The sequence below is a fragment of the Bacillus sp. BSL6 genome (assembly GCF_052928345.1).
This window is the reverse complement of the sequence record NZ_JAVGCW010000003.1, coordinates 1-57671: the sequence shown is the minus strand read 5'-3', so window position 1 is coordinate 57671 and position 57671 is coordinate 1. Positions and strand designations below refer to the sequence as shown.

At 35.3% G+C, this 57671-nt stretch carries 53 protein-coding genes, 1 pseudogene, 1 riboswitch and 4 other annotated features (1 of these 59 running past the window's edge); of the genes and pseudogenes, 12 read left to right on the top strand and 42 right to left on the bottom strand.

Annotation, left to right across the window (positions count from 1 at the left end; translation table 11 throughout):
- The 3 genes from RCJ96_RS11345 to RCJ96_RS11335 all read right to left on the bottom strand — a co-directional run.
- Window positions 1-531: the 5' end (the start) of a multidrug efflux MFS transporter gene (locus tag RCJ96_RS11345; RefSeq protein WP_270795710.1), read on the bottom strand. It extends 684 nt beyond the left edge of the window; 531 of the gene's 1215 nt are visible here — the first part of the coding sequence; the start codon lies at window positions 529-531; its stop codon lies off the left edge, out of view.
- 168 nt (window positions 532-699) lie between these two features.
- Window positions 700-1551, bottom strand: a complete 852-nt coding sequence (locus tag RCJ96_RS11340; RefSeq protein ID WP_416503672.1) for a GNAT family N-acetyltransferase — start codon at window positions 1549-1551, stop codon at window positions 700-702.
- Between the two features lie 15 nt (window positions 1552-1566).
- On the bottom strand, window positions 1567-2283 hold the full coding sequence (locus tag RCJ96_RS11335; RefSeq protein WP_270795713.1) for a DUF554 domain-containing protein: 717 nt from the start codon (window positions 2281-2283) through the stop codon (window positions 1567-1569).
- 213 nt (window positions 2284-2496) lie between these two features.
- Here RCJ96_RS11335 and RCJ96_RS11330 point away from each other — a divergent pair, with 213 nt between their 5' ends.
- Window positions 2497-3600 (top strand): CapA family protein, encoded by a 1104-nt coding sequence (locus RCJ96_RS11330; RefSeq protein WP_074608423.1) that lies wholly within the window; start codon window positions 2497-2499, stop codon window positions 3598-3600.
- 52 nt (window positions 3601-3652) lie between these two features.
- Window positions 3653-3880 carry a hypothetical protein gene (locus RCJ96_RS11325; RefSeq protein ID WP_074608421.1) on the top strand — a complete coding sequence of 76 codons (228 nt, stop codon included), beginning with the start codon at window positions 3653-3655 and terminating at the stop codon, window positions 3878-3880.
- Between the two features lie 80 nt (window positions 3881-3960).
- Here the strand turns inward: RCJ96_RS11325 and ilvA are convergent, their stop codons facing one another.
- Genes ilvA through ilvE form a run of 6 tightly spaced genes read right to left on the bottom strand, consistent with a single transcriptional unit; the run spans window position 3961 to window position 10840 of the window.
- Entirely contained in the window at window positions 3961-5223 is a 1263-nt protein-coding gene (gene ilvA, locus RCJ96_RS11320; protein WP_074608419.1) for a threonine ammonia-lyase IlvA, read from the bottom strand.
- Between the two features lie 31 nt (window positions 5224-5254).
- On the bottom strand, window positions 5255-6928 hold the full coding sequence (ilvD, locus tag RCJ96_RS11315) for a dihydroxy-acid dehydratase (protein ID WP_270795716.1): 1674 nt from the start codon (window positions 6926-6928) through the stop codon (window positions 5255-5257).
- A 46-nt stretch (window positions 6929-6974) separates the two neighbouring features.
- Entirely contained in the window at window positions 6975-7982 is a 1008-nt protein-coding gene (ilvC, locus tag RCJ96_RS11310; protein WP_416503671.1) for a ketol-acid reductoisomerase, read from the bottom strand.
- 14 nt (window positions 7983-7996) lie between these two features.
- Window positions 7997-8209, bottom strand: coding sequence for an ACT domain-containing protein (locus RCJ96_RS11305; protein WP_139302808.1), 213 nt, complete (start codon window positions 8207-8209; stop codon window positions 7997-7999).
- Window positions 8206-9918, bottom strand: a complete 1713-nt coding sequence (ilvB, locus tag RCJ96_RS11300; protein ID WP_416503670.1) for an acetolactate synthase large subunit — start codon at window positions 9916-9918, stop codon at window positions 8206-8208. Before ilvB ends, RCJ96_RS11305 begins: the two co-directional genes overlap by 4 nt.
- Before the next feature lie 22 nt (window positions 9919-9940).
- Window positions 9941-10840 (bottom strand): branched-chain-amino-acid transaminase, encoded by a 900-nt coding sequence (gene ilvE, locus RCJ96_RS11295; RefSeq protein ID WP_270795722.1) that lies wholly within the window; start codon window positions 10838-10840, stop codon window positions 9941-9943.
- A gap of 153 nt (window positions 10841-10993) precedes the next feature.
- Window positions 10994-11233, bottom strand: a binding site (T-box leader).
- Between the two features lie 62 nt (window positions 11234-11295).
- Window positions 11296-11541 (bottom strand) — a binding site (T-box leader).
- Window positions 11542-11734: 193 nt separating this feature from the next.
- Here ilvE and msrA point away from each other — a divergent pair.
- Window positions 11735-12271 (top strand): peptide-methionine (S)-S-oxide reductase MsrA, encoded by a 537-nt coding sequence (msrA, locus tag RCJ96_RS11290; protein WP_270795724.1) that lies wholly within the window; start codon window positions 11735-11737, stop codon window positions 12269-12271.
- A gap of 165 nt (window positions 12272-12436) precedes the next feature.
- Here msrA and RCJ96_RS11285 read toward each other — a convergent pair whose 3' ends face one another.
- From RCJ96_RS11285 to RCJ96_RS11270, 4 genes are all read right to left on the bottom strand, one after another.
- Window positions 12437-12637, bottom strand: coding sequence for a hypothetical protein (locus RCJ96_RS11285; protein ID WP_070805744.1), 201 nt, complete (start codon window positions 12635-12637; stop codon window positions 12437-12439).
- 109 nt (window positions 12638-12746) lie between these two features.
- A complete protein-coding gene (locus tag RCJ96_RS11280) occupies window positions 12747-13388 on the bottom strand; it encodes a FusB/FusC family EF-G-binding protein (RefSeq protein WP_000387076.1) in 642 nt (213 codons plus the stop codon).
- Between the two features lie 110 nt (window positions 13389-13498).
- Window positions 13499-14185 carry a DUF421 domain-containing protein gene (locus tag RCJ96_RS11275; RefSeq protein WP_001015528.1) on the bottom strand — a complete coding sequence of 229 codons (687 nt, stop codon included), beginning with the start codon at window positions 14183-14185 and terminating at the stop codon, window positions 13499-13501.
- A 159-nt stretch (window positions 14186-14344) separates the two neighbouring features.
- Entirely contained in the window at window positions 14345-14608 is a 264-nt protein-coding gene (locus RCJ96_RS11270) for a CD3324 family protein (protein ID WP_000878319.1), read from the bottom strand.
- A 330-nt stretch (window positions 14609-14938) separates the two neighbouring features.
- Here RCJ96_RS11270 and RCJ96_RS11265 point away from each other — a divergent pair, with 330 nt between their 5' ends.
- The gene (locus RCJ96_RS11265; protein ID WP_416503669.1) at window positions 14939-15643 is read left to right on the top strand and encodes a polysaccharide deacetylase family protein; all 705 of its coding nucleotides are present in this window, start codon (window positions 14939-14941) and stop codon (window positions 15641-15643) included.
- 40 nt (window positions 15644-15683) lie between these two features.
- On the opposite strand, the gene RCJ96_RS11260 is transcribed toward RCJ96_RS11265, so the two are convergent.
- Window positions 15684-17021: a sodium-dependent transporter gene (locus tag RCJ96_RS11260; RefSeq protein WP_001088182.1), complete on the bottom strand. Its 1338-nt coding sequence runs from the start codon at window positions 17019-17021 to the stop codon at window positions 15684-15686.
- A 300-nt stretch (window positions 17022-17321) separates the two neighbouring features.
- Window positions 17322-17544: a binding site (T-box leader), on the bottom strand.
- Window positions 17545-17764: 220 nt separating this feature from the next.
- Here RCJ96_RS11260 and RCJ96_RS11255 point away from each other — a divergent pair.
- A complete protein-coding gene (locus RCJ96_RS11255; RefSeq protein ID WP_416503668.1) occupies window positions 17765-19399 on the top strand; it encodes a putative polysaccharide biosynthesis protein in 1635 nt (544 codons plus the stop codon).
- 42 nt (window positions 19400-19441) lie between these two features.
- On the opposite strand, the gene RCJ96_RS11250 is transcribed toward RCJ96_RS11255, so the two are convergent.
- From RCJ96_RS11250 to RCJ96_RS11235, 4 genes are all read right to left on the bottom strand, one after another.
- Window positions 19442-20266: a DUF4037 domain-containing protein gene (locus RCJ96_RS11250; protein ID WP_416503667.1), complete on the bottom strand. Its 825-nt coding sequence runs from the start codon at window positions 20264-20266 to the stop codon at window positions 19442-19444.
- A gap of 90 nt (window positions 20267-20356) precedes the next feature.
- Window positions 20357-20869 carry a GNAT family N-acetyltransferase gene (locus RCJ96_RS11245; protein ID WP_416503666.1) on the bottom strand — a complete coding sequence of 171 codons (513 nt, stop codon included), beginning with the start codon at window positions 20867-20869 and terminating at the stop codon, window positions 20357-20359.
- Between the two features lie 79 nt (window positions 20870-20948).
- Complete coding sequence (cysK, locus tag RCJ96_RS11240; RefSeq protein WP_016134140.1) at window positions 20949-21866, bottom strand: cysteine synthase A; 918 nt, start codon at window positions 21864-21866, stop codon at window positions 20949-20951.
- A 10-nt stretch (window positions 21867-21876) separates the two neighbouring features.
- Window positions 21877-23088, bottom strand: a complete 1212-nt coding sequence (locus RCJ96_RS11235; RefSeq protein ID WP_416503665.1) for an MFS transporter — start codon at window positions 23086-23088, stop codon at window positions 21877-21879.
- A 222-nt stretch (window positions 23089-23310) separates the two neighbouring features.
- On the opposite strand from RCJ96_RS11235, the gene RCJ96_RS11230 reads away from it, so the two are divergent.
- Window positions 23311-24951 (top strand): peptide ABC transporter substrate-binding protein, encoded by a 1641-nt coding sequence (locus RCJ96_RS11230; protein ID WP_416503664.1) that lies wholly within the window; start codon window positions 23311-23313, stop codon window positions 24949-24951.
- 40 nt (window positions 24952-24991) lie between these two features.
- Here RCJ96_RS11230 and hflX read toward each other — a convergent pair whose 3' ends face one another.
- Together hflX and RCJ96_RS11220 are read right to left on the bottom strand one after the other, a co-directional pair.
- Window positions 24992-26251, bottom strand: coding sequence for a GTPase HflX (gene hflX / locus RCJ96_RS11225; RefSeq protein WP_044790464.1), 1260 nt, complete (start codon window positions 26249-26251; stop codon window positions 24992-24994).
- Between the two features lie 483 nt (window positions 26252-26734).
- Window positions 26735-27280, bottom strand: coding sequence for a hypothetical protein (locus RCJ96_RS11220; protein ID WP_000821911.1), 546 nt, complete (start codon window positions 27278-27280; stop codon window positions 26735-26737).
- A 174-nt stretch (window positions 27281-27454) separates the two neighbouring features.
- Here RCJ96_RS11220 and RCJ96_RS11215 point away from each other — a divergent pair, with 174 nt between their 5' ends.
- Window positions 27455-28438, top strand: coding sequence for a ketoacyl-ACP synthase III (locus RCJ96_RS11215; protein WP_074610678.1), 984 nt, complete (start codon window positions 27455-27457; stop codon window positions 28436-28438).
- Between the two features lie 43 nt (window positions 28439-28481).
- Here the strand turns inward: RCJ96_RS11215 and RCJ96_RS11210 are convergent, their stop codons facing one another.
- The 6 genes from RCJ96_RS11210 to RCJ96_RS11185 all read right to left on the bottom strand — a co-directional run bounded on the left by RCJ96_RS11210 (window position 28482) and on the right by RCJ96_RS11185 (window position 35140).
- Window positions 28482-29720: an MFS transporter gene (locus RCJ96_RS11210; protein WP_416503840.1), complete on the bottom strand. Its 1239-nt coding sequence runs from the start codon at window positions 29718-29720 to the stop codon at window positions 28482-28484.
- 239 nt (window positions 29721-29959) lie between these two features.
- Complete coding sequence (locus RCJ96_RS11205; protein WP_416503663.1) at window positions 29960-31708, bottom strand: MFS transporter; 1749 nt, start codon at window positions 31706-31708, stop codon at window positions 29960-29962.
- Window positions 31709-31744: 36 nt separating this feature from the next.
- Window positions 31745-32284 carry a PadR family transcriptional regulator gene (locus RCJ96_RS11200; RefSeq protein WP_416503662.1) on the bottom strand — a complete coding sequence of 180 codons (540 nt, stop codon included), beginning with the start codon at window positions 32282-32284 and terminating at the stop codon, window positions 31745-31747.
- A gap of 194 nt (window positions 32285-32478) precedes the next feature.
- The gene (locus RCJ96_RS11195; protein ID WP_416503661.1) at window positions 32479-33273 is read right to left on the bottom strand and encodes a polyphosphate kinase 2 family protein; all 795 of its coding nucleotides are present in this window, start codon (window positions 33271-33273) and stop codon (window positions 32479-32481) included.
- An 89-nt stretch (window positions 33274-33362) separates the two neighbouring features.
- On the bottom strand, window positions 33363-34805 hold the full coding sequence (locus tag RCJ96_RS11190) for a carbon starvation CstA family protein (protein ID WP_416503660.1): 1443 nt from the start codon (window positions 34803-34805) through the stop codon (window positions 33363-33365).
- Window positions 34806-34984: 179 nt separating this feature from the next.
- Window positions 34985-35140: a hypothetical protein gene (locus RCJ96_RS11185; protein WP_175574548.1), complete on the bottom strand. Its 156-nt coding sequence runs from the start codon at window positions 35138-35140 to the stop codon at window positions 34985-34987.
- Between the two features lie 91 nt (window positions 35141-35231).
- Between RCJ96_RS11185 and RCJ96_RS11180 the strand changes: the two genes are divergently transcribed.
- The gene (locus RCJ96_RS11180) at window positions 35232-35696 is read left to right on the top strand and encodes a hypothetical protein (protein ID WP_000823325.1); all 465 of its coding nucleotides are present in this window, start codon (window positions 35232-35234) and stop codon (window positions 35694-35696) included.
- Window positions 35697-35715: 19 nt separating this feature from the next.
- Here the strand turns inward: RCJ96_RS11180 and RCJ96_RS11175 are convergent, their stop codons facing one another.
- From RCJ96_RS11175 to RCJ96_RS11160, 4 genes are all read right to left on the bottom strand, one after another.
- On the bottom strand, window positions 35716-35994 hold the full coding sequence (locus RCJ96_RS11175; protein WP_000905834.1) for a hypothetical protein: 279 nt from the start codon (window positions 35992-35994) through the stop codon (window positions 35716-35718).
- A gap of 29 nt (window positions 35995-36023) precedes the next feature.
- Entirely contained in the window at window positions 36024-37286 is a 1263-nt protein-coding gene (locus tag RCJ96_RS11170; protein ID WP_074610981.1) for an MFS transporter, read from the bottom strand.
- Window positions 37287-37478: 192 nt separating this feature from the next.
- Complete coding sequence (locus RCJ96_RS11165) at window positions 37479-38891, bottom strand: S-layer homology domain-containing protein (protein WP_416503659.1); 1413 nt, start codon at window positions 38889-38891, stop codon at window positions 37479-37481.
- Window positions 38892-39146: 255 nt separating this feature from the next.
- Window positions 39147-40391, bottom strand: coding sequence for an N-acetylmuramoyl-L-alanine amidase (locus tag RCJ96_RS11160; RefSeq protein ID WP_074540116.1), 1245 nt, complete (start codon window positions 40389-40391; stop codon window positions 39147-39149).
- Window positions 40392-40561: 170 nt separating this feature from the next.
- On the opposite strand from RCJ96_RS11160, the gene RCJ96_RS11155 reads away from it, so the two are divergent.
- On the top strand, window positions 40562-41047 hold the full coding sequence (locus tag RCJ96_RS11155) for an 8-oxo-dGTP diphosphatase (protein WP_074540117.1): 486 nt from the start codon (window positions 40562-40564) through the stop codon (window positions 41045-41047).
- 29 nt (window positions 41048-41076) lie between these two features.
- Here RCJ96_RS11155 and RCJ96_RS11150 read toward each other — a convergent pair whose 3' ends face one another.
- Genes RCJ96_RS11150 through RCJ96_RS11140 form a run of 3 tightly spaced genes read right to left on the bottom strand, consistent with a single transcriptional unit; the run spans window position 41077 to window position 44225 of the window.
- Entirely contained in the window at window positions 41077-42702 is a 1626-nt protein-coding gene (locus RCJ96_RS11150; protein WP_416503658.1) for a YndJ family protein, read from the bottom strand.
- 5 nt (window positions 42703-42707) lie between these two features.
- The gene (locus RCJ96_RS11145) at window positions 42708-43313 is read right to left on the bottom strand and encodes a DUF4166 domain-containing protein (protein WP_416503657.1); all 606 of its coding nucleotides are present in this window, start codon (window positions 43311-43313) and stop codon (window positions 42708-42710) included.
- A 3-nt stretch (window positions 43314-43316) separates the two neighbouring features.
- Window positions 43317-44225, bottom strand: coding sequence for a DoxX-like family protein (locus RCJ96_RS11140; protein ID WP_416503656.1), 909 nt, complete (start codon window positions 44223-44225; stop codon window positions 43317-43319).
- Window positions 44226-44416: 191 nt separating this feature from the next.
- Window positions 44417-44603, top strand: a riboswitch (Lysine riboswitch).
- A 199-nt stretch (window positions 44604-44802) separates the two neighbouring features.
- On the opposite strand from RCJ96_RS11140, the gene RCJ96_RS11135 reads away from it, so the two are divergent.
- Entirely contained in the window at window positions 44803-46032 is a 1230-nt protein-coding gene (locus RCJ96_RS11135; protein ID WP_074607592.1) for an aspartate kinase, read from the top strand.
- Between the two features lie 349 nt (window positions 46033-46381).
- A complete protein-coding gene (locus RCJ96_RS11130) occupies window positions 46382-46837 on the top strand; it encodes a VOC family protein (protein ID WP_074540121.1) in 456 nt (151 codons plus the stop codon).
- Window positions 46838-47044: 207 nt separating this feature from the next.
- Here RCJ96_RS11130 and RCJ96_RS11125 read toward each other — a convergent pair.
- The 4 genes and pseudogenes from RCJ96_RS11125 to RCJ96_RS11110 all read right to left on the bottom strand — a co-directional run.
- Window positions 47045-47389: pseudogene (locus RCJ96_RS11125) on the bottom strand (helix-turn-helix domain-containing protein); the annotation flags it as partial.
- A 128-nt stretch (window positions 47390-47517) separates the two neighbouring features.
- Complete coding sequence (locus tag RCJ96_RS11120) at window positions 47518-47631, bottom strand: helix-turn-helix transcriptional regulator (protein ID WP_074607587.1); 114 nt, start codon at window positions 47629-47631, stop codon at window positions 47518-47520.
- Window positions 47632-47772: 141 nt separating this feature from the next.
- Complete coding sequence (asnA, locus tag RCJ96_RS11115) at window positions 47773-48756, bottom strand: aspartate--ammonia ligase (RefSeq protein WP_061657015.1); 984 nt, start codon at window positions 48754-48756, stop codon at window positions 47773-47775.
- Between the two features lie 70 nt (window positions 48757-48826).
- Window positions 48827-49085 (bottom strand) — a binding site (T-box leader).
- A gap of 131 nt (window positions 49086-49216) precedes the next feature.
- Window positions 49217-49390, bottom strand: coding sequence for a hypothetical protein (locus tag RCJ96_RS11110; RefSeq protein ID WP_416503655.1), 174 nt, complete (start codon window positions 49388-49390; stop codon window positions 49217-49219).
- Between the two features lie 100 nt (window positions 49391-49490).
- On the opposite strand from RCJ96_RS11110, the gene RCJ96_RS11105 reads away from it, so the two are divergent.
- Window positions 49491-49625 (top strand): DUF3934 domain-containing protein, encoded by a 135-nt coding sequence (locus RCJ96_RS11105; RefSeq protein WP_000047591.1) that lies wholly within the window; start codon window positions 49491-49493, stop codon window positions 49623-49625.
- 91 nt (window positions 49626-49716) lie between these two features.
- On the opposite strand, the gene RCJ96_RS11100 is transcribed toward RCJ96_RS11105, so the two are convergent.
- From RCJ96_RS11100 to RCJ96_RS11080, 5 genes are all read right to left on the bottom strand, one after another.
- Entirely contained in the window at window positions 49717-52911 is a 3195-nt protein-coding gene (locus tag RCJ96_RS11100) for an SNF2 helicase associated domain-containing protein (RefSeq protein WP_416503654.1), read from the bottom strand.
- Window positions 52912-53028: 117 nt separating this feature from the next.
- A complete protein-coding gene (locus tag RCJ96_RS11095; protein ID WP_000500316.1) occupies window positions 53029-53961 on the bottom strand; it encodes a response regulator in 933 nt (310 codons plus the stop codon).
- Window positions 53962-53963: 2 nt separating this feature from the next.
- Window positions 53964-55262: a sensor histidine kinase gene (locus tag RCJ96_RS11090; RefSeq protein WP_074542897.1), complete on the bottom strand. Its 1299-nt coding sequence runs from the start codon at window positions 55260-55262 to the stop codon at window positions 53964-53966.
- Between the two features lie 64 nt (window positions 55263-55326).
- On the bottom strand, window positions 55327-57039 hold the full coding sequence (malS, locus tag RCJ96_RS11085; RefSeq protein WP_416503653.1) for an oxaloacetate-decarboxylating malate dehydrogenase: 1713 nt from the start codon (window positions 57037-57039) through the stop codon (window positions 55327-55329).
- Window positions 57040-57114: 75 nt separating this feature from the next.
- Window positions 57115-57671, bottom strand: a 557-nt coding sequence (locus RCJ96_RS11080; protein WP_267490139.1) for a lyase family protein, incomplete at its 5' end; no start/stop codon positions are given.

Genomic DNA, 57671 nt, shown 5'->3' with positions numbered 1-57671 from the left:
GGAAAGGAATAAAAAAGCTCCTGTAACAAGAAAAACATGACGCATTCCAATTAACTCAGATAAATAACCTCCAAGTAACGGTCCAAGTAAAGAACCGCTCACGCCACCAGTTGAAATTGTGGAGATCGCCCAACCTGAATGCTCTTTCGGAGTTTCTGCTGCAATAAATGTCATCGCTGTTGAAAGGAAACCAGATACTGCTCCCATCAAAAATCTTAGTGCGACTAGCTGATACACATCCGTTACAAACCCCATTAGCGTCATAATAATCGCCATACCAAGGCTCGCACGAATTAGCATCAATTTCCGTCCATGTATATCACCAAGCTTTCCCCATATTGGTGATACGATCGCACCCATTAAAAATGTTACACCAAATGCAAGTCCCGACCACTGTGCAATACTAGAAGTGCCCGTCACACCTAATTCCTCAATATAAAAAGATAAAAAAGGAATTACTAAACTCATACCGGCTGCAGTGGTAAAACAACCTAGCCAACAAATCATTAAATTTCGTTTCCAGCTGGCCATTTTCACACCTTCTTTCTTTAGATACCCATTCTACACCCTTTCTTGTAAAAAGTTTAGTAATTTGCTTTATTTGTAAGATTTACTACAAAACCCGCTATTTTCTAATAAAAATCACTACATTCCCACATTTTTTTCATAATAAAACCAACTCCACCTAAATGAAGTTGGTTAATAACCCATGATTGGTACTAAACGTGCATTACAACATCTCTCATAAAACTCAATTGGGCCCGCTTGCCCAATAATTGCATATTCATAACCCTCTTGCTTCATACTATGCAGACTACAATGTAACAATTGCTTCCCTATACCTTTCACACGATTTTGTTTCGCCGTGCCCATTGGACCAAACAATCCTTTCTTTCCTCTCACTACGTCATAACAAGCAAAACCTACTATCACTTCTTCTTGTTCTGCTATATAAATAGGTACATTTTCTTTATATGTACGAAATCCGTACTCTATCGAATGTAACCAACGTTCACCGAATTCCTCACTAACAAAACTTACTAATTTCCCAAAATCAGAAGAGTTAGCCTTTCTAACATGACAAGTTAAATGAGTATAAGCAGGAACAAAACACTTTAAATCAACCGCTAAATCTCTTGGCTCTTCTACAATACGTAATATCTCTTTTTGTATTTGTGGATTTTCAATAAACGTATCCACGCGAAAGAGTGCATATATAACATGTCCTTCGTTCATTAATAGTTGCTGAAAACGTTCCATACGTTTTTTCGCTATTTGTAAAACTTCTAGCGTCTTATATGATAACTTATAATGCTCTATTTTTTTATACTCTTGATTCGTTAAATCATTTTGTTTTCGTATTGAAAGCTTTTCTAAAAAATCTGTACCCACGTTACGAAACAAATACATATACAACTCGCTGCATACGCCAGTACCTTCTTTACACATGCCAATAAATAAATGAACTGGTTGAATGATATTACTTTCTCCCTCTTCTGCTGCAATCTTCAATATGTTATGCACACGTTTTGTAAATTGAAATCCCTCCATATGTATTTCCTTCCCCTACTTTACTATTAAACCGTAACTATAAATAAGTGAAACAATGATTCCAACTACTAATATACCTGGAAGTAAATTTGCGACTTTAATTTTAATAAATCCCAGTAAGTTCAATCCAATAGCAGCTATCATAATACCGCCTGTAGCTGTCATTTCCAATATAAATTGATTCATTAATTCTTTCGGGACAACACTATTAATTTGTGTTGCAAAAACTGCGATGCCACCTTCATATAAAATTACTGGAATCGCTGAAAATACTACGCCAATCCCTAGAGTTGTCGTTAATATAATAGAAATAAATCCGTCGATAATCGCCTTCGTAAATAAAATATCGTGATTTCCGCGAATACCACTGTCGAGTGCACCCAGTATCCCCATCGCACCAATTGCAAAAATAAGTGTAGCTGTTACAAACCCTTCTGATATGCTCCCTTTCCCTTTTGATCCAACTTTATTTTCTAGCCAATCCCCTAACTGTTTTAACTTTCCTTCTAATTGTAACCATTCCCCAATGACCGTACCAATTACTAAACTTAAAATGACAACTAGAAAATTTTCACTTTTTAATGCCATTTGAAGTCCAAGCACAGTAACCGCTAAACCGATTGCGTGCATGATCGTTCCCTTCATACTTTCTGGAATCTTACTAAATAATTTACCTAGTAAAGTACCAAATATAATACAAACCCCATTTACAACTGCTCCTAATATAACCATTTCTCGTTCTTCACCCTTCGAATTCTTTATTTCTATATTTTGGTTTACACATTGATTTACAGGTTATCTATATGTTAACTTAATATTGAGAATATTAACAAATGTTTTTCACTACATAAACCGCATTTTTTTGTATCTGTACATACACCAATTACTTTTTTATAGACTCATTGCTAATCTAATTGCGAGATAAACTCAAAAGGGAAGGTATTTATGAAAACTTTACTAAAACGATTTTTGTTAATAGCCTTTTGTATTACACCAATTGTTGTATTAATTAACCACTCTTTTACTTCAAAGGCGACAGACAAACCCGATTTCCAAAACAAATCTAGTAAAACTACTTCAAAAAGCGACAAGAAAATAGAAGACCCGGAAATTACACTCACCTTCTCTGGTGATACAATGTTCGATTGGCAATTACGTCCGGTAATCGAAAAAAACGGGGCTGATTATCCATTCCAGCATGTAAAAGAAGAAATAACAAAAGCTGATATTTCTTTCGTTAATTTAGAGTCAGCATTTACAACGAAAGAAAAGAAAGCTCCTGGACAACTGTTTTGGATTAAAAGTGATCCATCCACGCTTCAAGCGATAAAAAACACTGGATATGACATCGTAAATATTGGGAATAACCATACACTTGATTATGGACAAGATGGATTATTAGACACGATTTCTCACGTAGAAAAATTAAAGTTCCCTTACATTGGAGCCGGAAAAAATGCAAAAGATGCATATACTGCACGAGAAATGACTGTAAAAGGAAAAAAATTCAAATTCCTTTCATTCGTCCGATTTATGCCTGATTTTACTTGGGTAGCTGATGACAATAAACCTGGCGTTGCGAACGGGTATGATTTAAATCTTGTAACAAAAACAATTAAAGAGCAAAAGAAAGATGCAGACTATTTAATTGTCTATATGCATTGGGGTGTCGAAAAATCAAATCGTCCGGTAGATTATCAAAAACAATATGTAAATAAAATGGTTACAGCAGGAGCCGACGCGATTGTCGGAAGTCATCCACATTGGTTACAAGGGTTTGAATATTATAATAACGTTCCTGTCGCTTACTCATTAGGAAACTTTTTATTCCCAAGTTATGTGAACGGAAAAAGTGCTGAAACTGGTGTATTAACTTTAACTTTTAAAGGAAAGGATGTCCAAATGTCATTCAATCCTTATATCATCCGTAACAACCAAGTTTCCCCTGTAAATGAGGAAGAAAAGAGAAAAGCTCTACAATATTTACAAGAAGTTTCAAGCGATGTAGAAATTGATGATACCGGAAAAATAAAAAACAGACGAAACTAAACAGCGCATAATCTATTTTCCTGTAATATACATTAAAGAATAGGTGATGAACATGCTAAAAGATTTATTAGAAAATGTAAGTTTGTTAGAGAATATTTATAAAATGTCTATAGCCGTTCTACTTTTATGTTCACTTTTCTCTGTTAGACTCCTAAAAAAACTAAAACGGGAACGAAAACTTACTACCTTTGAATTTACTATGTATGTAATCATTCGTATTGCGATACTCTTTTGGTTAGCTAGCTTTATTCTTCTTGAATTTAATGAATATCTAGTTTAACTATAAAAAAGATAGAACAAGCATTATATTTCCTCGCTTGTATCTATCTTTTTTATTTGGGTGCTAACTCTTTCCTTCCATTAAATAAGCAAATCAAACAAAACAGGATTTTTATTAAGCTCCATAAATTGAATGTTATTTTCTTTAAAACGGGTAATTAATTGCTCGTAATCTTCTTTATGTTTTAATTCTACTCCGACTAATGCTGGACCATTTTCCTTATTATGTTTCTTAATATACTCAAAGCGAGTAATATCATCTTCTGCTCCTAATCCTTTATCAAGAAATTCTCTTAACGCACCTGAACGCTGTGGGAATTCAATGATGAAATAATGCTTTAACCCTTCGTAAATAAGAGAACGTTCTTTCATTTCTTGCATTCTATCAATATCATTATTCCCACCACTTAGCGTACATACAACTGTTTTACCTTTTATTTCATCTCTATATAAATCAAGCGCTGCAATAGATAGCGCACCAGCCGGTTCAGCTACAATTGCATTTTTCTTATACAGTTCTAAAATCGTCGTACAAACCTTTCCTTCTGGTATTAAAACAATATCATCAATTACATCTTTACACGTTTCAAATGTTAACTTTCCTACCTTTTTAACAGCTGCCCCATCAACAAAACTATCTATTTTCTCCAATGCGACATTTTCATTTTGAAGAAAAGCCTCTTTCATAGATGCAGCTCCCATTGGCTCTACACCAATGATCTTTGTAGCAGGACTAACACCTTTCACATATGTACCAACTCCTGATGCTAATCCACCACCGCCAATTGCTGTAAAGATATAATCAACCGTTTTCTCCATATCATGCATAATTTCAACTGCGACTGTCCCTTGACCAGCAATAACATATGGATCATCAAATGGGTGAACAAACGTCATCCTATTTTCTTCACAATAGCGCTGTGCTTCTTGGAAAGAGCTATCAAATGTATCACCAACTAATACAATTTCTGCGAAATCACCACCGAAAAATTGTACTTGTGACACTTTTTGTTTAGGTGTCGTCGTCGGCATGAAAATTTTTGACGGAATCTTCAATAAATTACACGTATAAGCTACTCCTTGCGCATGATTACCAGCACTTGCACAAACAACACCGTTTTGTAATTGCACTTTCGGTAAACTTTGAATTAGATTATACGCACCACGAATTTTGAAAGAGCGAATTAATTGTAAGTCTTCTCTTTTTACATAAACGTCACAATCATATTTCTCAGATAAAACTGTATCACGTTGTAACGGTGTTTTAATAACGATATCTTTCATGCAATTATGAGCCATTAAGATATCTTCAATTTTCACTCTCTCCTTTACCTTTTGCACCATTTCATATCATCCTTATCTCTTTTATATTGGCTCAATCAAAATTTGGGACTTTTAAGACTGCACCTGTATTCGCCGACGTTACCATCTGTGCGTAGCGCCCAAGCCATCCCGTTTTCACTTTCGGTTCTGGTCGTTTCCATTCTTTTTTACGCTTATCTAATTCTTCATCACTAATTCTTACTTCTAACACCCTTTCCTCAACATCGATACAAACGATATCCCCTTGTTCAAGAAGTGCAATCGTTCCGCCCGCAGCTGCTTCTGGTGAAATATGCCCTACTGAAATACCACGTGAAGCACCAGAGAAACGACCATCCGTTAATAGCGCAACATCTGCACCTAATCCCATGCCAGCAATTGCTGACGTTGGTGCTAACATTTCCGGCATACCAGGACCGCCTCTTGGTCCTTCATAACGAATAACAACTACATCGCCTTTCTTCACTTTCCCAAGCATAATACCCGCAAGAGCCTCATCTTGTGAATTAAAAATAACGCATGGTCCTTCAAATCGTTTTACTTCAGTTGCCCCACTTTTAATAACTGCCCCATCCTTCGCAAGGTTTCCTTTTAATATACGTAATCCACCTTCTTCACTATGAGGGTTTTCAAGAGAATGAATAACTTCCTTATCTTTAATCTCTGCATGAGCAATGTTCTCTCTTAACGTCTGCCCCGTAGCAGTAATACGATCTAAATGAAGTATTCCTTCTTTTCGGCTCATCTCTTTCAAAATTGCACTAATCCCGCCTGCACGATCAATATCTTCCATATGCCAATTGGAAGCAGGGCTTACTTTACATAAATGTGGTACACGCCTTGAAACGGCATCAATACGGCTCATATCATAATCTAGTCCTGCCTCATGTGCGAGTGCTAATGTATGTAACACTGTATTTGTTGAACCGCCCATCGCCATATCAAGCGCGAACGCATCATCAATTGCTTCTTCTGTTACGATGTCTCTCGGTTTAATATCTCTTTCAATTAAAATCTTTAATTTTTCTGCTGCTTCTTTAATTAACTCCTCACGTCTCGGATCAATAGCCAAAATACTTCCGTTACCAGGAAGAGCTAAACCTAACACTTCACATAAACAGTTCATAGAGTTCGCTGTAAACATACCGGAACAAGAACCACAAGATGGACAGCCATGATCTTCAATATCCTTTAATTCTTCTTCTGAAATTTTCCCAGATTGATACGCTCCTACTCCTTCGAAAACAGAACTTAAATCGACAACTTCTCCTTTAGATGTTTTTCCTGCTGCCATCGGGCCGCCTGAAACAAACACAGTCGGAATGTTAATACGTAGTGCAGCCATCATCATACCTGGTGTAATTTTGTCACAGTTTGGAATACAAATCATGCCATCAAACCAATGTGCGTTTACAACCGTTTCCACTGAATCTGCAATAATTTCACGACTCGGAAGCGAATAACGCATACCGATATGCCCCATCGCAATACCGTCATCTACTCCAATTGTATTAAATTCAAAGGGAACCATACCTGCTGCACGTACTGCTTCTTTAACAAGTTTCCCAAACTCATTTAAGTGCTTATGACCTGGAATAATTTCAATAAAAGAATTACAAATAGCTATAAACGGTTTATCAAAATCTTCATCTTTCAAACCAGTTGCTTTTAATAAACTACGATGCGGCGCTTTATCAAAACCTTTTTTAATCATGTCACTTCTCATCTTGTCAAATCCCCTCTTACGTATTTTTCACTTACAATCTATTACTCTATTTCTTTACTAATTCTTTCGGTGCATGAATCCAGCTCATCATTTCACGAAGCTCTGCTCCTACTTTTTCTAACTGATGATTTTGCTCTGCTTTTTTCATCACATTATACGTTGGACGCCCAGCTTGGTTTTCTAAAATCCATTTCTTCGCGAATTCACCTTGCTGAATTTCTGTAAGTACTCGTTTCATTTCTTTCTTCGTTTCATCTGTAACAATTCTCGATCCTGTTACATAATCTCCGAACTCTGCCGTATCTGAAATAGAATGGCGCATGTTCGTTAAACCACCTTCGTACATTAAATCAACAATTAACTTTAATTCATGTAAACATTCGAAGTATGCAATTTCAGGGCGATATCCGCCTTCTGTTAACGTTTCAAAACCAGCTTTCACAAGTGCAGTTACACCTCCGCAAAGTACCGCTTGCTCACCAAACAAATCCGTCTCTGTTTCTTCTTGGAATGTCGTTTCAATTACACCTGCACGTGTACACCCTACACCTTTTGCATACGCAAGCGCTACATGTAATGCGGTGCCCGTTGCATCTTGATGTACTGCGACTAATGCTGGAACACCATTTCCTTCTTGAAATACACGGCGAACGAGATGACCTGGACTTTTTGGCGCAACCATCGCTACATCTACGTAACTTGGCGGATTAATTTGGCCGAAGTGAATGTTAAATCCATGTGAAAAAAGTAACATTTGTCCTTCACGAAGATTCTCTTCTACCTCTGCTTTATACACATGAGCTTGCTGTTCATCTGGCAGTAACATTTGTACAACTTGCGCGGTTCGAACTGCTTCTGAAACAGACATCACTTCAAATCCATCTGCTTTTGCTACTTCAAAAGACTTACCAGGCCGAACACCAACTACAACTTCCACACCAGAATCGCGTAAATTTTGCGCCTGTGCATGACCTTGAGACCCATAGCCAATTACCGCAACTGTTTTCCCTTGCAATAACTCTACATTTGCATCTTGCTCATAATATGTTTTCATACTCCATACACTCCTTATAATTTGTTTACTTGCAGTACATTGATTAACTTTTTCAACTGACCGACGAGTAATATTGCTTCTTGTTCTGTACAAACTGCCGTTAACTCCATTTCACTTTCATTTAAATTTAATGAAGAAATATAATAACCACGCCGAGCAAAAATTCCACTTATGCGTAATAAGACATTTGGATCGTTATCGATAACTAATGAAAAAGTATGACTCATTCTTCCCACCTCTTCATAATCATTTCGTTATTCCCTTTATTTGGTGGAACTATCGGAAATACGTTTTCACCTTCTTCTACACAAAAATCAACTACGACAGGTCCTTCATGAGCAAATGCTTCTAACATCACTTGTTTCGCCTCAGTTGAATTTGTCGCTCTTAACCCTTTCACTCCATAAGCTTCTGCAACTTTCACAAAATCTGGCGATCCAATTTTCGACTCTGATAATCGATTTTCATAAAACATTTCTTGCCATTGCCTTACCATCCCTAAAAATTTATTGTTTATAATAAATACTTTTACAGGGATGTTATTTTCAGCAATTGTTTGTAGTTCTTGAATATTCATTTGAAAAGAAGCATCACCTGCAATACAAATAACGAGTTCTTCTTCTTTTGCAAGCTGAGCACCAACTGCCGCCGGGAAGCCAAATCCCATCGTTCCTAATCCACCTGATGTTAGAAAAGTCCGCGGGTTTTTCGCTTTATAAAAATGCGCAGCCCACATTTGATGCTGTCCTACTTCTGTCGTAACAATCGCTTCACCATTCGTTAATTCACTTACTAAGCTAATAACATGCTGTGGTTTTAACTCACTTTCTTTTTGAATATAGGAAAGAGGGTATTCCGCTTTCCATTCCTCGGTTTTCGTAAGCCATTCATCTGTCTGTGTACAAATTGGCATATGTAACAACATGTGTAACGCTTTTTTCACATCTCCAACAACTGGATATTCCACAGTTACATTTTTATGAAACTCCGAAGGATCTATATCAATATGTACCTTTTTTGAATAGGGAGAAAAGAGTTCTAATTTTCCTGTTACACGATCATCAAAGCGAACACCTAAAGCAAGTAATAAGTCACATTCTGTTACTGCCATATTTGCAGCGTACGTTCCATGCATACCGAGCATTCCTAAAAATAATGGATCTCCCGGCGGATATGCACCCAGTCCCATTAAAGTTGACACGACTGGAATACGATTCTCCCTCGCAAATTTGATAAGTTCATCAGATCCACCTGAGTGAATGACACCTCCTCCAATATAAAGAAGTGGGCGTTTCGCTTTTGAAATTTCTTTAGCTACCTCTTTCAGTTTCATACTATCTGGCATAGGCTCTAGTTTGTACCCTGGAATCTCAATTACTTCATTGTAAAAACTTGTTACCTTTTCAATTTGAACATCTTTTGGAATATCAATTAATACTGGTCCTGGCCGCCCGCTTTCGGCGATGTAAAAAGCTTCTTGTACAATACGTGATAACTGATTCACATCACGAACTTGGTAATTATGCTTCGTAACAGGTACTGTAATTCCGACAACATCAGCTTCTTGAAACCCGTCTTTTCCAATGAGTGGTGTTGCAACTTGCCCTGTAATGACAACTAAAGGAATCGAATCCATATAAGCATCTGCTAAGCCCGTAACTAAATTTGTCGCCCCTGGGCCAGAGGTAGCAAATACTACCCCGACCTTTCCAGAAGCTCTTGCATAACCTTCAGCCGCATGAATAGCAGCTTGTTCATGACGAGTTAATATATGCTTCAATCCACTTTCATATAGCGCATCGTACACTGGTAAAATTGCTCCGCCCGGATAACCGAAAACAGTCGTTACGCCTAATTTCTTTAAGCATTGAATAACGTGTCCAGCTCCTGTCCCTTCTTCACACTGCAATTTCTCATAAGTTGTATATTGCTTCATTTCAATTAACTCCTCTCCCTACCTACAGTAAGCTTTCTGCCAGCCCTGGAACACGTACGCCTCTTTCTCTCGTTAACTTTTTAAATTCCTCAGTCAATTGTTTCGTTACACTTCCTGGTTTCCCATCTCCAATTTCTCTTGAATCAACCTTTACAACTGGAATTAATTCAGCTGCCGTTCCTGTTAAAAACACTTCATCCGCTACATATACGTCATGGCGAGTGAATGGTCTTTCCTCACACGGAATACTCAGTCGCTCACATAACTCGATAACACTATTTCTCGTAATGCCTTCTAGCGCTCCTAAATAAGAAGGCGGTGTTAACACTTTTCCATCTTTCACAACGAAAACATTATCTCCAGATCCTTCACAAACATATCCTTGTTGATTTAACATAAGTGCCTCTAGCACTCCTGCTTGTGCCGCTTCAATTTTTACAAGTACGTTATTTAAGTAGTTCATTGACTTAATTCGTGGGTCTAATGCATCTGGCATATTACGTCTTGATGCAACAGATACGACACTTAGTCCATTATCGTAAAATTCCTGAGGGAATAATTTTAATTGTTCTGCAATGATAATAACGCTCGGTTTCACACAACTTCTCGGATCGAGCCCTAAGTCCCCTTTTCCTCTTGAAACAATTAACCGAATATAAGCATCTGCATACTCATTTTTTTGAAGTGTCTGTAAAACTGCTTCTTCCATTTCGTCAACCGTCAGTGGGATTGTAAGTAAAATAGATTTTGCCGATTCATATAATCGTTTTACATGTTCTTTTAAACAAAATACATTTCCACCGTAACTACGAATCCCTTCAAATACACCGTCTCCGTATAAAAAACCATGATCATATACTGAAACAACTGCCTTTTCTTTTTCTACAAATTCCCCATTCATATAAATGTACTGATTTCCCATCTCACATCGCTCCTCTTTTTTTCTCTCTATTTTTGCAATCTATTTCTATATCGATTGCTGAGATGAGTATTTTTTAACAGAATATTCAGTATATAAATCTTAAAAATATACTCGTCTCAACAATCGATTACATACATACTTGTAGCAATCCATTGCTGAGACGAGGGAATCGTGGTACCACTCAGCTTCCTTACACTTCTCACGAAATATAAGCTCTGCAAGTCCAATTAGACTTTTGTTTTTCTATCGGAAACAACTCCGCTACTTTTTACTAGTTTTCAAAAGTAGTGCTCCGAGGTGATCTTCAATGATGACATTGTTACCACCCTCACAGCATCTGGGTAGCTCTCTGAAACAATTTTTATCATTTACTCTCCTCTTCTACGCATTCTCTTATTTTTAAAAATAAAAACTCTCGCCTCAGCAATCAACTACTACAATTTAGTAGCTTTGATTGCTGAGGCGAGAGTTTCGCGTTACCACTCAGCTTCCTTATACTTCTCACGAAATATAAGCTCTGTAGGTCCAATTAGACCCCCGTCCTTTTACCGGAGACGATGCCGTCGCCCTCTACTCAGTTTCCCTTTCGCAAGCGATGCTCCGAGGTGATCTTCAATGACTCGATTGTTACTACTCTCACAGCCTTGGAGTAGCTCTCTGAAACGATCATAATCATCTACTTTCCTCTTCTTTGCATATACAACATATAAAGTTAGAAAATTCTTAATTAACTTTCATTTGTTAAACGTATTATAGGACGTTGTTCTTTTCATTGTCAACATGTTTTTTAAAAATATTTTTAATAATACATATATTTTCGAATCTTTTTTATTGCGCAATAAAACTTTTTATATAATACTATATAAAACATATATATTTAGGAGGATTACAACAATGTCCGAAAAAACATACGAACTCGCAACCTTCGCAGGCGGTTGCTTTTGGTGCATGGTAAAGCCGTTTGATGAACTTCCTGGTATTCATAAAGTACTTTCTGGCTATGCAGGTGGTCATGTAGAAAACCCAACATATGAACAAGTAAAAGCGGGTACATCTGGTCATTTAGAAGTTGTACAAATTACATTTGATCCTTCTATTTTCCCATATGAAAAATTACTAGATTTATATTGGCCACAAATCGATCCAACTGATGATGGCGGACAATTCTTTGACCGTGGTCCATCTTATCGCACCGCTATTTTTTATCATACCGAAACGCAAAAAGAGCTTGCTGAAAAATCAAAACAAACTCTTGCAGAAAGCGGTATGTTTAAAGAGCCAATCGTAACTAAAATTCGCCCAGCTGCACCTTTTTATGAAGCTGAGGAATACCATCAACACTTCTATAAAAAGAACCCAGAAAAATATGCTACTGAGCAAAAAGAATCTGGCCGTGAAGACTTTATAAAAGAAAATTGGCAAAAAAAATAATAAAAATGCATCGTACCTTTTTAGTACGATGCATTTTTATCGTTGAAAAAAGTACCATACAATGATGAGAACAACCGCTGTTAATGTCCAAAGTGCGATTTCGTTTTTCACTCTACTCTTTTTCTTAGTCATTTCGTTTCCTCCTAGTATAGCAATTAAACATAGTCAAGACTTCCTTTGTTTAATTGTCCACTTCATAAAAGCAAATAAATCCTTACAAATTCTTATAACAAGACCACCAACGATTCCGATTGTAATTGAAATTACTAACATCTGTACAAAACTAAGAGTAGTTGTGTATGTTATGTAGATAACAATACATATAAGTAAAACATCCGGTAAAGAAAGTAAAAACTTTTTAAACATCTCTTTAGCTCTCCTATGTTTTATTTATAAATTATATCTTTTAAAAAAGAAATCTATTACCGTTTCTTAAATAAAAAACCTCCAGTTTAAGCACTAGAGGTTTTCCATTTTATTTCTTCAATCTCTCAATAAAATCCTGTAATTTATCAAGTGATTTCATATTCTGATTACAGGCCACGGCATCTTTGCAAATATAGTTTCCCTTTTTCACGAAAGTTCCTGGTATATCACCTTTAATTTCAACTAAAAACATCCCTACTTCTTCATGTCCGTGACATAAAGAACAAATGCTCTTTTTATTTAAACTTTGAAACGTTCCTTGCAGACCAACAAACTTATTTTTATCATTTTTTGCTATAATAAATTTCCTGCTTGACCCTTTATCAATCCAGCTTAAATAAGATAATTCTTTCATGTCCATTTCTTCCATATCAGGAAGCTTTAATTTTTTCACCTTAGGAAATAATTTTTTTAATGTTTGTGCTGTAACTTCCTGAAACGGAATGACGTACGGATTTATTTTCATTAAAAACGATTCTGCATCTTCTCTATTTTGAACGGTTAATACCGTATCGATTAACTCTTTCTGCTCATCCGTTAAATTCTCAAATACATGTATTATCTTTTCAATTGCTAATGATTTTAACGCTTGAATGACACCTCTATCATTTGCCGTTGCGTGCCCATTCGCTAAAATATAAGCTTGTGATTTTATAAAATTATATTGATCACTTCTAATAAAAGCTTCCATCTTTATCACTCCATACAAATTGTTGATCTAATCTTATTGTATACAATGATTTGGCTTTTTGGTATGTAAAAGATAACTTAGAAACGAATATTACATACATCGATTATATTTTACCGCTCCATTTCCTGACAAAAGAAGCCATCATCTGTTTTCCATTCCGCATATAACACGTCTTCAAATTTAGTAATTCCTTTTTGCTTTATTTGCTTATACAGCCATCCTTCATCAAAGCCCGCTTCTCTCAAATTATCTTTCACTACTTTTCCATCACTAATTAATGAAATTGGTAAGTATACAGGCTTATGTTTTAAACTTAAATCATTTATAGTGGGAGATTCGTATTTACTTTTTTTCAGAACACTTATATTTCCGTTAGGTTCTAATATCATATATTCAACTTCTCGGATTGAAAATATATCTTTTTGTTGCCTAAGCATTTGTTGTAATTGGTTAATGTCCAAATGATTTACACTTAATTGTTCACGATCAATCTTTCCATTACGGATAATAATGGAAGGATATCCTTCAAAAAACTTTCTTGTTCCTCTTATTTTTTGCGTTATCACTTCTATTGTATAAATTAAAATTACCCATACAAATACTGAATATAAAATAGACCACACTTTAATTTTAGGGTCATATATTGAATTTCCAACGAGCTCACCAAGGACGATAGCAGAAATAAAATCAAAAGGTGTTAGCTGAGATATTTGTGTTTTCCCTAGTATTTTTGTAGCAATTAATAGAACAAAGAAACCAATTAAAAGCTCTATCGTTATTTGTCCAATATGATTCATATATGTTCACCTTTCTACTTTTCAAGTGCTCTGTATACCATTTAATAAAAAAACGGCACATTTTTTTCTATTATCATGCCCGTTCACATCTCATATATCCAATACATATAAAACAAAAAGAGTCTGATTCAAAGTAATATGAATCAGACTCTTTTCCTGTTATTTAGAATACACAATCTTTTTTATCGTTTCTCCGGAAAGAAAATACTCTTCTGCAAGTTGATGAATAGCAATTCCGCTTTTAAACGCTTCTTTAATGGCTTTGTTTCTTTCATCTAACTGTTTTCTTCCTCCAGATCGTGTCCCCCATTTATAATGTTTCGTTTCTTGTTTTGGAATGTAAATTGTTTCACCTTGTATATACTTTTGAATTTCAGTAATTAAACTCTCTGGTAAAACTGCCTTAGCTTTTACGTATTTCATTTCTGCTCGCCCCTTATTTTTTATGGTTCATTTCAATAAGGTGCAAAGCCAAATACAAAAAATGATACAAGCTCATTTTGGCGATGAATTGTATATTACCTGTCTACCTCACGCAAAGTATCGCCATTTCCATACTTGGCTTTGCATGAGACGCTGCAGTGTCTGGCAATTGAATTATAATCGCCATGTAAACACCTCCTAATATACCTTTTTCATTACATTATATGATAAATTCCTTCCCCTTGCATCCACATCCTTTTTAAAGCATGAAATTACTTAGTTTGATATAATACTTTTTAGTCCAATCAAAAACTATAGTGAGGTTGCTTTATGAAAAAGAAAATAATCATTACAATCATTACATTATTCATTATTACTGTAGCATTATTCGGAACATACAAATTGATGAATGCAAGAAGCTTTCAATTATTTGGAGATTTAACAAATCGAGTAGAAACAAATGAAAAGGTGATTGCTTTAACTTTTGATGATGGCCCTACTAACAATGTAAAACAAATATTACCGCTACTAGATACATACAATGCAAAAGCTACTTTCTTTTTAATTGGAAATGAATTAGAGAAAAACCTATCGTTAGGAAAATCTATCGTACAATCTGGACACCAAGTTGGAAACCATACATATTCTCATAACAGAATGGTTTTTAAAACACCTTCTTTTATTAAAGAAGAAATAGAAAAAACGAATGCATTAATCCGCCAAACAGGATTTACAGGCGCCATTGATTTTAGACCACCTAACGGGAAAAAGCTAATTGGTCTGCCCTATTATTTAAATAAAAACAATATCGAAACAATCACCTGGGACCTTGAACCTGATACTTTTTATAAATCTGCTGCTGATAAAATTGAATATGTTAATAAAAATGTAAAACCAGGTTCTATCATTTTACTGCACTCTATGTATGATGAGTCTAATGAAAGTTTACAGACCATTGAAGGTATTTTAGACTCTTTATCTAAGAAGGGCTATCAGTTCGTAACAGTAAACGAACTACAAAAAAGTACAAAGTAAGAAAGGTAGCGTATCATACAATGATACGCTACCTTTTTGTTTAAATAATGCCAAGTACATTTAAGAATACGATAATAATCGCAATTGGTGCGATGAAGCGAAGTAAGAATAACCATAATACGAATAATTTATAGCCTTTATTTTTACTTACACCAAGCTCTTTCATTAATACATCTTTCTTCATTTTTAAAGGAACAAAGATAGAAACTAATAAAACACCAAGTGGCATTAATACGTTACTAACTGCATAATCCGCTAAATCAAAGACTGTCTTTCCGAAAATCTTCAGATCGCTTAATATACCAAATGACAATGCTGATGGTACTCCTACAACGAAGATTAATAAACCTACGATTAAAGCCATTTTTTCACGTTTCCCTTTACCTTTTGCAGTTAAAGATGCCACGCTAATTTCTAACATCGAAATCGCTGATGTAATAGTAGCAAAGAAGAATAGTAGTAAGAAAACGATGAAGAAGAATTTTCCGAATGCCATTTTACTAAAAATAGCTGGCAGTACGATAAATAATAGTCCCGGTCCTTGAGATGGTTCCATTCCAAATGCGAACACTACTGGGAAAATTGCAAGTCCTGCAAGTAATGTAATCACAAGCGTTAAAGCTACGATAGAAAATGCTGAACGCGGTAAACTTTCCTCTTTCGGTAAGTATGAGCTATACGTTACCATTACTGCTACTCCGACTGATAGTGAGAAGAACGATTGTCCCATCGCATATAAAATAACTTCTGATGTTACATGTGAGAAATCAGGTTGTAAGAAGAAACGAACCCCTTCTCCTGCACCATCTAACGTAAGTGCACGAACGATTAATACAAAGAATAAAACGAATAGTGCTGGCATGAAATATTTATTTACTTTTTCAACACCATTTTGTACACCTTTACTTACGATAAAAATAGTAATAAGGATGAATAATAGCTGTGATCCTACTGCTAAATACGGATTGGAAATGATTTCACCAAACGTAGCTTCGTATGCACCATTTCCTTCCCATAGTCTACCTGTAATTGCATTCCATAAATATAATAAAATCCAGCCTCCTACAACACTGTAGAAAGAAAGTAATATGAAACATGTTACAATCCCTAATTTCCCTAACCATGGCCATAATGTTTTTGGTGCGATTTCTCTATACGCATCAACAGCCTCTTTTTGTGTACTTCTTCCGATAACGAATTCAGCTAATAATAGCGGTAAACCAATTAATAATGTGAAACCGATGAAAATAAGGAAGAACGCGCCGCCCCCTCCAATTCCGGCCATATACGGGAACTTCCAAATAGCCCCTAGACCAATTGCTGAACCTGCCGCAGCTAATACGAAACCTAATTTCGATGTCCATTGCTGTGAATTCATTTGTTAATCTCCTCTCTTTATCTTTTTCTGTTTTACAATTCGGTATTTATATTGTTCTATCCACACTCTTTTCTAATACATTCACTTCCTCTCTACTAATAAAAAACGCCCCTACGTAAATACGTAGGGACGACAAAAATATCGCGGTACCACCCTAGTTATGAAGATACACCAAAGTTAGGACCTAAATAAAAAACGTCCCTACGCAAATACGTAGGGACGATAAATTATCGCGGTACCACCCTAGTTATGAAGCCACAACAAAGTAAGACCTAAATAAAAAACGTCCCTACGTAAATACGTAGGGACGATAAATATCGCGGTACCACCCTAGTTGTGAAACAATCTTCACCACTTTATTTGATAACGGTATAAACTACCGTCTTTCATTTCCTCATAATGTGAGATTTATGAAAGATGCTCCAGGACGAACTTCATGAATAATCTATATACTGATTCACACCAACCATCAGCTCTCTGTAATAGGGAGATATTCACTACTATACCCTTTCATTGCCCAAATATTATTTTCCGAATTGATTACTATCATTTTTATCACACATTAAAAATAGTGTCAACTTATATTTTGAATTTTTACGTATTACATTCTATTTGAAAATGTAAAATATGACTTTTAAGTGAATAATATTAGAATATTTATGTTCCATACTATATTAACTACTCTAACAGGTTTATAGTAATATACGATAAACGTAAGACAGCACGAGTAGGAGGAAAGGATTTTGTCTACTTCAAAAGTTTTAAAAGGAACTGCTTTATTAAGCGGCGCAACAATGATTTCACGTATATTAGGTTTTATATACTTCTTCCCTTTTCAACTATTAGTCGGAACACAAGGGGTCGCTTTATATGGATATGCATACTCTTGGTACGGAATTTTATTAAGCTTTTCAACTGCCGGTATCCCTATTGCCGTTTCCAAATTTGTTGCAAAGCATAATGCGCTTGGTGATTATAGTACAAGCAAAAAATTATACAACTCTAGCGTAAAATTAATGTTGTTTATGGGATTTTTAGGGTTTTTAGTTTTATTTATTGGAGCACCATACATATCACAATTTATTATTCGCTCGAAAACGCCAGATCCACAATTTATCTCTGACGTAACACTTACGATGCGAGCATTAAGTTTTGCACTTATTATCGTACCAGCTATGAGTGTTACACGTGGTTATTTCCAAGGTTTTCAACATATGAAACCAAGTGCTGTTTCTCAAGTCGTGGAACAAATTGCACGTGTTGTTTTCATTTTAGTTGGTAGCTTTATCGTCTCAAAACTATTAGGAGGTTCCGTAGCCTCTTCTGTTGCAGTTGCTACGTTTGGAGCTGTTATCGGAGCACTTGCAAGTGTCTCTATTTTAATGATGTACTGGAAAAAATATAATGGGTTAAAACCTCCCGAAGGTGAATTAAAATCAAGAACATCCCATATCCCATTAAAAAATATTTATATAGAATTACTTCGCTATGCAATCCCAATTGTATTTGTCGGCATCGCAATTCCACTTTACACGTTAGTAGATCAATATACTGTAGCTGATGTCCTTAGAGCGATGGGAGAGCCGTTAGAAACAGCAAATGCAGTTTTCGCTTATATAACGAACTATGCCCAAAAGTTAATTATGATTCCAGCTTCACTTGCAACTGGATTCTCCTTAACGATCATTCCGGCTATAACGAAATCTTATACAAGCGGGAAATTAGAAGAATTACAAGAACAAATTTCAAAGATATTTCAAGTCTTGTTATTCTTCACAATCCCGGCTGCATTTGGTCTTGCTAGCATCGCTTACGATGCATTCCGCATGGTTTATGTAAATCCTGAAATCGCACTTGGTGGATCACAATATTTAATTTCATTCGCACCGTCTGCTATATTAAGTGCGATTTTCACAGTTTCAGCAGCTATTTTACAAGGAATCGATTATCAAAGAAAAACAATGATTGCATTCTCAGCCGGAATTCTCGTTAAAGTTGTAGTAAATACACCGCTCTTACATTTATTTGGCGGACACGGTGCTGTACTTGGAACCATTCTTGGATACCTCGTTTCCAATAGTATTATGTTGTACTGCATCGTTAAGTTTGCGAAATTTAAAATTGGTGAGACAGCAAAAACAGTATTTCTTATTACAATTTACTCCGCAGCAATGTCTGCTGTTGTGATGGCATTAAAATCAATTTTAACATGGTTAATTCCTGGACAAACTTATATGGAATCACTTCTCATTGTCGTTATATGTGGCGCCGCTGGAGGGTTTGTTTACCTTTTATTCGTATTAACAAGTGGACTTGCTTCACATATTCTCGGTGATAAGATTCAACGATTACCAGTACTAGGTAAATTGATTAAATAAAAAGAAAGAAGGGGTGTAACTCATTGTTACATCCCTTCTTTTTTACTTCACATATTGAATACGCTTTTGCTGTTCAGCAATATTTAATTCCGGAGCATGGTGTTCTACTAACTGTAATAGCTCCTCGATTAACACTTCTAACTCCTGTACACTATACTCCGGTTTCCCTATTAACGCATTCGCCATACGCTCATATAAGTTTTCAGGCTTAATACTCATTCGTTCCACATTATTCGGCATCCATTTAAACGCTGGGTGATGTACATACATTTTATTCAAACCAAATAAGACTCCAAATATATTTCTTTGTGCTTCACAAATAACATCATATAACATAAGACAGTCTTTTCGTTTTAAAAGCGCCTCTCGATTATGCCAGCGATTGCTTAACCAAAGATTTTCTGAAATCATCCGTTTCGCTAGATTTTCTGGATATGCTACCACTCTATCTTTTAATGCATGTACTTTCTCTTCTCCATACAAACTAACACCGTCATGCACGGATGATACAATACATTGTTTTTCATAACTTATATCATATTGATCCACCACATCCGAAATCACTTTCTCTACTGTTTCTGTTAAAAAGTTACTAATCTCTAATTTAATTCCTTCTTTCGTCAAATACGTTTCCGACCATTCTTCTTCCTCATAAGGATGATATGACAAAATTGTTCCACCAATATAGTTAATAGGCCCTTTACGATCCTCATTCTCTGGTGGCATTGACCATAAAATATGTAGTTCTATATCTGAATGTTCATCTTCTAGCTTTCTAGCTACTGAACCGGCTAAAATAATAGCCTCCACTTTTGGGTTCTTCCTATAAATCTCTGACATTTCTATTGCTTTCTCTTTTAATCCCACTTCATTTCCCCCTATAATTGCATTACAGCCTTACTTCATTTACTTATTTCGATATTACACATTGTATTCCCTTTTCAAAGTTCCACTACATCATATTTCTACCCAATAACGTTGTACAATTTCCCCAGTATGAGAAGAAACTACTTCATTTTCTAACACACCGCCAACCTTTTGAATCGTTTTAGCCGAAGCGATATTAGCTTTATCACAAGTTATTAACACTTTCTGCAATCCTAATTTTTGTGCTTCATCCAATGCAAATTGTAGTTGTTTCGTAGCGTAACCTTGGCGACGTTTATTTGGATGGACACTATATCCAATATGACCACTTTCTCGTAATAATTCTGAGTTTAGTCGATGTCTAATATTTACAAAACCTATAAGTTCCCCTTTTTCAAAACTTAAAAATTGGCTAGATGGTACTCTATTAGCTTTTAAGTTTTCCCCCACTTCTTGTATATTCACTTTTTCAAACCATTCATCGAGAGAATCATAATTTTGTAAAGAACTACTGCCGTGTGGTTGTTCATCAGCATGTAAAAACGCATCGCGATACTCCTTAATTTGTTCACTATATTCATGTGTTGGTTTTAATAGTTTCATTGTTATTCTCCCCCTCTTTACAACCTAAAACAAACACCTTACTCGTAACAATTTCACGAGTAAGGTGTTTTTATCATTTTCATTCAAATAATCCCATACTCAAATAACGCTCACCTGTATCAGGTGCAATACATAAAACTTTTTTACCAGCGCCTAATCGTTTTGCAATCATAATTGCGGCATAAACAGAAGCTCCGGAAGACGGCCCTACTAATAAACCTTCTTGTCTAGCTAAGTTTCTCATTGTCGTTAAAGCCTCTTCATCTGCAATTTGAATAATTTCGTTATACACTTCTGTATTTAAATTTTTCGGGATAAACCCCGGACTTGTTCCTACTAGTTTATGAGGACCTGGCACACCGCCTGATAAAACGGGAGATCCTTTCGGTTCTACTACTGCAATATATAAGTTTGGTAGTTTCTCTTTTAACGTTTCACCAGTCCCTGTAATAGTTCCACCAGTTCCAGCCGTTGCTACGAATGCATCAAGCTTTCCATCCATTTGTTCATAAATTTCAAGTGCAGTCGTATAACGATGAATATTCGGGTTTGCTGGATTTTCAAATTGTTGTGGAATAAAACTATTTGGTATTTGCTTTTGCAGTTCTAACGCCTTCGCAATTGCTCCTGGCATTCTTTGTTCTGCCGGTGTTAAAACTACTTCTGCTCCGTATGCTTTTAATAAATTTATACGCTCTTTTGACATATTATCTGGCATAATTAAAATCGCTTTATATCCTTTTGCGGCTGCATTCATTGCTAAGCCTATTCCTGTATTTCCACTTGTCGGTTCAATAATTGTATCTCCCGGTTTGATGAGACCATTTTCTTCTGCAACGTGCAGTAAATTATAGGCAGCACGGTCTTTCACACTGCGTGATGGATTAAACATTTCTAGTTTTACATACACATCTGCTGCGTCTTCTGGAATAAATTTAGATAATCGGACGACAGGTGTATCTCCTATTAATTCTGTTACGTTTTCACATAATTTCATGGCGCATCCCCTATTCTATCGTTTTCTTATCACTTGGTAATAACCAAGAAGTAAGTCCAATTAATGGTAGACAACTACATAGTAACATAATGAATTGTAGACTATATATGTCCGCTAATTTCCCAAGGACTACAGATCCTAAAGCGCCGAGTCCAAACGCAAGCCCTACAATTAATCCAGATACCATTCCTACTTTTCCAGGAACAAGCTCTTGCGCATATACAACAATTACACTAAAACTACTTGAACTAATAAAACCGATACATAAAAATAGCGGTACGACCCATACGAGCGAAACGTGGGGTAATAAAAGTGCAAGTGGGGCTGAACCTAGCATTGAAAATACAATAATTGTTTTCTTTCCAAATCGATCTGCTAATGGACCACCAAAGAAGGTTCCTAACACACCAGCAATCATAAATGCGAATACGAAATACTGAGCATTTTTTATCGATAAACCGTAATGCTCAATTAAGTAAAATTGATAAAAGTTCCCAATACCAGCACCGTACCAAGATCGTACAAAAGTAAGAAAAACAAGAAGTAAAATAACAAATTTAATATGTGTACTTACAATCGCATTTTCCGCCTCAAGCGCAGCCCTCTTTTTTCTCCTCACAGCGCCAGTCGCTAATTCATTCCTATACCAATTTGATACGAAAATTAATAATACAATTCCTACCACCGCAAAGGCCGTAAAACCTAAAGAACCAATTTGCCCAAGCGGAACGAAAATTAAAGCTGTAAAAATAGGAGCTAGAGAATTACCTGTATTTCCTCCCACTTGATAAATCGCTTGCGCTAAACCTCGTTTCGTCCCTGCTGCCATATAAGCAACTCGGGCGCCTTCTGGATGAAAGACTGCGGAACCTAATCCGATAAATAAAACAGAAATAATAACAATAATAAAGTTCGGTGCAAACGCGAGTCCAATCATCCCAAGCATACTCGAAAACATACCGAGCGGTAATAAAAATGGTGACGGCTTCTTATCCGAATACATACCAAAAACCGGTTGCATAATCGATGATGTCATATTTAACGCAAACGCAATCCACCCTACTTGCATATAGGATAAATTCATCGTTTTTTCCAAAATAGGAAACAACGCGGGCACAACTGCTTGCATCGAATCATTTAAAAAATGACCGAAACTAATCGCAAATAATATTCGATATATTGTCGGTGTTTCTACTCTGTTTTTTTGCGAAACTGCCTGCATATGTGTATTTCTCCTTCCTGTACAAAATATATATTTATTACAGTAGGTGTAATAAATTCTGACTTTTGAAACATTTCTATTCTATACTGGTTTCATTTCTTTTTCCAGAAATATCACCTTTTAAATAATATATTTTTTCTATATGCTTTATCGGATTTATTTATAGAAATTTTCTATATTTTCTTTTATACTAAGGCAGAGATGAAGGAAAGGATGACAACTATGAAGAAAAAAACAAAGGGAATCGTTGCACTCTCAATCACATTATCTATGTTTTTAACAGCATGTGGTCAAAAACAAGAGGCAACAACTACCGGAGAGAAGAAAAAAGAATCTTCGAAACAAGTGTTAAACATTGTAGAAGCTGGGGAAATTTCTACACTTGATTCATCTATCGCAACCGATGGGTTTTCTTACGCTGCATTAAACAACGTAATGGAAGGATTATATATGCCTGGTCCTGATAACAAACCTGTTCCGGCAGCAGCTGAATCATACAAACTGAGCGAAGACGGAAAAACATATACATTTACATTACACGATTCAAAATGGTCAAATGGCGATCCAGTAACTGCCCATGATTTTGAATATGCATGGAAACGTGCCGTTAATCCAGAAACTGCTTCTGAATACGCACATATTATGTTCGATATTAAAAACGCTGAAAAAATAAATAAAAAAGAATTACCAATTGATTCATTTGGTGTAAAGGCGATTGATAATAAAACTCTTGAAGTACAGTTAGAACACCCTGTTCCATATTTTTTAGGTTTAATGGGATTTGCAACATTTTATCCTCAAAACCAAAAGATAGTAGAAGCGCAAGGGAAAAATTACGGGCTTGAAGCTGCAAATGTAGTTTATAATGGGCCGTTCCAATTAAGTGAATGGAAACATGATACAAGTTACAAAATGACGAAAAACCCGAACTACTGGGATAATAAAAATGTGAAGCTAAATGAAATTAATGTAAATATCGTAAAAGATACTTCAACAGCCGTTAATTTATTTGAAAGTAAACAAGTAGACCGTATTACGATCAATTCAGAGTTTGTTGATAAATATCAAAAAGATCCAAGCTTAAAGAAAATGGAACGTCCTTCTGTGACATTTTTCCGATTTAGTCAAAAGAATCCTTTATTAGCAAACAAAAATGCTCGTAAAGCTATTTCGCTTGCTTTTGATAAACAAGGAATCGCAACAACGATTTTAAACAATGGTTCTATACCTGCGAATGCATTCGTTCCAAAAGGATTCGTAAAAGGACCTGACAATAAAGATTTTCGCAGTACAAGTCATGTAAAAGTAGAAACAAATGTGAAAGAAGCTAAAACACTATGGGAAACTGCGAAAAAAGAAACAAATTTACAAAACGCTTCTCTTTCAATCATAACAACTGATGAATCTAACGATAAAAAAATTAGTGAGTTTTTAAAAGGTGAACTGGAGAAAAACTTACCTGGACTAAAAATCACATTACACCCACTTCCAGTAAAAGCATTTTTAGATCGTGAAGGAAATGGCGATTTTGAAATTTCACTTTCTACTTGGGGACCAGATTATCCTGATCCTACAACATTTTTAAATATGTTCGTCACAGACGGACCGTTTAATAAGATGAGTTACTCAAACAAACAATACGACGAATTAATTGAAAAAACGAGCTCTACTTTAGTAACGGACTTACCAGCACGTTGGAAAGCGTTCCAAGATGCTGAGAAAATCTTACTTGAAGATGATGCAGCCATTGCTCCAATCTTCCAATCAGGGCTTGTATATTTAGAACGTCCAACCGTAAAAGGTGTTGTTATTCGTCCATTTGCAGGAATTTATTCTTATAAATGGGCTTCTATTACAGAATAATAAAAAGGCGATCCTAAAACATATTAGGATCGCCTTTTTATTAAATTGCAAAACGCTTATACTTTTCGTAATCGCTCGTCTTACATTCTACTTCTAGTTTCGTACCTTCGTTTTCATAACTCGTAGATAGAACGTGCGCATGATTATTGAAATAAGAAACTACCTGTCCTTGATCATATGGAATTAACATTTCACACTTCGTATACTCTTTATAGATGTGTGAGCGAATCATTTTTACAAGTTCTTCAATTCCAACGTGTTTCTTCGCTGATAAATAAACACGGTCTTCTTGTACTTTCGGAATTTCAACATCTACCATATCTGATTTGTTATAAGCATAAATTGTTGGAATATTTTCTACTCCAATTTTCTTTAACGTTTCATTTGTAATATCAATTAACTGTTCATAATTTGGATTTGCGTAATCTACAACATGAATAAGTAAGTCTGCTTCCGCTACCTCTTCTAATGTTGAACGGAATGCTTTCACAAGATGATGCGGTAATTTACTTACAAATCCAACTGTATCTGTTAATAAGAATGATTTGTTATCTGGTAAATCAATATTTCGCACCGATGTTTCTAACGTTGCAAATAACATATCTTTTTCAAATACTTGTTTTTCTTCTGTACCATTGTAAATTTCAAGCATCGCATTCATCGTCGTTGATTTTCCCGCGTTCGTATAACCTACTAATGCTACAACAGGAATTTCATTTTTCTTACGTTGTTTTCGCTGCGTTTGACGCTGCGCAACAAGAGCTTCTAAATCTTTATTTAAAACTGAAATTTGTTCTTCAATTTTACGACGATCCAACTCTAATTTCTTCTCACCGACACCTTTATTTTTCGTACCAACACCGCCGCTCTGTCTTCCTAACGATTCACGAAGACCAATTAAACGAGGCATCATATACTGAAGGTGGGCCACTTCTACTTGCAACTGCGCTTCTTTCGTTTTCGCACGTTGCGCAAAAATGTCTAAAATTAATATGGTACGGTCAATTACTTTACAATCTAAATCTGCTTCTAAATTTCGAATTTGAGAAGGCGATAATTCGTCATTAAAGATGACCATATTCGCACCTACTTCATTTACATAGGCTGCTACTTCTTCAATCTTTCCTTTTCCAATATAATGGGATGGATTTACACGTTGTAAATTTTGCGTCACTTGTCCAATTACCTCTACATCACAAGCTTCTGCAAGATTCGTTAGCTCTTCCATCGAATATGCAAAATCATCCTCATTACCTAAATTTACTCCAACTAAAACTGCTCTTTGTAATAATTCTTCCATATATTTATTCCTCCATTTCGATTACGTAAAATAAAAAACACAGGTCGCTGCCTGTGTTTTCGTAAACGGATAAGGGTTCACCAAAGAAATAGAAGAAAGTTGTGCTTTCATCCTATCTCATAGTTAAAAAGTCCCAAGATCGTATGCGTATCCACTATAAGTGTTCACCTATACAATCCCATTCTATTTATAAAGGCAAAACAAAAAGAGGGCGTATTCGTCCCTCCCTCTTTTTCACATATAAGCTTAATAAAGGGTTCCTTTAAAATAGGCAGACCAATCCCGTTCACTCTGCACACAGACAGAGCCTTTGAGCGCTATTCAATTATTGGCACAAAGTATTGAGACGTAATCTGATTAAGATCAAAGGAAGCCCCTCCGTTCATTTTAAGTTACATAAAGTGTAGCATAAGTAATTCGCTTTCACAAGATTAAACCACCTATAGAAACAGAAAGAAAATCTTTATATATTTACTTTAATCGTCATTTTTTGCGAGTTCTTCTCACAACAAAAACAATGATTAATAATAGACAAATGGAAATGATAGCAACTTGCCACCAACTGAAACCGCTCACCATCTCCCCTTTTAAATCCACTTTCTTCGTTGGAACAGACTCTTTTGCAATTTGACGTAAAGCCACTTTGTCCGCCCCTGCCTCATCTAATCTCTTCGTTCCACTACAACTATTTGTGTGTAATTGTTTTTCAGATCCTCTTTGAGAAGAATATATTAAGTACTCTCCTCCTTCCACGAAATGAAACACACAATCACCACCATTTGTATATACAATAATTTGCGAAGAATTTGTCCCTTTCCAAATTTTCTTCACTTCAAATAATACTTCAATTCCACCTCCTTCTTTCCTTCCAACCTCAATTACTTGTCCCTCAAACACTACATCGTTTTTTTGAAAAGCCTCTTCTGCTGATACGTTAATACAATCACAAGCATAAGATTTCTCTGGAAAAATAATAAAAATAAAGCTACAAATAATGACAAAAGGCAACATACGTAAAATTCTTTTCAAGGAGCCCAACTCCCTTCATTATCAATTTTAGAAACTTCTCGTATATTATTTTTACAACACTCGCTAAATTCCTCCATAGTAAGCTAAGTCGTTCAATACACTAAAAATCTATATTGACATTTTTATAACCTGGTATTAGTATCAGGTTATAAAATAAAGTTAGGAGCTGTTCCTATGAATTCTAAATCCCGTATTACTGCAATTGGTACTCATGTTCCAGAACAAATATTATCAAATCATGATTTAGAAAAAATGATCGATACGAATGATGAATGGATTGTACAAAGAACAGGAATGAAGGAAAGAAGAATCGCTAGCGAAGATGAATACGCCTCAAACTTAGCCATTAAAGCAGTTGAAAATTTATGTACAACATATAAGAAAAACTTAGAAGATGTCGACTGTATCATTGTCGCTACTACTACTGCTGATTACGTTTTCCCTAGTGTTGCTTGCCAAATACAACAATACTTCAACATACCTCATACAATGGCATTTGATTTAAATGCCACTTGCGCTGGTTTCACATATGGCTTGCACGTCGGTAATAGCTTGATTACTTCTGGATCACATAAAAAAGTACTTGTCGTAGCGACAGAGACATTATCAAAAGTTACTGATTACACCGATAGAACGACCTGCATTTTATTTGGCGATGGTGCTGGAGCTATTTTATTAGAAAGAGATGAAAACAAACCGAGCTTTATCGCGTATCATATGGGCACAAACGGTGACGGCGGAATTCACCTATACAGAACAAATTTATCTACCACTATGAATGGCACACAACTACAAACAAATGAAAAAATCGTTCAAAATGGGAGAGAAGTATATAAATGGGCAACACGCACAGTACCAGCAGGTATAAAAGAACTATTACATACCGCAAATATGCAAAAAGATGATATAGACTGGCTCATTCCTCATAGCGCTAACTTACGCATGATTGAATCTATTTGTGAAAAATCTCAAATTCCAATACAAAAAACATTAACGAGCGTGGAATATATGGGGAATACATCTTCTGTCTCTATTCCACTCGCTCTAGATTTAGCTAGAAAAGAAGGAAAATTAAGTAACGGAGACACACTTTTACTGTACGGATTTGGTGGTGGTCTTACACATTTAGGTCTTATTGTGGAGTGGGATTTAAGTTAAATGCATGAAAAAGAGGTTCTAGTCAATAACTAGAACCTCTTCTTTAATTTCTTTCTCCTTTTTGAGACCATATCACAACAGGAATAAGCATGAAAGCTAAAACCCCTCCAGCTAATGATAATGCCGCATAACTTGAATTCGCCACTACCATACCTGACATCGCTCCGCCTGAAGCTCCAGCTAACGCAATAAACACATCTATTTTCCCTTGTGTTTTTGCACGTGTGGAAGGTATAGTTGCATCAACAATTTGAGCAGTACCACTGATTAAACCGAGGTTCCACCCTAATCCAAGTAAAGACAAAGCAACGATTAATAGTATTAAAGAATCACTTGGTGCTATTGCAGCTATGACACCTGCTGCTAGTAAATTTACTCCGCCTGCTATACTCATCGTAGTTCTACCGATTTTATCAATTAACATTCCTGTAACAAGAGACGGAAGATACATTGCCCCCACATGAAAACCAATTACAAGTCCTACTGCACTTAATCCATGACCGTGGTGTCCCATATGAACTGGCGTCATCGTCATAATCGCAACCATCACGATTTGCGTAAGTATCATTACGATAGCTCCAACTGTAATGCCTCTTTTATTTTCTTTCGCTTTTTCTATTACCGCTTGCCCTTTATATGTATGTTCTTGTTTATATGATTCTATCATATTAGCAATAAGTAACGGATCTGGACGTAGCATAACAAAAAGGACAAGACCCGCCAGTATAAACGCCGCCGCTGATAATATGAATGGGCCAGCAAGTTCAGGAATTCCAATTGAATGAGCAAACCTTCCCATTACACCTACTAAATTTGGACCTGCGACTGCACCAAAAGTCGTCATTACCATCGTAATACTAATGGCAGTTGCTCTTTGCTTCTTATTCGCTAAATCCGTTCCAGCATAACGCGCTTGTAAATTTGTAGCTGTGCCCGCGCCATATATGAGTAAAGAAACTAGTAAAAGAATAATACTATTTATTAAAGCTGCCAATACAACTCCAATAGCCCCTAGTCCACCTACTATAAAACCCGCTGCAAGCCCTACGCGGCGACCATACTTTTGCGATAACTTCCCAACAAAGAAAGCCGCTATCGCAGATCCCATCGTAAACATAGCAGCCGGTAAACCTGCAAATGCATCTGTCCCAAGCATTTGCTGCGCAAGAAGTGCACCTACTGTAATCCCAGCAGCTAACCCAGCTCCGCCGAACATTTGTGAAATACTTACGATTATTAACGTTCTTTTGTATAATTTTTGTTGCTCTTCCTCTGTATACATACGATTACTTATTAAAGCCCCCGCCTTATGTAACAATTCTTCATCCTCCCTTTGAAATTAAACCCTCTTGTTAATGTACTATGTTTAACATTACATATTCAATGCCGTTTTCTATTTATCTCTTTCATTCTAAAAAATTTTCTAACCAAACTCGACTTCTCTTATGCTATATTAAAAATATTACTATTCACAATATGTAAGGGGAAAACAAAAAAACAGGCTGCTATTAGCCTGTTTTTTTACACTTCCTCTACTACTCTTCCACTTTTCTTTTTACTCAAAACCTTTCTTTCCGAAAATAACAAACTTACTAAAGCACAAATTAAAATAATTGGCACACTCGCTTTATATAAATCTGTAAAACTCATCGCCATCTGATTCTTAGCATAATGGTTTACATCATTCGAAAATGCGAGTACTTCTTTCTTTATACTTTCCTCTTGTTTTTCAACTTCATTTGTCACTTGATTCATAACTTCTTCTCTTTTTATATCTCTATATTCTACTGGAACAGCATTTAACACTTCATCTACTTTTTGGTGGATTAATTCGTCTTTTTTCTCTTTATGTAACCCTACAAATTTTTCATTTTGATGCTTTTCTACATTCGTTTCTATACTTTGATTCTCTATTTTTTCTTTTGTCATTTGTAATATCTCCGCTCGCTGAGTATTACCTACATGAATATTACGCACCTTTTCTTCTGCATAACGATATACATTCTCTTTATTTACAGTTAAGTTGTGAGTTAAGTTAGATACAAATATTGCGACCGCTAAAACAATACCTACTTGCCGCAACATTGACACGACACTTTGAGAAGCAGTTAATAATTCCCCTTCAAACGAAGAAGCACTTAAAACTGTAATTGGACCTACTACTAAACCATACCCAACACCTAGTATCATACATGGAATAATAATTTCTATATTTGTTGAATTAACATCAATCATTTGCAGCCAATAATAAGATAAGCCCATAACAAGAAAGCCTGACAAAATAATAGTTACTTTTCCGAGTTTTTTAATTAAAGTTGCTGCAGCTGGTGAGACAAAAAATATCATTGCTGAAATAGGTGTCACTAAAAAAGCTGCTTCAATTTCCGTTCGACCTTGTATTTTCGTCAAGAACGTCGGAAGCAATACAGTAACTCCAATTAAAAATACATTACTTAATATGACAACGATAGATGCTCCGACAAACATTCGATCTTTAAATAAATTTAAATTCACCATGGGGTTATGAATCTTTCGCTCTACTAAAACAAATAGAATAAGAGAAATAGTGCTAATTGCATAACAAAACAAAGCTATATTACTTTGCCATCCCCATGTATTACCTTTTACTAATATGAGAGTAAAAGAAAAAATTGCTAAGCTACTTAATAGTAGTCCTACCCAGTCTATTTTTGAGATAATACGTTCTTCATTTTTTATTTTTAACATAGTGCAGCATAAAATGATTCCAAGAATACAAATTGGAACATTTACGAAGAACACCCATCTCCAACCAAAATTTTGTGTAATAATTCCACCTATTACTGGTCCCATTGCAGCTGACAGACCTTGTGTTACGCCTAAAATTGCAAGTGCAACATGCCTCTTAGCTAACGGCATAGCTGATACACCAATTACCATACTAGTTGGAAATAAAATCGCTGCCCCTACACTTTGTATAAAGCGAGAAAAGATAAGAAAATCCCCTGTATTAGCAAAAGCACAAAGTACCGATCCACCACCAAAAATCACCAGACCAAGAATATACATCTTTGCTTTTCCAAAGATATCAGCTATCCGCCCTAGCGGGATAGCAAGTACTGCTATTGTCATTGTATAAACATTTAATACCCAAGACATTTTTTCCAATGAAGTATTTACACTCGTTTGTATCGCCGGTAAAGCTATATTCATAATTGTTGTATCAATCATACAAAGAAATATACCTAAGCACATTAAAAAGACAATCTTAATACCCTTTGATTGCTCCATGTTCATCTACCCCTTTATTTATAATGAACGTGTTTTTCATTCTTCCATTTTATCGTGTTCTTTTGCTTCTAGTTGTTCTAGTTTTCTTTTCAAAGTCTCTACTTGAGCACTATAAGATGCAATACCTACATCGAGTGAAATTTCCTCGACAAAAGTAATACCGTTTCTCCACTTTTCATATTTCAAACGAAGATCCGTAATATATGCTTCTTTCTTTTCAATTTCATCCTCAATCCATTTTTTAATTGCCTTATCATCACTATAATTACCGAAATACATCCTCATTAAAAAATCTGAACGCAAAACATCTTTCTCTACATCCGTTTGCATGTATTGATAAAACTCTTCACGCCCCTCATCTGTAATAAAGTACATTTTCTTATTTGGTTTCCCTTCTTGCATAACAACTTCTTTTTTTATTTTCCCCTCTTTTTCCAACTGACGTAACGTTGGATAGATCATTCCAAAACTTCCATCAAAGAAATGAGTAAATACGTCTTCAAACACAATTTTAATATCATAACCAGATAATTCTTTTTCCATTAGTAAGCCTAAAACAACATCTCTTCCTTTCAAAATAAGACCCCCACATAGTATATAATCAATAATCATATTAACATTATTAATATGATTATTGATTATATACCTTATTCTGTTATTTGTAAAATGTTTCTAAATAAAAAACACCCTGTAATTTTATTGTTCAAAATTACAGGGTATTTCTACTTTATATTTCATAAACAAACTTTGTACTATTTTACAACTACATCTTAATTCGTTTTAAAATCTTCTGTCTTACCCTCTTTCATCTCATAATAATACGAAGGTAATTCTATATTATGTTCTAAAAGGTAATCTTCAATTAACGAAATAATCACTTTCAATGTTTTCAAACGAGCGTATAATTTATCGTTACTCGCGATAATTTGCCATTTCGCATTTGGTCTATTTGTTTTTTCAAACATTTCTTCCATCGCTTCAACATACTCGTCCCATTTTTCACGGTTACGCCAATCTTCATCTGTAATTTTCCATCTTTTCAAAGGATTGTTCTCTCTATCTTTAAACCTCTTTAACTGTTCATCTTTACTAATATGATAGAAAAACTTCCCGATTATATAATGATCATCTGTTAGTAGTTTTTCAAAATCATTAATCTCGTCATACGCTCTCGTCCACTCTTCCTTTGTAGCAAAACCTTCAACACGCTCCACTAACACACGGCCGTACCATGAGCGATCAAAAATAGTAATTTGCCCATACTGAGGTAGCTTCCGCCAGAAACGTTGCAAGTAATGGTATCGTTTTTCATGAGGTGCTGGTGCTCCAATTGGATTTACTTGAAACCCACGCGGATCAAGGTGTTCCGTCACTCGTTTAATCGCCCCACCTTTTCCAGCCGCATCCCAGCCTTCCATAACGAGCATAACTGCAATTTTTTCTTCTTTTACAATTTGCTGCAACGCTAATAAGCGCCTTTGATATTTTTCAAGTTTCTTATTGTACTTAGATTTTGATTCAATTCTTTTCGTTACATCTACTTTAGCAAGAACTCCATTTTCCATAAAACAAATCCCCCTTGTTGTATGACAATGTTATTTTAACATATTATTGGAAATTTTTTCACATTAGAAAAAACTGTGTAGAAAAATCTCTACACAGCTTCCTTCTCTAATTGCACATCTACTTCAATATTCTCATTTTTATTTTTCATGGCTTTCATAAAGAATATAGCAGTTAATATAACGGTAATAACTGCACCTATAATATAAGATGTGTTTAACGGGATATTAAAACCAATTTTCGCATTTAAAATATAAATAACAGTCATAAGCGTCATAAATATCGCTGGAATTAAGGAAACAACATACGGCTTTCCTTTTATGAATAAATACATTGTTCCAATCCATAACGCAATTGCTGCAGTCGATTGATTAGCCCAAGAGAAATATCTCCATAATAGTGTGAAATCAATTTCCGTTAAACCATATGCAATTACAAACAACGGAATTGCAATAATTAAGCGGTTTTTCAATTTCGTTTGCTCAAAGTTAAAATAGTCCGCAATGATAGAACGTGCCGCACGGAATGCGGTATCACCAGATGTAATTGGTAATACAATTACTCCGATAACAGCGATCGTTCCGCCGACAGCACCTAACATTGTCTTCGAGATTTCGCTTACAACCGCAGCTGGTGTACCTGATTTAATTAACTCATTTAATTCACCGTATGAGAAAATACTCATCGCGGCCGCTGCCCAGATCATCGCAATAATCGCTTCCGCAATCATCATGCCAAAAAATACATATCTGCCGTGCTTTTCAGTTTGAAGTGTCCGTGAAATAATTGGTGATTGTGTTGCATGAAATCCTGATAAAGCACCACATGTAATTGTCAGCATTAATAATGGAAAAATCGGCGCATTATCTGGATGCATATTTTCAAACGTTAATTCTGGGATTGGAGAACCTTTTATTATCATCATTCCCCCTATGCCAATAGCACTTATTAGCAATAATGCACCTAATACCGGATAAATTTTCCCTATGATTTTATCAATCGGCAAGATTGTAGATAAAATGTAATATACAAAAATAACAGTTAGGATAATAGTTATTGACACTTTCCCTTGCAATACAATATCAAGTAATGATGCTGGTGTTGTAATAAACACAGTTCCTACTAATACTAAAAGTAACAGTGAAAAAACATTTACAATGTGTCTCATTGCATTTCCTAAAAACTTCCCTGCTAATTCAGGAATATGCGCCCCTTTATTTCGAATAGAAATCATCCCTGTAAGATAATCATGAACAGCACCTGCAAAAATAGCCCCTATTACGATCCAAACAAAGGCAACTGGTCCATATAAAGCACCTAATATTGGCCCAAATATAGGTCCAGTACCTGCAATATTTAATAATTGAATCATAGAATTCTTTCGCCTATCCATAGGTACATAATCTACGCCATCTTGGTTCACATAGGCCGGTGTCTTTCTTTTGTAATTGACTCCAAATATTTTTTCAATAAACTTTCCGTATGTAAAATAACCAATTATCAATACGACGATTGATGCTAAAAATGTAATCATTACTATCCCCTCCCCTTTACAGAAAATGCTTTCCTATTTCCATATAAGAAAACGCTTTCAATTTATTCTAGCATATTTAACCAAATTAACTAAATGGTTTTTATAGAATTTTTAGTATATTCTTTTTATAATAAAAACATCCCCCTCATAACAGTAAGAGTAACTTGATTATTCGTAACTTAATCCATTCCAACGATAAGGCTTAGTACCTCAATACTTATATACACAATTACTGCATTACATGGATTCAAATCTAATAACATTCCAGAAATAAATATATACAAAAATAACAATTGTAGAAAAATACCGCTTCCCATACTTACGAGTTCTTTCAATATATCTTCCCCCCTAAATCGCATGGTATATTATCTCAAAAAGAGAAGAAAATAACAAACAAATTCATTAAAGAATGGGAGCTCTCAAAAAATGAAACGAAAAATATTAACTCTCTTTACGCTTATATGCTTAGCACTACCAATACAAGCTAGTGCATACACATTTCAATCACTACCAATTGCATCAAAGTCTAAACAATGGTATATCGAAATTGATAAATCTCATAACGTAAACAAGCAAGCAATCCAGCCAAAACAAGGTGTATTTGATACATATAGTTTACTCGTAAAAAACATCGGTCATGATGTATCAAACGTATCCGTGGAAATACTTGATAACAATCCTACCTCTAAAGCTACCTTTAAACCTACTACACCTAATGAAAATATTTCTAAAAGTCATACAAGCTTTGACTACATGGTATTCCCATTAGACTTTAATAGCCATAATTTTAAAGTTGTGATTACTTGGGAAGAAAAGAACTTTTCTTACAACGGCCATCCAGTAAATGAAAGTAAAAAACTGAAACAAACATTTGTATTTAATGAAGAGTAAGCCCTAATTTAATTAGGGCTTACTCTTCATTTACAAAACCAGTTTGAATGGCTTCTGTCACTTCTTTTGTGATGTCCAGTTTTGTTGCATCGGTGCTAATTTTCTTATGCCAAATATGCACGGAAGGCTTTTCGTTACAAAAATGTTTTATTAATACTAGTTGATTATATGCTAGCTTATTTTCTCTATGGGTAGCAATATAGACTGTGAAATTTTTTGCTTCAAAGATCTTTTCCTGCAAAGTATATTGGTTGTCCCATTCCTTTGCGACTATATCGTTCAAATTTTTTATAAGCATATAAGTCGTTCCCACCTTCCCTTATATCATCAATCAAATCTTCGAATACTCGGCACACATAATGCTACTCCAATTGTTACAAGTACTAAAATAGCTAATGTTATAATCGTTATCTCGCCACCTATGACAGTAGCTAACCATCCTACAACTACATAACCTAGTGGCAATAAAGCAAATGAACCTAACATATCAAGGCTTGCCACTCTTCCAAATGCTTCTTCTGGCACGAGCTCTTGTAAACTCGTTTCCCAAATGAGTCCAAATATCATCATACCGAACCCTTCAATTGCCATTAATACAATTAAAACAGGTGCCCAAGCAATAAACGGCATTATTAAAAGCGCACAACCACTTATTAAAACACCACCATAGGCAAGTATTCCCCGCTTATACCACCGTTCTCTCCCGCCGAATATTAGCGCAGCAACTACAGCTCCAACACCAGAGGATGCCATTCCTAATCCATACACGTATGCTTCAAAATGATGATGAACATTAAATAACCATGGAATTAATACGACAATAATTCCTGCATAACAAATATTGATAAAAGAAAAAACTAAAATTGTAATCCATAGCCACGGATGACTTTTTAAAACGAAAACACCTTCCATAAACTCTTGTTTGTAATCGATCTTTCTTTTTTCAATCGTTTTTACTTTTTTAAACTTTATTTCCCTTAAAAATAATAAACAAAAAAATGATAACAAATATGTTACTGCATCTAGTCCAAACCCTATTCCAGCAGATGCAACTGAAACGATTAATCCTCCAAGAGCCGGTCCAATTAGTCGTATACCTTGATTGCTCATTTGCGTTAATGCATTAGCTGCATTTCGAATTTCTGGTACAAATACTTTCGCTCTTACAGCCGCATATGCTGGCTGAAATATCCCTTCCATAAGTCCATATAATGCTATGAGGACATATAGAAGCGGAATTGTTAAATCATCCATAAATATAAGTGTTGCAAGTAATAGCATTAATATGCAGCGAACTATATCTGTAAATAACATTACTTTCACTCGATCCATTCGATCTACGATTAATCCCGCAAACGGTAACGCAAGAATATTAGGAAGCATGTACATTGCCATAGTCATTCCCATTACAACTGTTGATCCAGTTAATGAATATACAACGACTGGCAAAATAACCATCGTTATCGAACTACCTAAAGTCGAAAGCAATTGCCCGATCCATAAAAATTTAAAATGTGGTGACGCTTTAACCGGCAATAACAATTTACCGATATAACTTAAACTTTTCTCTGTTGGTATTTCCCCTTGCATATACCTCTCCTCTTTTCAAATTAAGTTAACAATAAAAAAACAGAAAATTTAATCTTCAACACTTTTAATTATATATGAAACGGTTTAATTATTGGTAAAAACATAAAAAAGAAACTCATACTGAATCTAAAAATATTACATGTTAAATATAAATAAAAAAGGTGTTTTCATAAGTGAAAACACCTTTTTTATTTATAATTTTAAGTTCTTCTTCAATGTCCAATATTTTTCTTGCGCATTTTCAAATGAAAATTCTACCCAGCCATTTGGATCTTCACGATATACATTTACTTTTGTACCATTTTCTAGTTTTCCAACTTCATTTTGTGTCACATTTGGTACACTCTTAATTGGATTGTTAAACGGGAATGGAACTTGATAGTAAGATCCTACCGATTGGACAGTAGCTTTTGCATCTTTTGCATAATCTTTATATGGAATCGCTTCACTTAATACTTCTACATTTAATGTATTAGGGTTTTTCGGTAGTCGTTTTGCATTTTGGTAATCTGCTTTATTAAAAGGCTTAATGCGTTCCATGATATTAGCGATTTTCCCAGCCCATGCTGTATCTGTTGAATACATAACATTCATTGCTGGCAATGTGTAACCTTTGAAATATCTTGCACCATCTTCTAAGTAGTTCTTTTTTACATAATCAGCGTTATATGAAATACTTAGTCCGTATGACGGTAAATATTTTGCATATGCAAATGGATCACGATCATATGCTCTTAAACCAAATAAATTATGTTTACGATATGCAATTTCTGATTTACCGTAACCAGATTCTAAGATTGCATGTGCAGCTAAGTATAGTGCATTCACACCATACTCATTTTGCGCTTTAATAAAGTCTTGTCCAATTCCAACTAACGGGCTATCTGGATGGAATCTTTGAATATAATTATCAATCTCTTGCGCTGTTACGATAGATGGTAATGTCACATCTAGATTAATATATGATGGTTGTTCAGCAGGAACATCCTTTTTAATTTGCATCGCTCTATATAACAATTGTGCATAGCTTTCACGTGTTAATACACCTGATGGATCAAATCCTCCAAGCTCATTCCCTATTGATACACCATTAGATTGCAATGCACTAATTGCTTCTTTTGCCCACCAATATGATGCATCTATATCATTAAATGTATGTGGTGCTTTTACTTCTAATTTAAATGCTCTTTGCAAAATAACAGACATTTCAGCACGAGTTAATGATTCTTTCGGTCTAAACGTTCCTTTATCATCACCTACGAAAATCCCCATATCTGTTAATGCTAAAATTTCCTTTGGGAACATTGTCGTTCCTGCACTAATATCAGAGTATGGATTTTTATAATCACTTTTTGCTTCTGGTTTTAATGCGCGATACATTAATGCTGCTACTTGCTCACGAGTTACAACATCTCCGAAGCCGAATTTACCATTATCGTAACCTGCAATAATCCCTTTTGACGTTAAATCATTAATTGCTTCAAGTGCCCAATGATTTTTTGGAACATCTGGAAATTCTTTTGTAGATGCAAACGAAGTTGCTGGAGCCATCACTACTTGAAGCGCGACTGTCACTGCTAACACATTAGAAATAACTTTTTTCATAAATTTTTTAACACGTTTTTTATATGCTTGTCCCGTGTTAACTTGCCTCCCTTTATCGTATAATTTTCCCTATTAAACTAACAAACTCTTAAATAGTCAACAGTAAAAGTATACGTGATAAAAATCAACTAATCTACCATTATTTTATTTATAATCAACATAATACGATATATCTTTTTATTTCGATACAAAATTACATAAAATCACATAAAAAGCCCATCTCTATAAAGGCGATGGGCTTAGTAATCAACATTATTATTTTGTTAAATGGGATTTAGAAACATCAAAGCCTTTCCACTCATAATAATCTAAAATCCCCTCATAAATTGCCTCAGCAGCTATTTGTCTTCCAGATTCTGAAGCTAACTTCTCATAATCTGTACTATTATCTAAGAATGCTAGCTCCGTTAGTACTGCTGGCATTTCATTTTCTCTTAGTACATAAAAATCTTCTGGTTTTACACCACGATCTCTTGTATCTAGAGCTTTAACTAATCTCTTTTGTATTTTATTAGCTAACATATAACTATCTTTTTCACGTTCAGTTAATTCTTTCTTTTCAGATCCTTTATAATAAAAAGTTTCTGTTCCATATCCATCATGTTTTTGAGAAGCATTTGCATGGATACTTACAAAAATATCTCCATTATGTTCCTTTGCGAAATCCACACGCTTTTTAAGGTCTTCTCCTTGTTTTTCATCAAGGCGAATATCTGTTTCACGTGTTAACATCACGCGGAATGGAGTTTGTTTCTCTATTAAACTTTGTAATCTTTTAGATGTATCTAATACAATATCACTTTCATGTAATCCTTGCGTTGCCTTCCCAGGGTCTGTTCCTCCATGGCCCGGATCAATAATAATTACCTGTTCTACTAAAGGGTTACCTATTTTAAGAGAATCTGACTTTGCAATAAACTTCGCTGCTTCTGCTTTCGTTACAGTTTTATTAGGTAACCACTCTGTTTTATTTACACCTTGTGAAATATCTAATTCTACTAAAATGTTGGCCTTATCTTTCCCCCAACTATCATTTAAATCTGCAAATTTTGTTTGTACTGGTTGTTTTACTTTTGCCTCTAATTTATATGCTTCAACAAGCATCGCTGCCATTGAAACTCGGTCAATTTTCCCAGTTGGATCGAATACGCCCGCTCCTTTCCCTTTAACAACGCCAGCTTTTTCTACGGCTGCGATGAATGGAGTATACCATTGGTTTTGAGAATCACCGAAAGATGGTTTAGCATTTGTATCGATTCGTAAGTTTAAGATTTTAGCCATCATTGTAGCTGCTTCTGCACGAGTGATTTCTTTTCCTGGCTCAAACATTCCTTTTTCGTTACCTGTAACTGCACCTTTCTCTACTAAATAGTAAATAGAGTCTTCCGCCCAATGTTTAGCTGGGACATCTGGAAATTTTTTCGTTTGCGCGAAACTACTAGATGAATAAGATAATATACTAGCTGCAATTACTCCTGCTGCGATTATTCTATTTTTCATAGAATATATTCCCCTCTCAAGTACGATGTATTTATGTAACAGACTAATTATAGTTCTGAAAATTAGTAATAGTCAATTGAAAATTGTATAATTTTGTATTATTATTGTATTTTTTGTCATACATAACTATAGTTAAAAACTATAAGATTTTATTAAGAGGAGAGATTCATATGAGCAACAATTGGAAAGATATAGAGCACCGTATGTATACAATGTGTATGATTCAGCGGAATAACAAAGTATTGTTAATACAGCGCCCCAATCACCTTGGCTTCCCTGGTTACATCGCTCCCGGCGGAAAAGTAGATTTTCCAGAAAGTATCGTTCAAGCTACTAAACGGGAAGTAAAAGAAGAAACTGGATTACTTGTTTCAACTTTAACCTTTAAGGGATTAGATGAATACGTAAATCCGAAAGAAAATGTTCGTTATATGGTATTTAACTATTGGACAGATTCATTTGAAGGTGAACTCCTTTCGAATCCTCCTGAAGGTAAATTATTATGGGTACCAATCGATACAGCACTAAATCTTCCTATGCAAGATTGGTTTAAAGAAAGATTTCCATTATTTTTTGAAAAAGGTACGTTTGAAATTCAACGTGTTTGGGACAAAGACTTAGATAAACAAGTCGCTATGACAATTACCCATACGTAAAAAAAGCTTGGAATCTCTCCAAGCTTTTCTTACTTCTCCTCTATTTTCTTAATCTCATAATCAATTTCTAAAAACTTAACTCCAAATATCCACATTTTATGGTTAGCTTCTAACATTTGATTGGTGCCCTCTTTAATAATAAACGTCTCAGCTAACGGTAAACGGATTGTAAAGAAACGAGTATGTATATAGATCCCCTCATCTCCCTTACCATTTCTTCTCAGCTTACTAGTAATAATTAAATTATTATTATCATTACGTAATTTTAAAACCCCCGTCATATTCGAATATGGTAGAGGCAATGCGATATTCATATATGTCTCATTCTTATACGTATGTTTTGAGTAAAGAGCTACAAAAATAGATGCTCCTGCTTCATTTTTCCTTAACCAAGCTCTTACACTCTCCCTTCCATCCTTCTCATCCATTATCCCTATGATAGAGCCGTGCATCGTTTCCCACTTGCCGCCCATTCCTAAATGTATTTGTCCTACACGCTTACTCATTTTCTCATAGCAAAATGCAAACGGGCGGAACCAGCGAGTCCATTTAATATGCGATTGTAATTCATACTCTGTTGTATTTTCATAAAAACGAATAATACTTACAGGAATCTTGGCCCTATCAAATATCCCACTATGGAAATCATTCATTTTATCAACTAAACCTTTGTATTCCTTGCTATCTATTACATTTCTGTTATGTAAAAATGCTTCACCAACTGTCGCCTCTCCTCTTAATCTGCTCATTGGTTTCCCGTAATATTTATAGTTCGGAACACTCTTTTCAATCATCCAGCCGACAAATGCCGGCAACGCTACTCCAATTCCATTAACAACACCGTGAATCCAAACCATTTGAGCAATTGTAATCGTCATTACATGTTTCAAATTCCCATACGAATATATAAGTGAAAACATAATTGTTACCATGAGCGTACTAGACGATATGATTAGGAGGATTTTTGCACTGATAGCATTAAATTTCGCCCGCCAAACATAAATTCCATACCCATAAATCGCACATAAATATAGGAACACTGCAAAAAATTCAAATACCCTTGAGTACGTAATTCCAATCGCAACTGTCATCGGTGAAATGACTATAATAAACATAATTGCATCATATACTTTACTGCTCTTTTCTCTCTTCCGCCCTATTAAACCAGCTGATAATGGCAATAGAAATGCAGAGTAATGAAAATGTGCAGCGGTAAGCAAAATGATGTCAGAACTAAAGTGCATAATGGAGAGTTTTGCTACAGAAGCAAAAAACCAAAAACCACCTAAAAACAAATAAATAAACGCACTATCGATAGCTGTCTCTTCTAACGGTGTCCATCCTCTTTCTAGTAATCTATTTATACCAAATAACGCAACGATCCCCGTATATACAAACCAAATTATCGCAAAGATATATTGATTTGTTACGAAAGCTAACATTGCACAAATCGCTGCTATCGGATATAAAAACGATACGGATTTATAAAATAATACATACGATCCATTTCGTGCTCTTTTATCAATAATACAAAAAGACATCGGTATACATAACAAAATAGATAATAAAATAATTGCTTCAACTGGGTTTACATTTGACCACTCACATATTAGAAAAATAATATAACAAGCAAGCCCAACTATTATATTTTTCATATCATTTATTTCCTCTCCACAAATGTTCCCTTATATGAAAATAGCGAACCAATTAACGGATTTTGTACTTGAACATGAATTCGAAAACATTGTAATTCGTCATCATAACTTTCAACAATGTTTGCCTCTCCGTATAAAAATTTCGGTAAAGAGATTTTTCTTCCAAACATGTAAAACCATTGTTTCTTTGAAGAGATATGCATTGCCCCTAACTCATCAATATAAAAATCCAATGTAGAGACGAGTAAATGTGGTTCACCAAAATAATCTACAATTTCATTTCCATCGAATTTCATTACCGCATTAAAATATCTTTTCTTATTACGAAAGTAAAAAGTACGATTCCACCGCACAAGTTCATTTCCATGTTCATCTCGCTCAGCAGTATTATGTATTGTAAATGGCACTTTCTTCCCACGCTCAGGGAAAAACATTCGAAACTTCGATGCAATTTTTAATATCAATTTTACGAAAAAAGAACCTCCGTAAATTTCATCCATCTTTCCTTCTCCAGTAAAGCTATTTTCTTCTGTAATCTCATAGCGTTTCTGTAATTTTGGATGAAGTTTGTTATAAGAATCCCCTAATAGTCTTTCATACATATTAGCCATACATTATCCCTTTCTCTTCCTCTTGCAATTTTTTGCACTTGGTAAATCAAAACTATTTATATAACCGACAATCGATACCCCCATTAGTAAAACGTTTAATGTAATTGGATTAAACGGCTCTGTAAAGCTTACGATATTCGTAAATCCTGCCACTATCGTTAAAGCTATTAACATAAAAATATGTAGTATAAATAATTTTTGTTTTGGAACTGGAAATAGCCATATGATACCAAAAATAATTTCTAACATCCCTATTACTTTAAGAATTGCAATACTATTTCCAGTTGAACCAATAATCGCAGAAAGCATCTTCATCTCTTCTGGATGACTGAAAATTATTTTTGGGAAGATCCCTTGATACATCCATACAAATGCAAATAAAAAACATACGAGCCAATATGTCATTGTTCTTCTAATTAGCAACCTAGGATGAAGCCCCTTTTCTAACCATAATTTTAAAGCATCAAAACTCCAAGCAGTTGCCCAGCCTAATAACGGCCGAAACATATAGAAATCTATTACATTCCCTATACGACCAAACCTCGTATCATAATCATATTGCGTCTCAAAATGAATGTGTTCTTTACGGGGTGTATACTTCCAATAACCACGCCCTATTTGAATAAGAGATAATGTATTATCCGTCCAAAATTTCAAAGAAGAAATCCGTTCTCCTGTTTCTTTTCTTATCTCACCTATCGATTCCCCCTCCCCAGCTATTTCAAGTCCAAATCCAATTTTTGTTTTATATGAAAACTTCTGTGGTTCTCCTTCTTTTTTCTCTACATACAAAATTTCAGTAAAGCGAGCATCCCATTCTGTATGTATATGTGGTTCTTGCGTGTATTTCCATAATTTCTCCATTGTTGTGTTCATTTCTGCCGAAACATAAATAGGCTTTTTCCCCTTCATTCCTCCACCTCCAATGCACTATAATTTTAATGTACATGTAATAAATTTATTTTGCTACATTTTTCACAAACTTTCTAACAAAAAGAAAGAATTTTTAAAATATATACAAAACACTTGATTCCTCGAAAAATATAAATTATTATAAAACAAATGTTACCAACAACTTCATAAATCAAACACTCTCGCCTAAAACGTGAGATAGAGGTTGCGATACTTATGAGTATTCTAATGGAGACACAGAGATGTCTATGAAATTAGATGAAAGGAAGTATTGCCGAAATCGATATATTTCTCTGTATGTATCGATTGGGGCTGTTTTCGAATAGAAACAGAACTGTCATATGTACAGACGTGTACATATGAAGAGCTATCTACAAAAAAGAGATATCATTTTTATGGTATTCCTTTTTTGGCGGTTTTTTTATTAGCTCCGTTTTCTGTTTCCCTTTTCCTGTAACAGCACCATCCTCACTTATTTGAGATGGTGTTTTTTGTTTTTCTCTGGTAACTACAGGAATATTGGGATTTATATATGTCCTAATCTATTCTTAAAAATGGATGAAAGAAGGAATTCGTAATGGAAACGATTGTACAAAAATTTGGTGGCACTTCTGTCGGAAGCGTTGAACGCATTCAACATGTAGCAAATTTAATTATTGAAGAATATGAAAGAGGACATAGTATCGTCACTGTCGTTTCGGCAATGGGAAAAAGTACAGATGAACTTGTCGCACTCGCTAACGCGATTACAGAAAATCCGAGTAAACGCGAAATGGATATGCTTCTATCAACAGGAGAGCAAGTGACTATTTCATTATTAACGATGGCACTACAAGCAAAAGGTTATAACGCAATTTCATTAACAGGATGGCAAGCTGGTATTACGACAGAATCTGTACATAATAGTGCACGGATTACTGACATTCATACAGATCGAATTCAATCTTATCTTGCTGAAGGTACGATTGTTATCGTAGCTGGCTTCCAAGGCGTTAGTGAAAACCATGAAATTACAACGCTTGGACGCGGTGGTTCTGATACAACTGCTGTTGCATTAGCTGCTGCACTGAAAGCTAAAAAATGTGATATTTACACAGATGTGACAGGCGTATATACGACGGATCCACGAGTTGTAAAAGATGCTTATAAATTAGATGAAATTTCTTATGACGAAATGTTAGAACTTGCAAACCTCGGTGCTGGTGTATTACACCCGCGTGCTGTTGAGTTTGCTAAAAATCATAATGTCATTTTAGAAGTTCGCTCAAGTATGGAACAAGAAAATGGAACAATTGTAAAAGGAGAATGTAACATGGAACAACAATCAATCGTTAAAGGTATTGCATTTGAAGATAATATTACACGCATCACAGTGAAAGGATTGGAACAAGGCTCGCTTTCAACAGTTTTCTCTACATTAGCAGCGGCACATATTAATGTAGATATCATCATTCAAAGTATTACAAATGAAGGAACTGTTCATCTCTCCTTCTCCATCCATTCTAATGATTTAAGAGAAACATTAGAAGTATTGGAACAAAATCAAGAGGCACTTCACTATGAATCAGTAGAATATGAAAATCATTTAGCAAAAGTATCAATTGTAGGATCTGGTATGGTCTCTAATCCAGGTGTTGCTGCGAATATGTTCACTACTTTAAAAGAAGAAGATATTCATATTAAAATGGTAAGTACATCAGAAATTAAAGTGTCTGTCGTTATTGACCGCCTTCATTTAGTAACAGGTGTCGAGGCGCTGCATCAATCATTTATGGCGAAAATTGAGCCTTTAGTGCAGATGAGCTAATTTCTACTAGTAAAACTTAAAACAAATTATATGAATCTACTTCCTTCCTATATAAATAGAAAGCTATTTGCATATAGAGTAATAAGAAATGTATTTATCATTTAAATAATACACTTCATTCTATACAACGATCGGGCCCTTTAAGAGCATACAGCGTAGAAACATTTTTCGGGGAAATCGCGGTATTGTTTGTTAACAAGATACTATATGACATACTTAAAAACAGCTTGTCACATTTTCCTATACTGTGACAAGCTATTTTTTGTTTGAAAGGAATTTGTAACTTTTTAATAGTATAATTAAGAAGATGATTAGATAATACACTTTTACATATAAGGAGATAAAGACAATGTCAAAAAATAAATTACTCAGAATGGACAATGTTAGCATCGTTGTAGAATCCCTTGATCATACAATCTCTTTCTTCGAGGAGATTGGGTTAAAACTCGAAGGGCGTGCCACTGTAGAGGGTGAATGGGCCGGTCGCGTAACTGGACTCGGTTCGCAGTGCGTAGAGATTGCTATGATGGTAACTCCAGATGGCCATAGCCGAATTGAACTTTCGCGATTTCTTACCCCGCCTGCTATAGCAGATCACCGGGCAGCTCCTGTCAACGCCCTCGGTTATTTGCGCGTCATGTTCACCGTTGAAGACATTGACGAAATGGTATCTAGGCTTACTACTAAGCATGGTGCTCAGCTCGTTGGCGAAGTAGTTCAATACGAGAACTCTTACCGTCTCTGCTACATTCGTGGAACTGAAGGCATTTTAATCGGTTTAGCGGAAGAACTCGGTAATAAATAAGTAATTTTTTATAAGAAGTCTTTACTAAAGTAAAAATATTTGAAAGAACTTTACACTTAATAAAACTTAGATTTTGAACCCCGCCCTAGCTTTAGAACGGGGTTATACTTGTTTGAGCTTTTTAACATACTATTAACATCCTAAAATTATTATAAAACAATTTAGTTTCTTGTTATACTCTTTCCTAGGAAATATAACTTACTCTTCTCACTTTTTGTCATATATATCTTTTCTTTTAAAAAACGATCTGAACTCATTCAAAATAACTTTCTTCACATCCGAATAAAAAACCATCATGAATAGTGCAATTACTAATACAACCACCTGTATTTTTTCATAATCAATGAACGCACTCATAATTAGTAAACCAAATCCAATATAAAAACCAAACTCGTTCTCTTTCTCAAAATCCTCATCTTCTGCATCACTATGTATTTTCTTTTTGAAATCTTGATTCCCTTTTATCAACTACTCATCTAGCGTAACATTATACATTTCGCTCAGTAAAATGAAATTATCAATATCAGGACAACTTTTATCATTTTCCCATTTACCCCGCTTTAACAGGCAGTAAATCTCATCAAAGCTTTTAAGCATAATCAAGGCAGCCAGATGCGATTAACTGCCTATAAAAGCCCGATTGGTTCAACTAATAATCAGTAGGATAAATCGCCCACTGATTAAAGTTTCACTTTATATACCGCTTGCCTCGTCACACCAATCTTTTTAGCAACATCCTCTTGTGAAAATCCATTTGACTCTCGTAATTTTTTTAACTGCTCCCCTAAGCTCATAACGTCCCCTCCTTTAACAAATTATTACATAAAAAGATATATAAAAGAAAGAAACCATTAGTAAAACTCACTGTAAACCATTCGTTTACACAGTAAAAAAAGAGAGAATAGCTCTATATTTAAGCTATTCTCTCTCTTCTATTAAAATAGATGAATATTTTCTTTCTTGCAAGCTTCACGTAAATCGTCAGGCCATACAGAAGATTGAACTTCACCAATATGCGCTTTACGTAAGAAGTACATGCACATTCTCGATTGTCCGATACCACCGCCAATTGTTAATGGTAGTATGTCTTCTAAAATCCCTTTATGGAAATCGTACTCACGTTTGAAGTCTTCACCTGTTTTCGTTAACTGCTCATCAAGTGATTTACTATCAACACGAATTCCCATTGATGATAATTCGAATGAAGATTGTAGTACTGGGTGCCAGAATAAAATATCACCGTTTAATTTCCAATCATCATAATCAGCTGCGCGTCCATCATGCTTTTCACCTGAACGAAGTGCATCACCAATTCCGATAATGAAGACTGCACCGTGTTCTTTTGCAATTGCATGTTCACGATCTTTCGGTGTTAATTCTGGATATTTATCTTCTAGTTCTTGAGAAGTAACGAATACAATTTCTTCTGGTAAATACTTCCCAAGGAACGGATATTTTTCAAATAAGTGGTCTTCTAAATCTTTAAATATTCCATAAATTGTTAGTACTGTTTTTTGTAAGTAATCTACAGTACGCCATTCTTTTTGAACGATTTTTTCCCAATCCCATTGGTCAACGTAAATAGAATGTGTTGCATCAAGTTCTTCATCACGACGGATCGCGTTCATGTTTGTATATAAACCTTCACCAGCTTCATATCCATATTCATGCAGTGCAAATCGTTTCCACTTCGCTAGTGAGTGCACAATTTCTAATTCTTCTCCTGAGTGTAACATATCAAATTCAATTGGACGTTCTACACCGTTTAGGTGATCGTTTAATCCTGATTTTTTCGTTACGAATAATGGTGCAGATACGCGGAATAGTTCAAGTCGTTTTGCTAATTGATCCTCGAAAAATGTTTTAACTTCCTTAATTGCGATTTGAGTCTCTCTTACTGTCATTAATGATTGATACATGGTGGTTTCCTCCTAAAATGTTTGGATGTTGTGAAAAGAAGCCAACAAAAAAAGCCCTTCTTTCCCAAAAAACTGGGACGAAAGGCTTTGGTTCCGCGGTACCACCCAAATTAGCAACAGAGGTTGCTCACTTATACAATACGGAGATGAAATATCTCGATACTGTTCTTCTTGTAACGGCGAAGTTCCCGGCTAAGTCTACTTTCCTGTAAAGGATTTCGGTTAGCAACTCCAGGAGGTTCTTCATAATAGGCTTCGTATCAGGCTCACACCACCCCTGACTCGCTTAGACTACGTCCTACTACTACTCGTCCTTTCATAGTCGTTTTGTTGTCACATCTCTGAAACATTTTATTAATGATTATTCTATACAAAAAATAAAGAAAGTCAACAAAAAGTTTTAAAATATTTTTCAATTCTTTATTTTACGGCTTTATTGATTGTTTCCAATATACCTTCTTTACTTCTTTTTCCTAGGTATTCTAAAAAACGTCTCACTAACTGAAACTAACGTATATACGACGATTAATGTAATCGTTCGAAATATAGAATCCGCAGTATTTCGTATTATTTTCATTTTCTTTGTAATTCCTTTCAGTTTACTTGCAAATTCATGATATACTATAGCATTCAAGCAGTTTGTTTTCCTTAAAGCAAACATAGTCATTTATAAAGAGTATTTTCTAAATCATTGACTATTATCAAATTAGATTTTTATATAACGGAGTGATTATATGAGTAAAACGAAAGCAAAACCGAAAAAAGGTGTAGGACAAGGTACAGGAAGTAAAGGGTGGAACCGTTGGCAATCAAGTGCAAAAAAGAAGAAAGCTGCAAAGCCATACAAAAGTAAAGGTACAAAGAAATAACATTTAGTTTCTTTACTTTGTACAAAACAAAATATAATTATTACAACGAAAAAGCTATGCCCTCATATATTTGAAGGCATAGCTTTCTTTATTAGATCATTAAAATATCTCGAATTTCTTCCTCCGTGATGGATGATAATTTCTCTTCTCCCGGCTCAATCACTTCAGCAATTAAATTTTTCTTACTCTCTTGCAGTTCATGCATTTTTTCCTCGATTGTTCCGTGAGCCACTAACTTAATAACTTGTACCGTATTTTTCTGTCCCATCCGATATGCCCGATCTGCTGCTTGTTGTTCAACAGCTGGATTCCACCATAAATCGTATAATATAACCGTATCGGCACCCGTTAAGTTAAGCCCCGTACCACCAGCTTTTAAAGAAATGAGAAATAGGTCCCCTTCCCCTTCGTTAAATCGATTACATAGCTCTACACGTTCTTGCGAAGGTGTATTTCCGTCTAAATAAAAATATGGAATCGCTTGACGATTTAATTCACGACCAATAATGGACAGCATCTTTGTAAATTGAGAAAAGATTAAAATTCTCTTACCAGTACTTCTGCATTCCTCTAGTATGTCTAACAGTTGCTCAAATTTAGCTGAACTCCCTTTATAATCATCAACGAATAAAGCGGGATGACAGCAAATTTGTCGTAATCTCGTTAAGCCAGCTAAAATTCTAATTTTATTTTTACGTAACGTATCTTTGTCTAAATGTTTTAACGTTTCTTCTCTTAATTTCGCTAAATAAGCAGCATATAGTCTCTTTTGGTCTGGTAATAACTCCGATGACTGTAAGTGCTCTATTTTATCTGGCAGCTCCTTTAATACATCTTCTTTTAATCGTCTTAATACGAAAGGTTTTACGCGCTTCGCTATATCTTCACGCCTTAAATCACCGAACTCTTTTCTTCCTGGTAATAATTCTGGAAATACAACGTGGAAAATAGACCATAGCTCTTCTAATGAATTTTCTACAGGCGTTCCTGTTAGTCCGAAACGATATTCAGCTTGAATTGTTTTCACTGCTCTTGCAGTTTGCGTTGTCGGATTTTTAAACGCCTGTGCTTCATCAAGAAATAGCGTATGAAACGGCCTCGCATACGACCTTATATCTCTTCTTAGTAATGGATATGACGTAATTACGACATCAAATTCTGCTACATCTTTTAAAATTTTTCGCCGTTCTGTCTGATTTCCATCTGCAATAACTGCTCTAATATGTGGAGCGAATTTTTTCAATTCACTAAACCAATTATAAACAAGCGAGGACGGTGAAACGACTAATATAGGCAGCTTCTTCTCTCGAATTTCAGGCAAAACAGAATCTATATAAGCAATACTTTGCAGCGTTTTTCCAAGTCCCATATCGTCTGCTAAAATACCGCCAAAACGGTAATAGGCGAGTGTCTTCATCCACTCAAATCCATATACTTGATACTCTCTCATTACAGCATTTAAAGTTTGTGGCACTGTAAATTTTAATTTTTTCGGGTTTTGAATGCTTTCAACTAAATCTTGAACAGACTCATCTAAACTTAAAACATTACCTTCATGAAGTCCGTTCATCCATTTTACACTCCGAATAAGCGGAACATTCACTTCTTCCCCATGTAAAAATTCTTTTCGAATACCTGATTCTTTTACAAACTGATTAATTTCATTAAACTCTTTGCTCTCTAGTGATAATAGAGAACCATTCGCTAATCGGTAATATTTACGTTTCTCCTCAAGAGCCGCTAATACACCTTTAATTTCAGCTTCTGGTATTCCTTTTATATCAAAACGAAATGATAACCAATCAATTCTTTCTTTTCTTCTCACTCTAATAAGAGGTGCGGTATCACCTTTATGAATGCGTAATTTAATTGCTGTCGTCGCGTAAATATCAACTAAACCTTTTAACGTTGGAACGATGTGATATAAAAAGTTATACTCAGCTTCTTCATTATGCATAAAGTAACCGCCTTCTGTTTTCGCAAAGGCACTTTCACTCATAATGTCTAAAATCTCTTTTTCCTTTTTCTCATCACGATTAAAAACAGAAGGTTGCCCGTCTTCTTCTAGCGGATTAATCACGACGTTTCCATAATGAAATTCAAGACCTGCTAGCAAACGATTTTTCACACGATCTAAATATAGCTTTGCTTTTAACGATGGCGTTTCAACACGATCGGATATGACTTCATCAATGCGCACTGTTCCAAGTTTCATTAATCCAGGCACAACTTTCGCTACGAAATGTTCCATCTTATTTTCAGGAATATAAAACTGATTGCTATTTGAGCGACTCATCATCTTTTGCAATTCAATAAGTCGCATACAATCTTCCATGGGTAAATGATATAATTTCCCATCGTAAAGAGCGTTGTTATACATCTCCATAACTCGAACACGATTTAGACCGTCTATATGAAGGGTAAACCCGCCATTATTCCCTTTCGTAAACTCAAAATGTAATGGCAATAACCCTTTTGAAATGTGTAATCCCTGAAACAGTTGCTCATTTTGTTTCAGCTGTACATACTCGGCTCTAGAAAGTGCAGAGAGCATATCATTCCACGAAGCTGGCGGTATAAATATCATGCTTTCATCTTGTTTCGCATGTACTTCTAGTGCATCTTCATATATTTTTTCATTATGATATATTTTAATGAGTTGTTGTATAATCGCGTCTGTTTCTTGTTTAAAACTGTGTACATCTGGCGTATATGTAAATTCATTGGAACAATGAAAAGTCTCTCTCTTCTCCACTTTAGAAAGAAATTCTCTAATATGATTTATAAAATATGTTTTCGCAAGTTTTAACTGAATTCCAAGAAGAGCCCCACCGCTTTTCGTCGCTACTGGTAAACATATAAACGCAACATCTAATATTTCACGTGTATCAAACCGATGTTGTTTACTTTTTGGCCTCAGTGGTTTATCTGCAAACAACTGAAACATCCCGTTTGTTAATTGATCATTTCTGCTACTAATAGAGCCCATTCCACCCGTTTGCTGATTATAATTTATTTGTATCAATACAGCTGCTACATGTTGACAGTACGTTTGGAAAGACGCTAACGAAGGACAACTACATCTCGCAACAACATCACCTTTCTTAGCTTTTTCTACTGTAACATGGAAATCTTCGTTCCCTTTTACCGTCGCCTCACAAATTTCTTTCGTTTCATCATAGTAATTCACGATTACTTTATTTGATTTATAATAAGCTTCGCCTCTTTTATATGAGGTTTCTCCACATACTTCTTTAATAATCGATTTATTTAATGTAAAACTCATTGTTTTAACACTTCCTTAATGTAAAACCATTTTCTCTTACTTAACATTTTACATGCTTCACGAGAAAATATAAAATGTTGATTTAACAAAAAAAGATGCTTATTTATAAGCACCTTTTCACTCTATCTCCATCAGTCGTTTCGCCTCAAAATACAACACTTGAATAAATTTTTTCGTATTAATTCGTATATGGCCAGAAGTCGCTACCCCATCCTTTGTCATTTCTGTCATCCGTTTTCTAACTACAGTGAAATCAAAAAACTTCGGAGCATAACTTTCAAATTTCGGATTTGAAAAGTCTGTTAGTCCAAGAGAAGCTAAATGGTTTAATGATTGATAAATTGCTCTTCTTACACGTTGTTCAGATGCTTTTCTCTCCTTCTCTATATCTGCTTCTGAAGCTAGTTCCCCTAATTTTTTCAGTGTAATTTGGTGAAAAATATCTTTCAACGCAGGAAATCCAAATTCAAATGTTTGCGCCTTTTCTTGTCCATTTAAATATTCCAGCATACTAAGTAAATCTTTACTTCCGTTCTCGCCCGCAATACCGAGTTCGGATAGTAAGAAGCGTCCTGAATCTGATATCTTTTTTCCTTCTTGCACTGTTTCGCTACGCATTTGCGGCTTTTCCCACTGAAACACATTATTCAATGATTTTTGAATGTCATATATAGAACGTTCCAAACGAATACGTTCTATCACTTTTCGTACAACAGATACTACTTCTATTTTGTTTAGTGGTTTTGTAATATAATATTCCACACCAAGTGTATATGCCTCACCAATGAGCTGTTTCGATTCAACTTGGGAAATCATAATAATTTTCCCAGTAAATGAAGATGCTATGTGGCGAACTGTTTCAATGCCGTCTCTCATCGGCATTAGTAAATCAATAAATAAAATGTCCACTTTTTTATAATTTAACTGTTCTGCTTCAATAAACGCTCCATCTTCCGATTCTCCAATTACTTCCCCAAGATCACCATCCTCAATAATTTGCGAAAGCATCGAACGGAAAACTTCATCATCATCTACGATATAATAAAACAAACCTATTCCCCTTCCCGCTTTAAACTGCACTCCGGTAAACAAACGATAAACTTACACCCGTTCCCATTTTCATTGTCTTCTAACCTTACTTCTCCGCCAAGCTCTGTTACCATTTCATCTATGTAAGAAAGTCCAATACCTGTGGACGGTGTTCCTGTTTGATCATACTTTGAAGTAAACCCAGGCTTAAATACTAATTTCTTATACTTTTGTGCAATACCAGGGCCATCGTCAATTACTTCAAAGATTACATTTTTTTCTCGTTTATATAACTTAATACGAATGAGACCTCTATCTTCAATTGCTTCAACTGCATTCGCAACTAAGTTATTAAAAATTGATAGCACTGTATACACATGATATGCAGCGTGTTCACCTTCTATATGTTTAGAAAAACGTATATCTTTCTCTAACATTTCAGCATACTTTTCATTTATTCTTACAATCATTTCTGTAAGCTCATGACCTTCTACGTATTCAGCCACATTTTTATCTAATAACAGTTTAGATAATCCTGCAAAAATCCTTTGATTATCCTTTTTTATTTCGTGCACTTCTCCTGCTATTTTCAATGCTGTTTTACTGCTGGAATCATCATTCGCTTGTAAATTCCGATATAATTGATACGCTTCTTGTGTAATTAATTCTGCATTTTGTAACGTTTTTTTCAAATGAACAGATTCTACATATAAATTTGAAAGGTGCATGAACATTTTTTCATTTTCTTTTCTAACTTGTGATTCTTTTAATTTCGTTTCATATAAATTCATCATATTTAAAAAGCCAAGTGCAAAGAAGCTACGGAAAATAGCAATAATGATGAGTTTATTTACTTCAGAAATTGTTATTGTTGTACCTAGTACTAACATGTGATAAAACGCAAGTTCCGACATACTTGCAACAATTTCAATTGAAATTCCAAGGCACCCAATAACAATTGGCTTCTGATGAAACTTATTCACCCTACAAAGTGAAAAAAGACTTCCATAAATAAAATAATAAAAGAACACAGGATAACGCAAATAAAATGATTCTGTCATATGAAATGAGCCTTGCATGACCCAGTCAAGGCATACTCGGAATAAGACTACACATATACCGACAAGAATACCCGCAGCAGCTGCTGGTATTCTTCTTAAAAATAGTAATAAAAAGAAGAATAACGGCGTCCCAAAGCTAACACGAAACGTATCGTTAAAAGGATGAAAATTAAGCTCTCCAGCAATCGGAACAACAACCATTAATATAATTAAAAGAGATATATCTTTCTTCCATAATTGATTCCAATTCAAAGGTGCCACTTCCTATACTCTTTTTTCAGTAATAAAAGTGAAAGCCCGCTTATATTATAAACGGGCTTTATTTCTATATTCTAACCTTTTCTACCGCTTTTATTTGGCGATACTCCGGCTCCCAGATTGCTTCTTTCACTGCAATCTTAATATCGTTATCACTTAAGTTCTCTCTCGCAACACCTTCCGCAACGGCAACTTTCGCTACTTCAATTGCTACCATTTCCGAGATATTACGTAACTCTTCAACTTCTGGCAAAATAGGTGCTCCTGGCTGGCTTGTGTCCACCATACTTGCAACTGCTTCAGCTGCTGCTGCGAACATTCCGTCCGTCATAACGCTTGCACGTACGACAATTGTACCAAGACCAAGTCCTGGGAAAATAAGTGCATTATTTGATTGTCCAATCACATACGTTACACCGTTATATGTAACTGGTTCAAATGGACTTCCTGTTGCAACTAATGCTCTCCCTTCTGTCCACTCGATTAAATCGGCTGGTTTTGCTTCAGCAAGTGGCGTCGGATTCGACATCGGTAAAATGATTGGTCTTTCTACGTGAGAAGCCATTTCTTTAATAATTTCTTCTTTAAATGCGCCTGCAACAGTTGATGTACCAATTAAAATTGTCGGTTTCACATGTTTCACAACTTCAGCAAGTCCGATCACACCATTTTGCTTCCACTCACTTACTTCCGCTTCTTTTCTTGCATATGGAATTTGGAAATCAAGAAGATCTTCCATGTTATCTGTAACTAACCCGTTACGATCAATACACCAGAAACGCTTATATGATTCTTCTTCTGATAAGCCGGCGCGGACCATCGCATCTCTAACTTGATCTGCGATACCGATTCCAGCCGTACCAGCACCAAACACAACAATGCGGTGTTCACTTAGCGGTACACCAGAAGCTTTTACTGCCGATAATACAGCCGCAAGCGAAACTGCACCTGTACCTTGAATATCATCATTAAACGTACAAATATCATGACGATATTTATCTAAAATTTTTCGTGCATTTCGAGAGCTAAAGTCTTCCCAATGTAAAAGTGCTTTCGGGAATTGCTTATTTACCGCTTGTACAAATGTATCAATAAATTCATCGTAAGCTTCACCAGTTATACGAGGATGACGATTTCCAATATAAAATGGATTGTCTAATAATTCTTCACGATTTGTACCTACATCTAAAATTACCGGTAATACGCGGCTAGGATCGATTCCAACTGCGGCCGTATAAACAGCTAATTTTCCGATTGCGATGTTAATACCACCAACGCCCCAGTCACCAATTCCTAATATACCTTCTCCATCTGTTACAACGACTAAATCAATATTTTCTGCTGTTGCACCGATATTGGCGAATGCTTCTTCAATACCTGACGGATCGTTAATTGATAAATACACACCACGTGGTTTACGATATTCATGACTATATCTTTGAATCGCTACACCGACAGTTGGTGTATATACGATTGGTAACATTTCGCGTAAATGATCTGTTAAAATACGATAAAATAATACTTCATTTCGATCATGTAACGCTGTTAAGTATACATTCTTTAATAAATCATCCGGCTGAGAACAAAATTGTTCGTATGCTCGGCGCGCTTGTTCTTCTAACGTTAAAACTGCTGGCGGTAATAACCCTTTTAAACCTAATTCTTCTCTTTCTTCTTGCGTGAAAGCAACCCCTTTATTTAAAAGTGGTGTTGATAATACTTCTACTCCTCTTAATGTCGTTTCTAATGAACCATTAGAAGCTACTGTAAACTTACTCATAACATCCCTACCTCTATTCATATATAGCATTTCTATATTGTAAACAAAAAAGAGGGGCTTGTCCCCCCTCTTCTTTTAGTTTTTCTTTAAAAGAGTTGCTCCTGCAATCCCTGGGTGTGTCATTTCAAATGGATCTAGAATTAACTCTAAATCTTCTTGTGACAATACACCATTTTTTACACAAAGTTCTCGAACGGATTGCCCTGTCGCGATTGCTTCTTTCGCAACGCGAGCTGCTGCTTCATAACCGATATGAGGGTTTACGGCTGTAATAATTCCTACACTCTTCTCAACATACTCTTTTAAGCGATCTTCATTCGCTTCAATTCCTTTTAAGCAATTATCTGTAAAGGCACGGAAACCGTTATTCATAATGCTAATTGATTGTAGTAAGTTGAAAACAAGTACTGGTTCCATCACGTTTAATTCTAATTGACCTGCTTCTGAAGCAAGACATATTGTATGGTCATTACCAATTACTTGGAACGCAATTTGATTAATTACCTCTGGCATAACAGGGTTTACTTTCCCTGGCATAATAGATGAACCTGGTTGACGAGCCGGTAACATAATTTCTGCTAAACCAACACGTGGACCTGATGCCATTAAGCGAAGGTCATTCGCAATTTTAG

Excerpts from the sequence above, each read along its gene's own strand:
- RCJ96_RS11170 (WP_074610981.1), bottom strand. The coding sequence starts at position 37,286 with ATGCAAGGGGAAATACCAACAGAGAAAAGTTTAAGTTATATCGGTAAA.
- RCJ96_RS11130 (WP_074540121.1), top strand. The coding sequence starts at position 46,382 with ATGTCAAAAAATAAATTACTCAGAATGGACAATGTTAGCATCGTTGTA.
- RCJ96_RS11260 (WP_001088182.1), bottom strand. The coding sequence starts at position 17,021 with ATGAATTCACAGCAATGGACATCGAAATTAGGTTTCGTATTAGCTGCG.
- asnA (WP_061657015.1), bottom strand. The coding sequence starts at position 48,756 with ATGTATCAATCATTAATGACAGTAAGAGAGACTCAAATCGCAATTAAG.
- RCJ96_RS11160 (WP_074540116.1), bottom strand. The coding sequence starts at position 40,391 with ATGAAAAATAGAATAATCGCAGCAGGAGTAATTGCAGCTAGTATATTA.
- RCJ96_RS11150 (WP_416503658.1), bottom strand. The coding sequence starts at position 42,702 with ATGAAAAATATAATAGTTGGGCTTGCTTGTTATATTATTTTTCTAATA.
- RCJ96_RS11285 (WP_070805744.1), bottom strand. The coding sequence starts at position 12,637 with ATGTTTAAAAAGTTTTTACTTTCTTTACCGGATGTTTTACTTATATGT.
- RCJ96_RS11180 (WP_000823325.1), top strand. The coding sequence starts at position 35,232 with ATGAAACGAAAAATATTAACTCTCTTTACGCTTATATGCTTAGCACTA.
- RCJ96_RS11325 (WP_074608421.1), top strand. The coding sequence starts at position 3,653 with ATGCTAAAAGATTTATTAGAAAATGTAAGTTTGTTAGAGAATATTTAT.
- RCJ96_RS11190 (WP_416503660.1), bottom strand. The coding sequence starts at position 34,805 with ATGATTACATTTTTAGCATCAATCGTCGTATTGATAATTGGTTATTTT.
- RCJ96_RS11135 (WP_074607592.1), top strand. The coding sequence starts at position 44,803 with ATGGAAACGATTGTACAAAAATTTGGTGGCACTTCTGTCGGAAGCGTT.
- RCJ96_RS11305 (WP_139302808.1), bottom strand. The coding sequence starts at position 8,209 with ATGAGTCATACTTTTTCATTAGTTATCGATAACGATCCAAATGTCTTA.
- RCJ96_RS11270 (WP_000878319.1), bottom strand. The coding sequence starts at position 14,608 with ATGAAATACGTAAAAGCTAAGGCAGTTTTACCAGAGAGTTTAATTACT.
- RCJ96_RS11210 (WP_416503840.1), bottom strand. The coding sequence starts at position 29,720 with ATGTATACAGAGGAAGAGCAACAAAAATTATACAAAAGAACGTTAATA.
- RCJ96_RS11215 (WP_074610678.1), top strand. The coding sequence starts at position 27,455 with ATGAATTCTAAATCCCGTATTACTGCAATTGGTACTCATGTTCCAGAA.
- RCJ96_RS11245 (WP_416503666.1), bottom strand. The coding sequence starts at position 20,869 with ATGAAACTATTAAAACCAACACATGAATATAGTGAACAAATTAAGGAG.
- RCJ96_RS11330 (WP_074608423.1), top strand. The coding sequence starts at position 2,497 with ATGAAAACTTTACTAAAACGATTTTTGTTAATAGCCTTTTGTATTACA.
- RCJ96_RS11230 (WP_416503664.1), top strand. The coding sequence starts at position 23,311 with ATGAAGAAAAAAACAAAGGGAATCGTTGCACTCTCAATCACATTATCT.
- RCJ96_RS11280 (WP_000387076.1), bottom strand. The coding sequence starts at position 13,388 with ATGGAAGCTTTTATTAGAAGTGATCAATATAATTTTATAAAATCACAA.
- ilvA (WP_074608419.1), bottom strand. The coding sequence starts at position 5,223 with ATGGTGCAAAAGGTAAAGGAGAGAGTGAAAATTGAAGATATCTTAATG.
- RCJ96_RS11165 (WP_416503659.1), bottom strand. The coding sequence starts at position 38,891 with ATGAAAAAAGTTATTTCTAATGTGTTAGCAGTGACAGTCGCGCTTCAA.
- RCJ96_RS11340 (WP_416503672.1), bottom strand. The coding sequence starts at position 1,551 with ATGGAGGGATTTCAATTTACAAAACGTGTGCATAACATATTGAAGATT.
- malS (WP_416503653.1), bottom strand. The coding sequence starts at position 57,039 with ATGAGTAAGTTTACAGTAGCTTCTAATGGTTCATTAGAAACGACATTA.
- RCJ96_RS11265 (WP_416503669.1), top strand. The coding sequence starts at position 14,939 with ATGAAAAAGAAAATAATCATTACAATCATTACATTATTCATTATTACT.
- ilvE (WP_270795722.1), bottom strand. The coding sequence starts at position 10,840 with ATGGGAAATCAGTACATTTATATGAATGGGGAATTTGTAGAAAAAGAA.
- RCJ96_RS11205 (WP_416503663.1), bottom strand. The coding sequence starts at position 31,708 with ATGGAGCAATCAAAGGGTATTAAGATTGTCTTTTTAATGTGCTTAGGT.
- RCJ96_RS11175 (WP_000905834.1), bottom strand. The coding sequence starts at position 35,994 with ATGCTTATAAAAAATTTGAACGATATAGTCGCAAAGGAATGGGACAAC.
- RCJ96_RS11100 (WP_416503654.1), bottom strand. The coding sequence starts at position 52,911 with ATGAGTTTTACATTAAATAAATCGATTATTAAAGAAGTATGTGGAGAA.
- ilvB (WP_416503670.1), bottom strand. The coding sequence starts at position 9,918 with ATGAAGCAATATACAACTTATGAGAAATTGCAGTGTGAAGAAGGGACA.
- RCJ96_RS11105 (WP_000047591.1), top strand. The coding sequence starts at position 49,491 with ATGAGTAAAACGAAAGCAAAACCGAAAAAAGGTGTAGGACAAGGTACA.
- hflX (WP_044790464.1), bottom strand. The coding sequence starts at position 26,251 with ATGGAAGAATTATTACAAAGAGCAGTTTTAGTTGGAGTAAATTTAGGT.
- RCJ96_RS11120 (WP_074607587.1), bottom strand. The coding sequence starts at position 47,631 with ATGAGCTTAGGGGAGCAGTTAAAAAAATTACGAGAGTCAAATGGATTT.
- msrA (WP_270795724.1), top strand. The coding sequence starts at position 11,735 with ATGTCCGAAAAAACATACGAACTCGCAACCTTCGCAGGCGGTTGCTTT.
- cysK (WP_016134140.1), bottom strand. The coding sequence starts at position 21,866 with ATGAAATTATGTGAAAACGTAACAGAATTAATAGGAGATACACCTGTC.
- RCJ96_RS11145 (WP_416503657.1), bottom strand. The coding sequence starts at position 43,313 with ATGGCTAATATGTATGAAAGACTATTAGGGGATTCTTATAACAAACTT.
- RCJ96_RS11275 (WP_001015528.1), bottom strand. The coding sequence starts at position 14,185 with ATGAATCATATTGGACAAATAACGATAGAGCTTTTAATTGGTTTCTTT.
- ilvC (WP_416503671.1), bottom strand. The coding sequence starts at position 7,982 with ATGAAAACATATTATGAGCAAGATGCAAATGTAGAGTTATTGCAAGGG.
- ilvD (WP_270795716.1), bottom strand. The coding sequence starts at position 6,928 with ATGAGAAGTGACATGATTAAAAAAGGTTTTGATAAAGCGCCGCATCGT.
- RCJ96_RS11335 (WP_270795713.1), bottom strand. The coding sequence starts at position 2,283 with ATGGTTATATTAGGAGCAGTTGTAAATGGGGTTTGTATTATATTTGGT.
- RCJ96_RS11155 (WP_074540117.1), top strand. The coding sequence starts at position 40,562 with ATGAGCAACAATTGGAAAGATATAGAGCACCGTATGTATACAATGTGT.
- RCJ96_RS11195 (WP_416503661.1), bottom strand. The coding sequence starts at position 33,273 with ATGGAAAATGGAGTTCTTGCTAAAGTAGATGTAACGAAAAGAATTGAA.
- RCJ96_RS11235 (WP_416503665.1), bottom strand. The coding sequence starts at position 23,088 with ATGCAGGCAGTTTCGCAAAAAAACAGAGTAGAAACACCGACAATATAT.
- RCJ96_RS11140 (WP_416503656.1), bottom strand. The coding sequence starts at position 44,225 with ATGAAGGGGAAAAAGCCTATTTATGTTTCGGCAGAAATGAACACAACA.